Origin of the sequence: Gemmata algarum, assembly GCF_034097035.1 — a bacterium.
GTDB classification, from domain to species: domain Bacteria; phylum Planctomycetota; class Planctomycetia; order Gemmatales; family Gemmataceae; genus Gemmata; species Gemmata algarum.
This window is the reverse complement of record NZ_JAXBLV010000190.1, coordinates 1-57,671: the sequence shown is the minus strand read 5'-3', so window position 1 is coordinate 57,671 and position 57,671 is coordinate 1. Positions and strand designations below refer to the sequence as shown.

The following is a 57,671-nucleotide window of genomic DNA, read 5'->3' as shown; positions in this document are numbered from 1 at the left end:
CGGCCTGCCCGACATCGACGGCTGGGAGGCCACGCGCCGGCTGAAGGCCGACCCGGTCACCGCGCCCGTCCCGATCATCGTGCTCTCCGCGCACGCCACCTTCGACGCCAAGGACAAGGCGTTCGCCGCCGGGTGCCAGGACTTCGAGACCAAGCCGGTCAACTGGGACGCGCTGTTCCGCAAGCTCGACGAGTGGCTGGCGAAGGGCCGCGAGGCCGCGGCGGCGCACGCCGAACCGGAACCGGACCCCGGGGCCACGCTCCTCCCCGACTCGCCCGCGCCCCCCAAGGCCGAACGGGCGGACACGTGCGCCGTCGGTCCGAAGCGCATCCTGGTGGTCGAGGACAACGACGCGAACCGGGTCATGCTGTGCCGGCGGCTCGGCGCCCGCGGCTTCCAGACCGTCGAGGCCGCGAACGGCCGCGAGGCGCTCGACGCGGTCCGCCGCGCCCCGTTCGATCTGGTGCTGTGCGACATCATGATGCCGGAGGTGGACGGGTACGAGGTGCTGCGGCAGCTCAAAGCCGACCCGGCCCTGCGGGACCTGCCGGTCATCATGGTTTCGGCCCTGGACGAGACGGCCGAGGTCGTGAGGTGCATCGAGATGGGGGCCGAGGACTACCTCCACAAGCCCTACGACCCGGTCCTCTTGCACGCGCGCGTGAACGCGTGCCTCGACAAGAAGCGGCTCCGCGACCAGGAGGTCGCGTACCTTCAGTCGGTCGCGGCGCTGACACGGGCGGCCGAGTTGGTGGAGCGGGGCGAATTCGACCCGGCGTTGCTCGCGCCGGTCGTGGCCCGCGGGGACGATCTGGGCCAACTGGCCCGGGTGTTCGACCGCATGGCCCGCGAGGTGCAAGCCCGGGAGCAGCGCCACAAGGACGACGTGCGGCACCTCACACAGATCGAGTTCGACGCCGCGGAAGTCGCCCGCGAGGTGGCCCGGGTGACCGCGTCGGCGGCGTTCGAGAAGGCGGCGCGGCTCGCGGCCGTGGCCCGCGCCCGGCGCCAGGGCGAGCCGAGCCCGACGACCGAAACCGTCCTCCTCCACAAACTGAAGTGAGCGCCCCGTCGGCTACGGCTTCAGAGCGGGGAGCGGCACCCGCACGCCGAGATCGTCGCCGCGCGGCTCGTCGTCGCGCCCGCGCCCGCCGTCGTCCTTACCGTTCTCCCCCACGCTGTAGAAGAAGTACCCCTTTTCCGCCGGCTGGTAGGTGAGCGGCTTCCCGGTGAACAGGTCATCGGGAACAGCGGCCATGTACTTGGGCGCCAGGTCGGCGAGCTTCGCCGGGTACCGGCCCGTGTCCTTGCGATACGCCGCGAGCGCGAACGCTAGTTGCAGGTTCCGATCGGTCTGCGTGGCGCGGTCGAACGACCACTGGCACTTTTGCAGCCCGGGCATCACTAGCGCCGAAAGCACATCTCCGATCTCTTTGCCAACGAACTTTCCCGGGTTGTTGGCGCGAGCCCACTTCTGAAGTATGTTCAGGTCGCGGTTCTTGCGGGCAACCTCGTCCAAATCTGTTCCAACAGCGTTGAGCTGCTTCTCGCGCGCCGCGCGGTCGGTCAGCCGCATGGCGGCAACCATCTGGTCGAACGCCGCGTTCATTTTCCGGAACGCCGGCTCCCACTCGATCATGTCGAGCGCCTGGGCCCCCTCCGGGGTCGGGTGGTCGGGTCCGTCCTTGCCGCTGCGGACCATTTGCAGCACGTCCAGCGCATTGAGCCGCTCCCCGAGGTCCACCACATCGGCCGCAGGTGGTGCCGCGGGAAGGTCTTGCAGCTCCTTCAGCTTCGCGAGCAGTTGCTGGGAGGTCAGATCGGTGTGTTCGAGGTAGGCCAGCGTGGCGTTCGCAGCGATGGCGCGCACGGCGATGCCCACGAGCGATTCGATGAACGTGCCCCCGTGCATCAGGTGGAGCCCCAGGCGGTGGCACGCGATCAGATCCACCCAGGCGGCATCGAGCTTCCCCTCGTGGGCGCGGAGCAGCGCCCGCGCCACGAGCGCCTGCGCGAGTGCCCGGCCGCTCTGGGTCGAAGGGATCAGGCACCCCATGATCGAGCTGATGTCGTCCTTGCGGTTCGACACCAGCGGGTTGAAGTACGCCGGGCGCCGGGTCGCTTCGATCACAACCGCGAGGGGCTTCTCGTTGAGTGCGAGCCAATCGGCGACCCGCGGAAGCTCCTTGGCGGACCACGCGCGCGAGGCCGCCCGGGCTTGCTGGTCGTAAAACGCCCGCGCGTCTTCGTCACTCAGTTTCGTGCGCCGGGCGTAGCCGCGTCCGCTTACGAAGTAGTCGCCGGCTTTCGGCGGTTCGGCGATCCCGAGGCGCCGGAAGTACTCGGGCGGCATCGAACCGTCGTCCGGTCTCGGCCCCAGCGCCTTCCAGATCAGCACGTTCGCGTTCTTGTCGGGCGTGATGCCCGCGCCCAGTCGATCGTTGAGCGCGGCCTCGTAATCGATGTACCCGTTCTTGTCGAGCGGCCCGGTCACGAAGGTGGTGTCCTTCCCCACCGGGACCTTCGGGGCCGGCGGTTCGTCCGCGGCGCACACCAGCACGAGCGACGACAGCAGAGCGGCGTTCATCGGTCCCTCGCGGAACGAGGATGGGTGTCATACCGAATCCGATTGAAGAGTAACGGTCTTCTGTAGCCGGCCTCTGTCAACAGATTTCAATCGTTACAGGTGCTGTTGCTTGTGGATGATGCGCGCCGCATTGATGATGAGCTTACAGCACACCCAGCGGGTCACGCGACCGAGCCGCCGAACCCAGTTGGGGAGCGGCGCCAACCCACCCCCGAACGCACCCGCGTTGCCGAACCGGCGCTCGATGCTGGTGCGGCGCCGGTACAGATCCCATCCGTACCCGTCGGCGAACATCCCCAGAGCCCGCAACCGGTTCGAGCTTTGGTACCCGTGCCCTTGGCCGGTGGCCTGGGTGCCCGGGTGGGCCAGTAGCTGGTACCCGCTCGCGTCGGCCGCGTCGTACACCCGGTTGTCCTCGTAGCTTCCGTCCGCGTACAGGTATCCGGCGCCCCGCACTTGGGTCAGCAGCCGCACCGCCACCGCCGCCTCGTTCTCCCGAGCCGCCGTCACCTCCCACACATCCGGCACGTACTTGGTGCCCCACAGGGTGTGCAGCTTGTACCCGCGGCCGTGCTGGTTGGGCTTGGCGTCCGGGTCCTTGGAGCACTTCCCGACCGGTAACGGCTTGCCGTCCACCATGAGCTCCCAGGCCGGCGGCCCCGAGCCCTTGAGTTCGTCCGCCAATGCGCTGAGGAACAGAGCGAACGAGGTCTTCCGAGCACGCCGGCTCATGGTGGCCTCGGACGGCAACCGGTCCGGCTTGAGTCGGGTGGTGCTCCAGTTGCGTCGGTCACACGCCCAGCACACGGGTCGGTCGTGCAAGGCCGCCCACAGCAGCACCGCGGCCAACCGCCACGGCTGGAATTGGACGTACTTCTGGTCGAACCGACACGCGACCTTCCGCAACGCGGCGTAAACGACCTTCCACAGCTCGCGTTCCATGACACACCTCCCGATCGTACCTCCAACTGCAAGGTATCACAGAACGCGAACTCCTTCCTGTGCAAGTTGTTAAATCACGCGGCCTCTCAGGATTGAAATCTGTTGTGTGAAGCCGGTGCGACACCACCCGTCTACCACCGGCCTCACAGAGGCCGGCTACAGAAGACAGCCTGGATACCGATCAACCGGATTCGGTATCAGTTCTTCTTAAGCGGCGGGAGCGGCATCCGGATCGGGAGGTCGTCGCTGCCGAGGGGCTCTTCCCCGTAAGTCGTGCCGCCGTCGTCCTTACCGTTCACACCGAAGCTATAAAACAGATACCCCTTCTCGGCCGGCTGGTAGACGAGCGGCTTGCCGGTGAACAGGTCGTCGGGAACGGCGGCGATGTACTTGGGGGCCAAATCGGCGAGCTTCGCCGGGTACCGCCCCGTGTCCTTCTGGTGCGCGGCGAGTGCGAACGCCAGTCGCAGGTTCGCCGCCGTCTGCTCGCCGCGGTCGCAGGCCTGTTGCACCTTCTGAACCGCCGGGCTCAGCAGGCTCATGAGCGTGTCAGCGAACAACTTGCCGAGCACCGGTCCCGGGTCCTTCCCGTCTAGAACCTTCTTGATCTTCGCTTCGTCTACGAACTCCTTTTTGACCTCCGCGAGTTCCGCCTCGAATTTCTCGTACGCCTTCGCGCGAACGTCCCGGTCCTTGATGCTCAGCACCTCGGCGAGCCGGTCGTACCGGGCGTTCATCGTCCGCATCACCACGGTCCAGTCGATCACCTCGAACACCTTCTTCTTGTTCGGGAAGGCGAGTTCCGCGTCCAGCGCCCCCGCGAACGGGTCGGCCCCGCTACCCGCGCGGCGGATGTTCTGGAGCGCGTCCAATCCCATCATCCGCTCTGAAAGGCGGACCGTCTCCGCCAGGACGCCGGGGCGGGGCATCGCTTGAAGGTCCTTGAGGCACTGCGCGGCCTTCGTGGCCGTGAGGGCCGGGTGGTCGAGAAACGCAAGCGACGAGTTGTTCGCAATCTGGCCGATGGCGATGCCCACCAGCACTTCGAGGAACGTCGCGCCGCGACCGACGAGCCGGCCCAGGCGGTGGCACGCGAGCAGGTCGGCCCAGGCGTCGTCGAGCTTGCCTTCGTTCAGCCGCAGCATCGCCCGGGTAGTCAAAGCGTTGGCGAGTTCACGGTTCTTCTGAACGGTCGGCAAGAGCCCGGCGATGAGGTTGCTCCCCTCACCGGGCTTCCGCCGCGACACCATCGGGTTGAAGTACTGGGGCCGCTTGGTCGCTTCCAGCGCCAGCGCGAGCGGCTTCTCGTTCAGCTTCAACCACTCCGCGAGCGGGGGCACGTCTTTCGCCGCCCACGGGCGCCGGGTCGCGTCGCTCTGGGCGTCGGAGAACGCGACGAGGCGGTCGCCGCTCAGGCCCAGTTGCTTGACGGCGTAGGTTTGCGCGCCGACGAGGTACTCGCCGTCCTTCGGGAGCACCGGGATGTCGAGCCAGCGGAAGTACTCGAGCGGCAGTTCGCTGCCTTCGGGGGCGGGGCCGAACGCCTGAATCAGCAGCGCGTTCGCGTTGTTCTCCGGGGTGATGTTCTTGCTCAGTTCCGCGTGGAGGGCGACCTCGTAGTCGATGTACCCCTGCTGGTCGAGCGGTCCGACCACGAACGTCGTGTCTTTACCGAGCGGCAGTTTCGGCGCCTTGTCCTTGTCGTCCGCGGTGCAGACGAGCGCGACAAGCAGGCAAAGCGGGATCGCGAGAAACTTCATGATGCACCCGAAGGGGACGGCAGATTCGGAGATGAAAACGCAGAACCGCGGCGCGGCCGAGTCTTGTTTAACGTCTCGTTCCAGACTTCGTTCCACCCCGCTCACGATTTCGCCCGCCCAATCGGTACCGCGGGACGTGGTGGTTATCGGCGCGGGCGCGGCCCACCCGCGACGCCGGGGGAACCGCTTCCCGGCCGGCGCGCACTCGCACGGGCTCTCGAACACCCGTATCTTGTTCTATCTGTGCCGCAGCGCGGGCCGCTGGCGCGCGTGCTGAGAATGGAAGCGATGGGCGGCCGAGCCGCACACTGTTCGGGCGCGGCCGTTCAGCGCCTGAGCACAGGAGGGACCAATGCGTTACGCCATCATCGGGGCGGGCTGGTTGTGGGGGTGCGCCGCGGCCGATCAGATCACTGACGCGAGCGTGGAGTTCGGGTGGCAACTGCTGCTGCCCGCCGGCTGGGTGCTGATCGGGCTGGCGTGGTGCGGGTACTCGTGCGCGCGGCGCGCCGTGTTCCGCGCCCCGCGGGTGCGGTGGCTCTGGCTGTCCGTGCCCGCGGTCGGCGCCGGCTGCTGGCTGCTCGACCAGAGCGGGTTGGGCCTTGCGGCCCGAACGCGGCTCTGCGAGCCGACGCTCCGCGACTACGCCGAAGCGGTCCGGCTCGACCGGGGCGCCCCGCACCCGGGCCGCCGGGTGGTCGGGCTGTTCCTGGTCCGTTCCACCGCCGTCGATGGCGACCGGGTGCTGCTCTACACCACGTCGCCCAGCCCGCTCGAGTCGGCGGGCCTTGTGTTCTGCCCTGACGGAGTCCCTACCGACGAACGCGCGCGTCAGTACCGCCACGTTCACGGCCCCTGGTGGCTGTTCCGCGAGAGTTGGCCGCTGTGACCGCGCCTCACGCCGTCTCGCCCAGCACCGTCACCGTGCCGCGAGCGCCATCGACGCGAACCATCTGTCCCGTCTTAATTTGCTGTGTGGCGCCGGGCAGACCCGCGACCGCGGGCAGGCCGAACTCGCGCGCCACGATCGCCCCGTGCGACAGCACCCCGCCCGTTTCCATCACCAGCGCGTTCGCGTGAACGAACAGTGGTACCCACGCGGGGTCCGTTGACGGGCACACCAGCACGTACCCGCCCTCGGGCGGCGCCGCGGTGGGCTCCGTCAGCACCAGCGCCGGGCCTTCGGCCGCGCCCGCGGAGAGCGCCACACCTTCAAACTTGCTCCCTCCTTCGGGAACCGGAAGCGGGCGGCCGATCGCGTCCAGATCGTCGCTGAACAGCACCGGGGGCACCTCCAACGACAGCTCCGCCTGCCGCCGCTTCCGGGCCGCCGCGATCTTGGCGGACAGATCTTTACCTTTGAGCAGGTCCGGCAGATCGGCCGGGGTGAGGAAAAAGATACCGCCGCGCAACCCGAACCGCTGGTCGAGCTCGACCAGGGTGCGGCGGATCACCGCGTAACCCATCAGCAGGTAGTGCTTCCCGGCTTCGCGGAGCCCCAGGAACGTGCGGAGCCGGCGGACCTTCGTCGCGAGTTGATCGCGGAGGGGGCCGACGAGCTTCGCTTCTGCGGCGATCGCACCGACGGCCGCCTCATCCGCGGGGCGCGAGCGCGAACCGGCCCCGCGAATCAGCTTGTCCAGTTCCTGCGGCGCCTCGGACCACCTCGGCTGGGCGAGTTCCATCTCGTTGGTGCCGCGGTGCCCGAACCGCTCGAGGAAATCGGCCCGCGACAGGTGACCGCTCGCGAGGTCGCGAACGGCCTCCGCGAGGTTGGCCCCTCCCGGCGGCGCGGCCCCCAAGCTCAGCTCCCCGACCGCGGCCCGGGCGCGTTCCTCTCCCAGCTTGGGCTTCAGGAACTCGAACGCCTCGGACCAGGCCAGGTCGGCGAACACGGTCGGCTTGAGACTCTCGCGGGCGAAGTCCACCAGCGTCCGGTTGACCCACGCATGAAATTCCAGCAGAAGCGCGTCCGGCTCGCACCCGGACCACCGCTGAGTGAGCGCCTGCGCCACAGACCGGGCGAACGCGGGCGCCGTCTCCTGCTCGAACCGCTGCGCGAAGTCGGCGGACCGCCGCTTCGTCGTGTTCATCAACCGCATGAGGCTCAAAACCGTCCCCGGAAGCGCGAGCACGCCGAGCGCGCACCCCGACCCGGCCAGCGGGTTCAGCACCGGCTTGGGGTTCAGGGCCTTCCGCGGGTCCCGTTTATATTCGCCTAACGGATACTCGAAGGGGGGCCGGGAGAATTGCATCCGCGGCAGCCGCGACAAGTTGGCCATTGGCCGCCCCGCGACGAGGTCGAACCCCGATAGCGCCCCGAGGGCCGGGTCGGGCTGCGCGCCGAGGTCGCGGTTCATGGCCCCGAACCCGCCGTCGGCGCCCAGCAACCGCTGCACCACGGCCCACGTCATCGGCGTCGGCGCGGGCAGCACCTCGCTCAGGTTGTACCGCACCCACACGGTCCCCTTCGGGTCCGCCTTCGCCCGCAACTCGGCGACCACCACCCTCCGCACCTGCTCGCGCTCCGCGGCGCCCGCGGCCGTGATCGGCCGCGCCTGGAGCAGCGCGAACCGGCCGCCGGCGTAGGCCCACTCGATGTCGCGGGCGTCGCCGTAGAACGCCTCGACCCGGCGGCCCAGGTCCGCGAGGTCGGCGAGCGCCGGATCCGCGAGGCTGAACCGCCGCTGAAGCTCCGCGGGGACGTGCTCCTCGGCCCCCCCGACCACGCGAACGGCCTTCGAGCCGAGCGTGCGGCTCAGCACAGCGCCGGTGTTGCGATCGAGTGTGAAGCGGTCGGGCTGCACGCGCCCGGAAACGACGACCTCGCCCAGCCCCCAGGCGGACTCGACGAGCATGCGCCGGCCGTCGGGGTCGAGCGGGTCGCGGGTGAACAGCACGCCCGCGGCCTCGGCCGGCACGAGCTTCTGGACCACCACCGCCATCGCGAGCGCGGCGGCATCGACGCCCTGCCGGCCCCGGTACGCAACCGCGCGGGCTGTAAACAGCGACCGCCAGCAGTGCTCGACCGCGTCCAGCAGCGCGTCCCCGCCCCGGACGCCAAGAACCGTCTCCTGCTGGCCCGCGGAGCTGGCGTCCGCGGCGTCCTCGGCGGTCGCGCTCGACCGCACCGCGACGGCCCCGCCGCCGAGCGTTTCGTGCGCGCCGAGGACCGCCCGAACGAACCCCGGATCGGACCGCACCCCGCGCTCGGCCAGTCGCCGGTACGCCTGGGTGGTGACCACGAACCCGCCCGGCACGGGCAGCCCGGCGCGTGCGGTTCTGCCCAGACCCAAACCCTTCCCGCCGACGAGGGCCGCTTCGGCGTCGCCGATCTCTTCGAGAAAGAGCAGGTCCGGCATCTCACTTCGCCTTCTTCTTGAGCACCCCGGCCTCTTCCAGCAGCGACCACAACTGCTCCCACACCGCCTCCGGGGGAAGCCCCTTCAGCCCCTTCGCGGCCCAGTGGTTCGCGGCGTCGGTGAGGCACTGGACCGCGTCGGCACGGACCGGGGCGTCGGACGCCGGGGACGGGCGCGTTCCGGCCCCGTCATCCGGGAGCGGGGAGTGGGCCGGGAGGGGGGATTGCCCCCGCTTCCGCGGGCGCCCGTCGAGCGCCTCGTTGCCGATCGCGTCGGCCCGCTTGTTCTGCTCGCGCCGCACGTGCGTGATGGTGACGCTCTCGAACTGCTTCCGCAGCCGGCACGCCTCCTCGTACAGCGTGCGCAGGTCCTCGTTCTTCACCTTGTACGCGCCGGCCATCTGCTTCACCATCAGCTCGCTGTCGCTGAACACCTGGAGCTTTTTCACCCCGAGTTCGGCCGCGAGCCCCAGCCCCTCAACGAGCGCCGTGTACTCCGCGACGTTGTTGGACGCGGTGCCGATCGTGTCCGCCTCCTCGACGACCGGCAGCCCCGGGCGCGCGAGCACCACCGCGTACGCGGCGGCCCCGGGGTTCCCCCGCGACGCCCCGTCGATGTGCATGGTGGCCGTATCCGACATCTCCGCACCGCCTTCCGTGCCGGGCTCTTAGAATGCTCTTACATTCTGCGGATGCGATCGTACCGCGGACAGCACCCGCCGGCGCGGTCGGTTGCGCCCGCCCGGCACACGCGGCAGACACGAATGACTCAGAACTGGCTGATCCTGGAAACCTCCGGCCGGGTCGCTCGCGTCGGACTGGCCCGCGCCGGCGCCATTGTGGGGCGCGCCGAACTCGATTCTTCACGCCGCCACGCCCGCGAGATGATGCCCACGGCCAGCGCCCTCTTGAAAGCCGAATCGCTCGCGCCGCAGGACCTCGCCGGCGTGATGGCGAGCACCGGGCCGGGCAGTTACACGGGCCTCCGCGTCGGCCTCGTGACCGCCAAAGCACTGGCTTACGCCCTGGGCTGCGAACTTCGGGCCGTCGGGGCGTTTTGGGCCGTCGCGCATCAGGCGCCCGCCGACGCTCAGCACGTGTGGGTCATTTCGGACGCGCTACAGGGACAGGTGTACGCCCAGCGGTTCGCGCGGCAGCGCGACGGCTGGCTTCCGAGTAACGATCTGCGAATCACCTCTGCCAAAATTTTTGCGGCGACAATCACCGCAGAAGACTGGCTCAGCGGTCCCGGGCTCGGGGTTTACGCTTCCCAGCTCCCCGCCACCAACCCGCGGGTCAACGAGGCCGACCGGGAGCCGCGCGTCGAGAGCATTTTTGCGGTGGGGAGCCGGCTCATGCGACCGCTCACCCGTGAAGAAGTGTTCGCACTGGAGCCGCTGTACCTGCGTGGCAGTTCCGCTGAGGAAAAAGCGAACGAGCCGCGCGGGTGACCGGACTCACCCGCGCGGCTCGTTCGTGCTCCGCGGTCACTGCTTCGGCAGCGGCATCGGGTTCGGAAGCAGGTTCCCCGGCGTCACGGTCGTACCGGGGGTGAGGGGTTGCGGCGATCCGATCGAGGGCGACCCCTGCGACGAAACCACAATCGGCGGGTAGCCGGTCACGTCGATCGGGCCGCCCGAGAGCCCGACCGGGATGCCCGGTGCGCCTCCCGCACAGCCGTGGCACGGCGGCGCGATGGGGCCGACAACGGGACCGCCGACCACCGGACCGCCCACGACCACGCCGCCCGGCTCGCCCAGGATCGCCCGGCGCGTCTGGATCGGGTGGAGCAGGGGGTGTACGCCAGGGCCGCACGACAGACACGGGTGGTTGGCCCGGAACCGGGCGACCGGGTAGCACCCGGTTACCAGCAGTTGCGAAACCGCGGCCACAAGGCCGAGGCACAGAAGGCGCTTCTTCATTGTGGTGGACTCCTTTACGCGGCAAATCGCGGCGTCCCGCTGCCGACGCATGAATCATGCGCGGGGGGCGGAGTCGAGCAACTTCGACAGAACGAATTCAGCCGGAGTTTGGGAGAATTCGAGAGTGCTGGCGCGACGGGGAAAACCAACCCGGTTGGCGAAACGGGTCCGATCGTGACGAACGTGCGGGCTCGCACCCCTGTACCCGCTGCCGCTTGTGCGGCGTGCGCGGGTTCGCAGGTTCGGCTCAAGGCATTTGCGGTTACGGCGCGGCACTCGGGACGAACCCCGCGGGCAACGTGCCGCGGTCCGGGCAGCACGGCGGCGGAGCGAAACTGCCCGAAGACGAGTTGCAGTTCCGCCGGCACCCGCACCCCGACAGGGGCAGGAGGAGCGAGAACGCGAGCACGGACAAAAGCAAGCGGCGAGTCGTCACGGGAGTCGCTCCATCTACGGTGTTGGCGTCGTCCATGTCGCGGCGGTTCGGTTCGTCCGGATTTCAATCTCGGATGGCCGCGCACCGGGCACGACCGGTACCAATGACATCCAAATGTAGGGCCGTCTTGCGGGCTCACAACTTGCGACTTGAGCGAAACTCGTGAGAATCCGTTCCCAGACGAATGATTCTGCGGGTTGTGCCGAACAGGCACGTTTGTGAATTGCGGGGAACACGATCGGTTACACCGGTCGCACCAGCTCCGGGGCCGATTTTGATGAGCGAATCCGACAAATTGCCCTTCTACGACGTGCGAATGAAGGGCTTCCGCGAGCGTCCGAGCGTGGGAGCCGTTCTCGAACTCCTCGATTCACGCCTCCGGGCACTACCGCCGGAACCGGTCCCGCTCCTCGAAACGGTAGGCCGGGTGCTCGCCGAGCCGGTCGTTTCTCCCGTCGATGTTCCGTCGTTTCGCAAGTCCGCGATGGACGGCTTCGCCGTTCGTGCCGCCGACACGCAGGCGCCAGCCCCCTTGGTGGTGACCGGCGAAGCGTTCCCGGCCCGCCCGTTCACGGGAACGGTTGGGCCAGGCGAGGCGGTGCGGATCACGACCGGCGCTCCCGTGCCGGACGGGGCCGACGCCGTCCTGATGGCCGAGTTCGCGCACGTGCAACCGGACGGACGGGTGGTCGCGCGTGCGCCCCTCACGGCCGGGAAGAACGTTGTTGCAGTCGGCGAGGACGTGGCGCGAGGTCGTGAAGTGCTCCCCACCGGTCGCGTCCTGCGCCCCCAAGATGTCGCCCTGGCTGCCGCCCTGGGGGTGAACGTGCTGCCCGTGCGCCGCCGGCCGCGGGTCGCGGTCCTGGTGACCGGGAACGAACTGCTCCCGCCCGGGTCGCTCCCCGACGGGTTCAAGACCGCAGACAGCAACTCGCCGATGCTCGCGGCGCTCGCGGTTCGTGACGGTGCGAGTGTGCAGCCGGTGCGGTACGTCCCCGACGACTTCGGCATCACGTGCGACGCCGTGCGCGCCGCCGCGGCAGAGGCGGACGTGGTTCTCATCTCGGGCGGCACGTCGGTCGGGGTCGAAGACCACGTCCCGCGAGCGGTGGCGGAACTCGGCGAGTTGGCGGTTCACGGTGTCGCGCTGCGCCCCGCCGGGCCGACCGGGATCGGGTTCGTCGCGCGCGCCATCGTGTTCCTGCTACCCGGTAACCCGGCATCGTGCTTGTGCGCGTACGACCTGTTTGCGGGGCGTGCGATTCGACAGCTCGGCGGGCGCCCGTGGGATTTGCCTTACAAAAGCGAAGAAGTCAGACTGACGGAACAGATATCGTCCGCGCTCGGCCGCACCGACTTCGTTCGCGTGGCGCGCGCGGGCGGCGGTGTCGCGCCGGTCGCCGGCGGCGCGGCCAGCCTGAGTGCGTCGGTCCGAGCGGACGGGTTCATCCTGGTGCCGCCCGAGCGCGGGGCGTTATTTCCGGACGAACCGGTAACGGTGTGGCTGTACGACGCCTAAAAGCCCCGCGACCGCAGAAAAATCTCAATAAACGCGCATAAGAACTATATCGCCGCACCCCGTCTTGTTTCTGCGCCGCGCCGGTCGGCGGCCGCCCTTTCGCTTTCCGCTTTCGCAGACCGACTTTACGGCGTTAGAGCGGGCTCTCGCCTGTCAGGTTGTTCGACAGTAAAGTCCCGTGTACAGATCCGGAAGCGCGTGTAACGCCGCGCAGCAGGGGGGCAACGTGTTCCCGCCGCTTTACAGACTCCGTGCTGCGAACTGAAAACGGGGTGCGTTCGGCCCCGACCTTTTGATGCGCCCGGCATAACGGGCAAAAACCTGTAAATCGCAGCGAACCGGCCGTTTGACCCGTCGCGAAACGGTGTCCTAGGAAGTGGTACCTGAAACGCTCGCCTCGCTCCGGCCCTGCCCGGTCGGCGACGAGCGGGTGCCCGCGGGGGCACCGACCGAGCGCGACGTGTCCGGCCTCGCGGCGGACACGACGAGATCGCGAGGTCCATTCCCGAACCGATCCGCCGTGCCGACTCGCACTCGGCGCGCGGACGGTTCCGCCCGGCGAGTGTCGCACGGGCGCACGATTACCCGACACTCACAGACCACCCGTGGCCGCCGGTCGGACCGGTGCGGGCGCGCACGCGCCTTCGCACCGCCGTCCCGCGCCCCGCCACGGACCGAGGCACCTGCATGTTCATTCGGAACTGGCCGACCGGAAGCACGAGCACGATCACGACCGCCCTCCGGCTCGAACAGCTCGAAACGCGCGAGGTGCCCGCGATCGCTTTCCAGATCGACTACTCGCGCGACGCCGGCGGGCTGTTCAACAACCCGGAAGCCCGGGCCACGCTGGAGCGGGCCGCCAGCGACCTGGGCGGCCTGCTCAACGCCAACCTCGCGGCCATCTCCCCGGGCGCCGGGGGCACCTGGACCGCCTCCTTCACCGACCCCGCGACCGGCGGCCGGCTGACCGTCCCGAACCTGTCCGTCGGCGCCAACACGCTCGTCATCTTCGCCGGGTCGCGCGACCTGCCCGGCACAACGGCGGGTTACGGCGGGTACGGCGGGAGCAGCATCTCCGGCTCCCAGGCGTGGATCAACTCCGTGCAGACCCGCGGGCACTCCGGGTTCGCCCCGTGGGGCGGCAGCGTCACGATCGACACCACCCAGAACTGGCACTTCGGGGTGACCACCGACGGCCTGGACCGGACCGAACTGGACTTCTACTCCGTTGCGATCCACGAGCTGGGTCACATTCTCGGAATCGGCACCGCCCCCCAGTGGACGAGCCTGGTCCGCAACGGCGCGTTCACCGGCGCCAACGCGACCGCGGTGTACGGCGGGCCGGTGCCTGTGGACGGTGCCGGCGCGCACTGGGCCGACGGCGTGATCGTCGGGGGCCAGCCGGCGAGCCTGGACCCGAGCACCACGATCGGCTCCCGCATCCTCTGGTCGGCCCTGGACTCGGCCGCTCTCCGCGACCTCGGGTGGGGCACCGCCGCGCCCGCGAGCCCGGCGCCGGCACCGGTCACGTTCGCCCCTCCGGTCGAGGGGCAGCACCCGGTCGCGTTCACCGGCAACACCGACGGCACCGTGTCGCTATTCATCGTCTCGGGCGACACCCTGAGCGACACCGGGCGCCGGCTCACACCGTTCGCGGGCTACCGCGGGGCGCTGCGGGTGGCGAGCGGGGACTTCAACGGCGACGGGGTCACCGACTACGCGTTCACCACCGGGGCCGGGCCGCAGGCCGTCGTTCAGATCATGGACGGGCGCGACGGCTCGATCATGGTGGGGCAGACGGTCATCTTCCAGGGGTTCATGGGCGGGCTGTTCCTGGCGGCGGCAGACATCGACCACGACGGCAAGGCGGAGCTGGCCGTGTCGGCCGATGCCGGGGCCGGGCCGCACATCCAAACGTTCCGGGTGGTCGGCGGAACGTTGCAGCTCCAATCGAGCTTCTTCGCGTTCGACAACCCGGCGTTCCGGGGCGGGGCGCGGGTCGCGGCCGGCGACATCAACCGCGACGGGTTCGCGGATCTGGTGGTGACGACGGGCGGCCAGGCGGAAGGGCGGGTGGCGGTGTACAGCGGTGCGGACCTGCGGAACGGGGTGGCGACCCGGCTGACGCCGGACTTCATCGCGTTCTCCGGGCTGTGGTCCGGGCTCAACGCGGCGGTCGGGGACATGGACGGCGACGGGTACGCCGAACTGGCGGTCACCCCGGACCGCGGCCCGGCGCACATCAAGGTGTGGTCCGGTGCGACGCTGGCGGCCAACCCGGGCACCCAGGCGAGTTCGCTGCCGCTGCTCGCGAGCTTCTACGCGTTCGCCCCGAGCGACCCGAGCGGGGCGCGGCTGTCGCTCCGCGACACGAACGGGGACGGCCGCGCCGAACTGATCGCGGCGAGCGCGAACCGCGAAAGCTCTTACGCCCGGTCGTTCAGCTTCGAGCAGGCGACCGCCGGGGGCGGGAACGCGCCGTCCACGGCCCCGTTCGGCACGCCGATCACCTACGACGGGCTGTACGCCGGGGTTCAAGTCGCGTCGAACAAGCCCCCGGCCCCGGCGGCCGACCCGGCGGCCCTGCCCGGCGACGCGGTGTACACGGTCACCACCGCCCCCATGCCGAACAAGTGCGGGTGCGGCGGCTGCACGGCACTCGCGCAACTCGCCGGGAACGCAGACGCGCTGGTTCCAACGATCCCGGTCGTGTAATAGTGGCGGCCCCCGCTTGGGTCCGGAAACGGGCGCGGCATCAAGGAAGCGGAACGTCCTTGAACGTGAACCGCACCTTGTGTTCCAGAACAATCCAGTCTTCGACGATGACGCGCCGGGCGGGTGCGTTGAACCAGCCTGACGGGCGCCCGAACCACCCGGAGATGTAACAATCGTCTCCGGATCGTTCAGATCCGCTTCCCGTCCGGGGCAACCGGTTACCCCAGATGTCCTCGATAGTCACTCGCTGGTGCCAGGACCGCCAGTCCGTTTCCCTGATCTCGAGGGGGGGCACCTGAAGGTTGATGGTCGTGTCTCCGGTGAGGCTGAACTTGGCCTGTTGAATTGCCAGCACGTCGTCGCCGACGCGGAACTTTTGCCCCTTAGCGCCCGTTGGAACGACCTCCACCCGCCGCCGCTCCACGACCGCCCGAAGCGGTATGACCCCCGAAACGGTTGCGAGTCGCGTACCCTGCTTCGGCGAGCGCCGCAAAAGTCCATGCACGGACGCCTCGTACTCCGTGCCAGTGATATCCCAACCAAAGTAGAGCGTCCGCCCTTCGTCTGGTGCCTCCCGGAGCTTTCCGCCTCGGTCATCCACGACCTCGGCGAACTGAGCCGGCCCGCCGCCCAGAATGGCGAATCGAGGCTCGGCAAGTACCGACAAGTGAAGCGTCAGCTTGTGATCGTGTCGGCCCGGCGTCCCCTGACTGAAATAGATGTTGCGGTCCTCGTGAATGTTTTCCAGTGTCACCCGAAACGCGCCGTCCCGAACGGTGAACGGTGAACGTGCGGTTCCGGGAACCAGCCGGATATTTTCGCGTGTTGTGACGATGGACCGGTTGGTGCGCTCGGCGATGCGATCCACGGCCTCCCAAAAGGTCCCGTCCGGCACTCCGAACGTGTAAAGCTCCTTCCCGGCCGGCGGGTCCGCAGTCACGACGTAGCCGGTTTGCTGGCGAAGTGAGTCCAGGGCTGCGGCGAGCGTGATCGGCCTCGGATCGAGAGCGACCCGACGGGGGTGAACGCGATCCGGGCCTGGATCGCCGGGAGCAGTGCGAGCGCGCGGCGGCGGATTTCGGGGTCGTCGCTGGTGGTGGCGCGTTGCACCGCGGGCAGCGCGGCGGCCCCCAACGCGCGCAGCGACTCGGACGCCTGCTCGCGGGTCGCGAACTCCGGGGCTCCGAGTTGCCGGGTGAGCTGTTCCGGAGAAGGGGCTTTTAAAAAGGGCTCGGCAGACGGGCCGAAACCGGCGCAAAGAACGAGGGCGATGAGCGAACGGGGCATCCGAATCGTCCCTGGTGTCGGCGGGCTCCCGCCTCCGCAAGCGGGCCATTATACCCCGCAGGGTACACTGGGTACGCTCCGACACCAAGAACAAACAACCGGCGGACTCAACCGGTCGCGTTCACTTCATGATGTCCTTGACCACCACGCCGTGGACGTCGGTGAGCCGGAAGTCGCGCCCGCTGTAGCGGTACGTCAGCTTCTCGTGGTCGATGCCCATCAGGTGCAGGATGGTGGCGTGCAGGTCGTGGACGTGAACCTTCTTGTCCACGGCCGCGAACCCGAACTCGTCGGTCGCGCCGTAGGTCATCCCGCCCTTCACCCCGCCGCCGGCGAGCCACACCGTGAACCCGTGGTTGTTGTGGTCGCGGCCGTTCGCGCCCTCGCTCGTCGGGGTGCGGCCGAACTCGCCGCCCCACAGCACCAGCGTCTCGTCGAGCAACCCCTGCTGCTTCAAATCGCGGAGCAGCGCGGCCACCGCCTTGTCGGAGTCCTTCGCCTTGGTGCGGTGCCCCTTCTCGATGTCCCCGTGGTCGTCCCACGGCTGGCCGGAGCCGTAGAACACCTGTACCATCCGCACCCCGCGCTCCACGAGGCGGCGGGCGGTGAGGCACGCGTCCGCGAAGTACCCCTTCCCGTAGGCCTCGCGCACCTTCACGGGCTCGCGCGACACGTCGAACGCCTCCTGCGCCTCGGTCTGCATCCGGTACGCGATCTCGAGCGACTGGATCCGGGCGTCGAGCTGGTCGTCGCCGCCGCGGGCGTCCCGGTGCAGCCCGTTGAGCCGGTTCAGCAGGTCGAGCTGCTCCCGCTGGGTGCCCGCGCTCACGCTGGTGTTGCGGATGTGGTCGATGACCCGCTTCGGGTCGAGGGACGAGATGTGGCAGCCCTGGAACACGCCGGGCAGGAAGCTGTTGTTCCACAGCGCCGGCCCGACCACCGGCTTGCCGGGGCACAGGACGACGAACCCGGGCAGGTTCTGGTTCTCGGTGCCGAGGCCGTAGGTGAGCCAGGAGCCCATGCTCGGGCGGATGGGCTGCGTGTTCCCGCAGGTCATCAGGAGCAGGCCGGGCTCGTGGTTCGGGATGTTGGTGTGCATCGACCGGATCACGCAGATGTCGTCGATGCACGCCCCGATCTCGGGGAACAGCTCGCTGACCTCGATCCCCGACTGGCCGTACTTCTTGAACGCGAACGGGGACTTGTACAGAGCCCCCGTTTTGCGCTCGGTCGCCTTCCCGGCGGCGCCGGGCGCCTTCCCGTGCTGCTTCGTCAGCTCGGGCTTCGGGTCGAACGTGTCCACCTGCGACGGGCCGCCGTTCATGAACAGGTGGATGACGCGCTTCGCCCTCGCGGGGAAGTGCGCCACCTTGGGCGCCAGCGGGTTCGCGCTCGCGCCGGCCGCGCGGGCCTCCGCGCCCCGGGCCTCGTCGGCCAGGAGGCCGGCGAGCCCGAGCATCCCGAGACCGGTGCCGCTGCTCTTGAGCATGTCGCGGCGCGAGATCCCACCGTTAAGCATCGTCGGCACCCTCGGGGTTGTCTTCGTTGATCTCGTACAGGAAGACCTCGGACTCGGCGAGCGCCTTGTCGTAGTACTCGACGTAATCGCCTTCCACGTCCTCGCGCTTGACCGGGGCGTGCTCGATCACCTCGGAGATGAACCAGCCGTGCTCGGCGATGTTCCCGGAGGTGATGTGGAGCGCGTTGTTCTGCGTCTGGTCCTTGATCCAGCAGTGGACGGTGGCGGTGCTGCCGTCCGGGTCGTCGCTGTTGGGGGCGGGCACCGTGTTCTCGTCGCCCTCGCCGCTGAAGTCGAGCCGCTCGGCCGTCACCTGGAGGTACTGCATCGGGATGCGGACCCAGTCGTTCTCGACCGGGTCGTCCCCGCCGGCCCGCGCGGCCGCCTCGAAGATGCGGCCCGCGAGCTCGTGCGCTTCCGGGGCGGTCAGGGCGGTGCCGCCGTCGGGGGCTTTCAGTTTGACCTTGTCGCCGTCGTGCGAAACTTCGATGTCGGCCCGCTGGTTCGGCTGGCTGCTCATTCCGTCACCCGCTTGAGTTGCGTCCGTACTCGCGGGGCGGTGGGCGGTGCCCACCCGACGACCCCCGCAGCTCTCAGTCTACGTACAGCAGCTCGTTACTGGCGAGAAGAACCTGGGCGTATTGCTGCCACCGGGTGAGCTTGTCGCCGGCCTGGAGCGGCAGCGCCAGGAACCGCAGCGCGAGGTCCCGCTCCGACTTCTCGGGCGCCCGGCCGAACGCGAGCCGATACGCCACGGCCACCCGCTCCTCGTCGGTGGAAGCGGCCGCATCCACCCGCTTCGCGAACGCCTGGGCCTGCGCCACCATGAACGCGCTGTTCAGGGCAAACAACTGCTGCTGGGGGACGGTGGTGACGGTGCGCTTGTCCGCGGTCACGTTCGCGTCCGGGAAGTCGAACAGCCGCAGGAGCCCGTCCAGCTCGTGCCGGCTCACCTTCGCGTACACGGTCCGGCGGCGGGCGGCCGGGTCGCGCAGGTCGAAGGCGGGGCCGCCAAGCTGCGGGTCGAGGTTCCCGCTGACGGCCAGCAGCGTGTCGCGCCAGTCCTCGATCTCCAGCCGCTTGCGTGCGCCGCGCCACAGGTACACGTTCGCGGCGTCCACCTTGTCGTTGGCCGCGTCGGACCGGCTCTCCAGTTGGTAGGCGGCCGCGGTCATGATCTGCCGGTGCAGCCACTTCACCGACCAGCCGTTCTTCACGAAGTTGACGGCGAGCCAGTCCAGCAGCTCGGGGTGACTCGGCTTGTCGCCCAGGGCGCCGAAGTTCGAGGGGGTGCCGACCAGCCCGCGGCCGAAGTGCCACGCCCACACGCGGTTCACGAACACCCGGGCCGTGAGCGGGTTGTCCTTCGAGCCGATCGCGTTCGCGAGGTCGAGGCGCGAGTACCCGCCGCCCGCCGCGACCGGCGACGGCAGCACCTGGAGAAACCCCTTCGGCGCGTCCTCGCCCTTCGTCGCGGGGTTGCCGCGGACGTACACCTTCATCCCGGCCCCGTTCCCGCTGATGACGTGCGCAACGGGCGGGGCCGCCGGCATCGCCTTTTTAATCTGCGCCAGATCGTCGGTCGCGCCCTTGTACGCGAGCAGCTTCGCGAGCTGCGTGACCAGCGGGTCCTTTTTGGCTTTCAGCTCGCTCTGGAGCTTCTTGGCCCGGTCCTCGGCCTTCTTGAGGCTCGCCTGCGCGGTCTGGTACGCCTTCACCTCGGCCGGCGCGCCGAGCGGCGCGTCGGACATGTCGGTCCCCATGTAGATGCCCGCGAGGGAGTAATAGTCTCTCGTCGGGATGGGGTCGAACTTGTGGTCGTGGCACCGGGCGCAGGCGACGGTCAGCCCCAGGAACCCGCGCGTCACGGTGTCCACGCGGTCGTCCAGTTCTTCGGCGATCGCCTGCGCCGCCGCGGTGTTCTTGTAGTACTCGGCGCCCAGCCCGAGGAAGCCCAGCCCCGCGAACTTGACGAACGGGTCGCTCGGCGCGTCCGGGAGCATGTCGCCGGCGATCTGGAGCTTCACGAACCGGTCGTAAGGCATGTCGGCGTTGAACGCGGCGACGACCCAGTCGCGATAGCGCCACGCCTGGTTTCTGGGCTTCACGGCGAACGTGTGCGCCTGGTCCTCGGCGTACCGAGCCACGTCGAGCCAGTGCCGCCCCCACTTCTCGCCGTACTGGGGCGACGCGAGCAGCCGGTCAACGACCTTCTCGAACGCGTCCGGCGCCTCATCGGCCAGAAATGCGTCCACCGCCTCCGGTGCGGGCGGCAGGCCGGTGAGGTTGTAAGAGGCGCGGCGGATGAGGGTCCGTTTGTCGGCCCGCGCGACGGGCGTCAGCCCCTTTTCCGCGAGCTTGGCCGCGACGAACGCATCGATCGGATGCGCGGGGCCGGCCGGAACGGGGGACGCCTTCGGTGCCTGGAACGACCAGAACTGTTTGCCCTTCTCGATGTCAATACCGGCGACCTTCGCGGTTTCGCCGGTGCGCGGGTCAACCGCCCCGTCGGCGATCCACTGTTCAAAGTCCTTGATGACCGCGTCGGGCAGTTTGCCCTTCGGCGGCATTTGGAGGTCGCCGTCGTACTTGAGCGACTTGAGCAGCGTGCCGGCCTCGGGCTTCCCCGGGACGAGCGCCGCCCCGGTGTCGCCGCCCGCGAGCAGCGCGGCCTTCGTGTCGAGCTTCAGGCCGGCCTTGAGCTTCTTGTCCTTCTCGGCGGTCTCGGAGTGGCACTTGTAGCACTGCTCGACCAGCACCGGCCGGATTTTCGTTTCGAAGAATTCGACCTTCTTCGCGTCGGCCGGCGCGGGATCGGACGCCCGGACCGACGACGACGGCGCGGCGAAAAGCGCGACAACGAGTGCGAATCGCAGCATAGGTTTCAGCTCGGCAGGAGCCCGAACGTCGTATTCGGGTCGGTGGCGGGAGAACCGTCCGGTCGCAAACAGGCGGGAGAGGCAAGAGCCCATAATTATATTATCAGCGTCGAACGGGCGGAGCAAACGGGAAATCCGGCACGGCGAAAAGCGCATGATCCTACGCGAAGCTCGGGAGACCGATTGGCCCGCCGTGTGGCAACTGTTCCAAAGCGTCGCGTCCGGCGGGGACGTGTTCGCGTACGACGAATCGACGCCCGAAGCCGTCGCCCGGAAGCTGTGGTTCGACCCGCCGGCCGTTTGCGTTGTGTGTGAGGAGGAGAGCGACTTCGCCGGAACGTACTACGTTCGCCCGAACCACCCGGGCCGCGGCAGTCGCGTGGCAAACGCGGGGTACATGGTCGCGCCCGAGTTCCGCGGGCGCGGGCTGGCGGTCGCGATGTGCGAGCATTCACTGGAGACGGCCCGGCACCTCGGCTTCGCCGCCATGCAGTTCAACTTTGTGGTGAGCACGAACGCAACCGCCGTGCGGGCCTGGGAGCGGTGCGGGTTTACGACGGTCGGGCGCCTGCCGCTCGCGTTCGAGCACAAAAAATTGGGATTCGTTGACGCGCTGGTGATGTTCCGCGCGTTGTAAAAATGCCGTCGCCCGGCGGCTGCCTGGTCGCAGCCGCCGGGCGACGATACGCGCGGCAAGAGCGGACGGCGCGGATTACGGCGCCGGCGCCGGAGTGGTGTCGCTCCCCTTCGGAGCCGCATCGCCGCCCTTCGTCGCGGTCGGCGGTGGCGCGGCTTCGCCGAGCTTCAGCACCGCCGGGGCCGGTGTCGAAGGGGCCTGTTTTCCGCCGTACTCGCTGAAATCGAGGTACAGCAGCACACAGCCGATCGTGATGGCCATGAAGGTGATGAACAGCATCACCACGTACGGCCCGTCGCGCTTCACCGGTTCGGGCCGCCGGGGGCGGTCGTCATCACGCTCGCGGTCACGGTCCTTTTTTCGGGCCATTGGTGCGGCCTCCGTAATGCGTTAGGGTGCGTGGTCAACGGTTACGCGAGCCACCAACGATGCCCACTTGGTCGCCCTTGCGGGGCAGCTCTTCGGGCTTCAGTTGCGACACCGGCACCTGACTCGCCGGGCGGAACTCGGCCACCGCGTTCTTCGGGTACGCCGACTTCGTCACCACCAGGGTGCCCAGGTACCGACCGCCGTTGGTTTCGCGGAACACGTCCAGGCGGGCCCCGGGCGTCACCCCGGCGTCGAGGCCGATGCTGATCTCAACGAAGCTGCCCGCGAGGTCGCTCGTTACCGTGCCGCGAACGTTTTCCGGGAGCGGGGCGGGTACCTTGTCGATGCTGCGGAGGACCGTCGCCGCCCCCCCGCCGCCGCCGGGCTGCCTCAGTTCCGAAAGCTGGGCCTGGAGCAGCGCGGCCCGGGCCACGTTCTCGTCGGAGATCGCCCGCGCGAGTTTGGCCTCGTTCTCGGCGCGAAGGCGCTCGCGGTTGGCGGCCTCCGCGTCCCGCACCAACTGGACCCGGTTGTTTTCGAGCAAGGTGTTCCGCCCGCGGGTGTCCTCGAGCTCGCTCAGCGTCGCCTTCTGCTGTGCGACCAGGAGCTGAACGCTCTGCTGAAGGACCGCGTAGTTGTTCGTCAGCTTGCGGAACTCCTCGTCGCTCTTGCTGCCGCTGGCCTTCTGCTCCGCAAGCGCCTTGTCCAGGTCGGCGGTGCGGCTCCGCTCGGCGCTGAGCAGGTTGGCCATCCGCGCCACTTCGGTGGCGCTGGTGCTCAGTTCGGCGCGACGGTTCGCCTCGCTCTCCTTGAGCGCCTTTTCGGCCGCGTCGGCCCGTGCCTTCCAGTTGGTCCGCGTGACGTACACGTTGAGCGTCAGCGCCATCCACGCGACGGAGGCGATGAGAACCAGGAACGTCAAGATCTTGCCGAGCCAACTCATCGCACGCCCTCCCGTGGTGTGAGTTCCGAGTGCCAAATTCCGGATACCGGGTCCGGCCCCAGGGGACCGCCGCGTGAAAAGCCCTCCGGCCTCACCACGCGCGGCACGAGCCTGGGGCTCCGGACGCCGGGACGTATTATTGTTCTCACGGGTTCGAAACGCCGAGCCGCTTCAACTGGTCGCGCAACTGGCGATCCCGTCGCAGCACCGTCTCCCGGGTCTCGAACACGTTAACCTCGAACGTGGACAGGAAAAACAGCTCGGCCTGAACGCTGTCGCGGATCGTGTTCATGGCCACCAACCGCTTCTCGGTGGCGAGCACGTCCGCGCTGAGGGTGTCGAACAGCCGGCGCTGGTCGGCGATCTCCTTCGTCAGCAGCTCGATGCGCTGGGCGTCGGCCGCGACCGAGTTGGTCAGCGCGTCGAGCCCCGGCAGCGGCAGCGCCTTGCCGTCCGGCCCCACCTCGCTGCCCAGGACGGCCTCGCCCTTGGGCCGGCCGGCCGCGTCAAAGGTCAGATCGTACAACCGGGTCCGAGGATCCACGACCGGAAGGTAAAACCCCTTACCGCTCTTCGGGTTCGCGGGGTCGATGAGGTCCTTCGGGTTCCCCTTGTGTGCGTACTCGATGAGCCGGGCGTACCCGTTGCGCCGGTTCGCGCGGAACTGCTCGTGCGCCTCCAGAGACTTGAGGCTGTCCCCCCAGAGGCCGCTCGCCGCCTTTGCGGCCTCGTTCAGGGAGTCGATCTCGGCCTTCAGCTCGGCGTAGCTGGCCGCGCCGGCGCCCTTGTCCGCCCCGCCCTCCGGGAGCGGGTTGAACCACGCCGGGCGTTGCGCGTACACGCCCACCGCCCACGTCATCATCGTGAGCCCGACGACGAGGATCAGGAAGGCCAACAGCTTGCCGATTGCCGTCATGGTCGCACCTGGCCCGGTGAATGCCTCGCCCGATCGATCGCGGCGCGGGCGAGAGCCCGCACCGCACCCGAAACGCACCCCGACACAACCCAAAGAACTCGCACCGCAATCAGGGCCGGGTCGCCGGCGGCTGCCCGTACCGCTCGCGCTCGGCGTCCACCAGCAGGGCCTCGAGCCGGTACACCTCGTCGAGGGTCAGCGCGACCTCGCGCTGGATCTCGTACAACTGCCGTTCGATGCCGCTCTGCTGTACCAGCAGTTGGTCCACCTCGGTCCGCACCTTCTCCAACTGGGCGCCCAGCTCCTTCAGTTGCGTGCGGCGGCGGCTGACGGCGTCGTCCGCGGCGGCCTTCGCGTCGTCCAGCTTGGCCCGCTCCTGGGAAACCGCCCGCGCCCGGTCCAGGCTCTGGCGCGTCTCGTTCAGCAGCGTGTCGTAGCGGAGCTGGTACACGGCCTGGTCCGCCATGATCGGCTGGTCCACCTGCTCGCGCATCAGCCGGAAGCGAACGGCCTGACCGGCGACCGCGCGCACGTAGTGCCGGAGCCCGACGACCGCGGCCGCCCGCTGCTGCCACGCGCGGTCCTGATCGAGGTGGACCAACAGGTGCGAGATCCGGTCGCGGCGGTCGCCCTCGTCGGACGACACCGGCGGCTTGATCGCCGCGAGCGCGTCGGAGTTACCAGCGGCCTCTTCCATTTTCTTTTTCAGCTGCGCCCACTTAGCAGGGGCGAGCGCCCCGGCCTCGGAGTCGTACTGCTTCGGTACGACCCGGTAGAACTTGCGGTCCAACAGGTGAACGAGCTGCTCCGCGTCCGCCGCGTACTGCTCCGCGGTCTTCGGGGCGCCGTCCGCGCCGGCCGCGCTGGCCAGCCCCTGGAACAGGAGCCGCTCGTCCATCGTCTCCGCCTGGAGCAGCAGCCGCTTGAGCACGACGGACACGCGCTGAGCGGGCTCGGGCGCGCCGCCCAGTTCGGCCTTCAGCACGCCGAGCACCCGCAGGACCTCGGCCGACAGGCTCGGCACGGCCTCGGTCGAAGCGAGCGCGGACGGCCCCGCCGCCCCGCCCTTGCTGGCCGTCTCGGCCGGAGCCTTAGCGACCTCACCGAAGTGCTTGTCGAGAAGAACTTTGCCGACCGTGCTGGTCTGCTGGCCGCCGGCCATCGGCACGACGAACGGGGTCTCGCCGTCCGGGGCGAACCGGTCGCCGTCGAGGGGCAGCCCCTGCAAAACCAGTAAGTGGCGGAGCCCCGCCGCGTTGAGCTGCTGGCGGCCCTTGTAGTCCTGGGCGCCGAAGTAGACGTATGCGCCCCCGGCGACGAGGGTCAGGAACACCAGCAGGATGCCGAACAGTCTCATGGCGTTCGTGTCCCTGCACGGGCCGGGCGCGAGTCCCCGGCGGCCCAAGGTTGAGTTCGCGATAGGCGCCCGGAGGCGCTTCCAGATTGCGATTCTGCCGGACAACACGGACCTTGACAAGCGCGGAACGTCCACAAACAGCGGGAGTTCGGAAACTTGGAAAGGCGGTGGCGGTCCTACCGGTTATGTGGCGCCCGAGATGAACCTTTCAGTCATTCTACCCCGAGCGGAACCCGCCCGCGCGACCGCGTGTCGGGTCAGGTCACAAGCGTGAGGCCGGCGGCGTGTCGGGCGCGGCGGTCGCGCACGGCGGCCGCTTTTGAGCTATAAGTAAACTAATCCGCGCGCCGGCCCGTACCGGCGCTCACGGCCGGAGCGCTCACATGGCAGTCGAACCGCCGGTCCCGCAACAGCTCGGCAACTACGACATCGTGTCGAAGATCGCCGAGGGCGGGATGGGCACCGTGTACAAAGGCCGCAACCGCGCCACCGGCGAGGTCGTGGCCGTGAAGGTGATCGCACCGGCCACCGCCAAGAACCCGATCCTGCTCCAGCGGTTCGAGCGCGAGTTCCTCGCGGCCAAGGTGCTCGATCACCCGAACGTCGTGCGCGCCCTCGACTACAGCGGCACCCCGCCGCACCCGTTCCTGGTCATGGAGTTCGTGGACGGCCAGTCGATCGGCCAGTGCATCGAGCAGCAGGGGAAGTACGCCGAAAGCGAGGCGGTCCGGCTCGTCGCCCAGGTGTGCGACGGGCTCCAGCGGGCGCACAAGCAGGGGCTGGTGCACCGCGACGTTAAACCCGACAACATTCTCGTGAACAAAGAGGGCGTCGCGAAGCTCACCGACATGGGTCTGGTGAAGGAGGTCGAGGGCGATTTGAACCTCACCCGCACCGGGCGCGGGCTGGGCACCCCGCACTACATGGCCCCCGAGCAGTTCCGGAACGCCAAGACGGTTGACGTGCGCGGCGACATCTACTCCCTGGGCGCCACCCTGTACGCGATGGTGACGGGGGTGGTCCCGTTCGACAACGCCAGCCCGCTCGACTGCTGGATGCGCAAGATCCGCAACGAGTTCCGCAGCCCGAAGGAGCTGAACCCGGCCCTCTCCGATCGTGTGGACTGGGCCATCCGGCGGGCCATGAGCGCGGAACCGGCCCAGCGCCCGGCGAGTTGCCGCGAGTTCCTTGAGGACCTGACCGGCCAGAGCCGGCCGTCCCAGCAAAACTCGAACCAGCAGGGCCAGCCCACGCCCGGCGCCGACGTGTGGTACTTGGTGTACCGCGACGAAAACGAAAAGCCGCACACGGTGAAGGGGAGCACCGAGGGGATTCGCAACGCGCTGCGCGACAGCCTGCTCGGCGACCCGTCGGAAGTGCTGGTGAGCCGCACAAAGAACGGGCAGTTCACCCCGCTCGCGAGTGTACCAGAGTTCCGCGATCTCGTGGTCACCCCGGCCCCGGTCGCGGTCCCGGCGGCCCGCACCCCCAACCCCGACGAAACGGTCGAGTACCGCGAGGCGACGCCCCCCGGCCCCTCTTCCTCCGGGAACCTGGGCCGCCGCCCGGCACCGAAGGCTTCCACCGCCCCGAAGCCCCCGCCCTACAGCTACAACAGCCCTTCGGGTGCGTACCCGCCACCCAAGGGCAGCCGTGAGCACAAGGTGCGGGTCGAAGAGCGCGCGCCTCGGGAAGAACCGAAACCGTTCAACTGGACCCCGCTGCTGGCGCTCGTCGTGCTGATCCTCACCGCGATCATCGGGTACCTAGTCCTGGCGAAGTGACAACTCCCTGTGGGGCGCGGGCCTCTTGCCCGCCTTTGCAGCCGTCGTCAAACCACACTGCCTCGCGACGGCTGTCACGCACCTCGCTTACGCAATCCGCGCCGGCCGCGCATTCGATCAGCTACCGGTTGTCGCAGACGCGATCCAGAACGTCGGCTGCGACAACGAGGGGCTGCTCCGCCACGGTCGGCACGACACCTTCCACGGCCCACACTGCTGGGCACTCGAAGCGATGCTGGTGGAGCCATCGCCTCGAAAATGAACAACCAACCCCAACCCCCTTAAGCTAAAGCATCAATTCCAACAACCCCGTTCCGGGGGCGTCATCCAGAGCGGCTAACTTCACCTTTTTTTCGCCGCGGGGTGTCGCTAATGTCCGCGCCGTCGGGGAGAGATAGATAAGGCTTCTCAGGAAGGGGCGTGGGTTTATGCGTCGAGCAACGGCGTGGATCGTCGTGGTCGGCGTCGCGTGTCTCGGGACCCCGGCGTCGGCCGCGGCCGAGACGATCGACGGGTTCTGGGTGTCGATCGCCTCCGGCGTGGCGGGGTCGTCCACCGCGACCGGTTACCAGGACTTGTGGTTCGAAACCCCGCACGGGCCGCCGCCAGTCGCGGTGACCCAGTGGACCGGCGGAAACGTCGAAGCCACAACCGGCGGCGGGAGCAGTTTCTTCACCGGCGGCGCGGTACCTGTGGTGCTGCCCACAACCGATGGTTACGCGTACCTTGCGGGCGGTGCCAAGCCCAGCGACCTCAGCGACGCCCTGAAGCGCCAAACGAGCGGCGGGCAAGGGCTCGCGACCGCGGCCCCGGACGCGACCGCGACCACACCGCCGGCGAACGCGGCGCTCCTCAGCGCCAACCTCGGCGACCCGGACGCCAGCGGCGGCCGCGCCCTCACCGTCACACTCACCGACGCGGCATCGAACCCGATCGGGACTGGTACGGTGACCGTCCCCGACGGCGGCTGGTGGGTCATCGGACTCGGGCCGGGCACAAAGGAACAGTCGGGCGGTGGCGACGGCGGGAATAATGGCGGCGGGAACAACGGTGGCGGGAACAACGGCGGTGGCGACGGCGGCGGGAATAATGGTGGTGGGAATAACGGTGGCGGTAACAACGGTGGTGGCGACGGTGGCGGGGGACCGGTCGCGACGCCCGAACCGGCAACGGGAGTGCTCCTGGGCATTGGCGGATTGGGCGCGGCCGGGTGGAGGCTCGTGAAGCGCCGACGCGGTAACTGATTACCCTCCCCGACACGGAGCACATTGGAAGCACGGCCCGCGCGCCGTGCTTCCCGTTTTCCCGGCCCCACATCGGACCGGCCGATACCTTCCCTTCGCGGCCCCCGCTGGAAACGCCCCTTGCGGTCCCTAATGATGTCTCCGAGGGCCGCTTCGGCGCGGCCCGCAATCTCGTGCTCACAAACGGAGGCACATATGCCGGCTCAGGTCACGAAGGAAGCCCCGGACTTCACCGCGAAGGCCGTCGTCAACGGGCAAATCGTCAACGAGTACAAGCTTTCGAGCAACCGCGGCAAGTACACCATCCTGTTCTTCTACCCGCTCGACTTCACCTTCGTGTGCCCGACCGAGATCATCGCGTTCAGCGACCGGATCGCCGAGTTCGAGAAGCGCAACTGCCAGGTGGTCGGGGTGTCGGTGGACAGCCACTATTCGCACCTCGCGTGGATCGAGACGCCCCGCGCCAAGGGCGGCCTGGGCGAGCTCAAGTACCCGCTGGTGGCCGACCTGACGAAGACGATCAGCACCGACTACGGGGTGCTGCTCGACGAGGCCGGAATCGCGCTCCGCGGCCTGTTCCTGCTCGACCAGAAGGGCATCATCCGCCACATCACCATCAACGACCTGCCCCTGGGCCGCAGCGTCGATGAAGCGATCCGGGTGCTGGACGCGCTCCAGTTCTTCGAGAAGAACGGCGAAGTGTGCCCGGCCGACTGGAAGCCGGGAGCGATGACGATCAACACGAACAACGCAAAAGAATACTTCGAGAAGGCCGCGGCCGGTCACAAGTAAGAATGAACGGCCCGGCGCCGCAAGCGGCGGCGCCGGGCCGTAAATCTGGCGCCCCAACCTGCTTCTGCTCATACAATATTCAAGGCAACGTCTCACGCCTGCTCGCCTTGCGCAACTCATATCCACCGCGCGTAACGAAAAATCGCTCTCACCCGAACCCCTCGCTCATCGCCCGCGCACGTCTTCACAATTTGCACACGAAATCATCTTGAAATCCTGATGTGACTTTCACGCTAGTGCAAGTAAGAAATTGGCTCGGGCACGAAGGCCGTCCGTTATCTCGTTTGAGAGCCAATATGTCCCAGCTCCGGCGTCGCGGGTTCACCTTGATCGAGTTGTTGGTGGTGATCGCGATCATTGCGATCCTGATCGGGCTGTTGCTGCCGGCGGTGCAGAAGGTGCGCGAGGCCGCCGCACGCATGAGCTGCTCCAACAACATGAAGCAGCTTTCGCTTGCGATGCAGAACTACCACGACGCCAACCAGTTCTTCCCGGCCGCCAACTACGACAAGGTGGCGACGGGCAACCCGACCGGGACGAAGCACGCGTGGCGCGCGTTCACGCTGGCGTACATCGAGCAGGGGAACCTCCAGAACACCTACAACCCGAGCCTGAACTGGTACGACAGTGCGAACCTGAGCGCCGCAGTTGTGCAAGTGAAAACGTTCCAGTGCCCCAGCACCCCGAACCGCGCGACCGCCACCACGTCCGCCTGGAACGGCGGCCCGCCGGCCTCGATCACGTTCCCCAGCGCCCCGGGCACGAGCGACTACGACACCACCAACGGGGTCAAGAACTTCACCTACGCTTCGCTGTACGGCTTGGCGTGCAGCGACAACAGCAAGTGCCCCGAGTACGACAGCATGACCCGCGGCGCCCTGTTCAAGAACCAGCCGACGAAGATGCTCGAGATCAGCGACGGCACCTCAAACACGGTGATGATCGTCGAGTGCTCGGCCCGCCCGCTCGTCTACATCGGGCGGACGCAGGTGGCCACCGGCACCTACCCCAGCAGCTCGGACCCGGTGCCCAACAACCAGGGCATCTGTTACCTCGACAGCGAGGGGCCGTTCAGCGTGGACGGGTCCGACGCGAACGGGGTGATCTGGCCCAAGAACAGCGGCAGCAACGCCGCCCTCGTGGCGACCTACGGGAACGCCTTCAACAAGACCAACTTCAACGAGGCGTACAGCTTCCACACGGGCGGCATGAACGTGGCGTTCTGCGACGGACACGTCCAGTTCATCCGCGACAGCATTCCGCTCAAGACGTTCGCCGCGCTCGTCACCCGCTCCGGCGGCGAGGTGGTCGGGGGCAGCGACTTCTGACGCCCACCGCGACGCCCGCACGCCGCTCCCATTTCGGGGCGGCGTTTTTGTTTCACCCACTCGATCTCATCCATGCTGCGATCGCACACGTTCGCCCTCGGCCTGCTGCTCGCCGCGGCGGCCCCCGCAGCGCGAGCGGACGTTACCCTCATCGGGGTGGGCACGCTGCCGGGGGACGCCACCGACCTCTCGGGCCTGAAAGGCAAAACCAGCGACGGCACCCCGCATGACCGCCTCGGCGGGATGGGGTCCGCCATCGCGTACACCGGCCGGGGGAGCGAATACCTCCTCGTGTCCGATCGCGGGCCTAAGGACGGGGCTACGGACTTTGTGTGCCGCTGGCACAGGATGGAGATCCGCGTCACCCCGGGTACGAAAACGCCCGTCACGCTCCAACTCTCCGGGACCACGCTACTGACCAACGAGCATGGCCAGCGGTTCGTCGGCTCGCTCGACGCCTTCTCGCACCGAGCGCCGGAGCGGAACCTGCGACTGGACCCCGAAGGCGCACGGGTCGGGCGCGACGGAACCGTGTACCTCTCCGACGAGTACGGGCCGGGTCTCTACGCGTTCAACGCAAGCGGCAAGCGGGCCGCGAGTTTGCCGGTCCCGGCGCACTTTGTGGCACCGAAGCCCGGAAAGGCGCCAGCGGACGAGTTGCCGCCGAAAAGCGTATCGGGCCGACAGCCGAACCGCGGAATGGAAGGGCTCGCGATCGCACCGGACGGCAAAACGTTGTTCGGGATCATGCAGAGCCCGCTCATCCAGGACGGCGCCCTCGACGGGAAGAACAACCGCACGGGCGTCAACTGCCGCATCCTCGAGCTCCACCTTGCGACCAAGAAGTCCCGTGAGTTCGTGTACCCGCTTCACGACGCCGGGTACGGCGTCAACGAGATCCTGGCGGTCAACGATCACGAGTTCCTCGTTCTGGAGCGAGACGGCAAAGGGGGCAACGAGACCGAGTTCAAGCGGCTCTATCTGATCGATCTCACGGACGCGACCGACGTGAGCGCGGTGTCCTCGTTGCCCGCGAAGGGCTTGCCCGCGGCCGTGAAGCCCGTGAAGAAAAAGCCGTTCCTCGACCTGCTCGCACCGAAGTACGGAATCGCGGGGGCGGAATGCCCGGAAAAGTTCGAGGGGCTGGCGTTCGGCCCCGACCTGCCCGACGGGCGCCGGTTGCTGCTCGTGACCGCGGACAACGACTTTCTTGCGGACAAGCCGTTCCGGGTGTACGCGTTTGCGGTGGATCGGGCCGAATTGCCGGGGTTCCAGCCGCAGCAGTTCGAACCGCAAACGCCCGAAAAACGTTAACGGCCGACCCGGTCCGCACTACGTTCAGCGGCCCAGGTGCAGCAGCAGTTCACGCTGCCGTAACGCCTGGAGCCGCTTCAGCCCGCCGCACCGCTCCAGATACTCCGCGAAGTCGCTCACGCCGAACAGGTGATCGTCCAAAAACTGTGCGTGCGCGGCCGGGTCCTTCTCCACCTCCATCCAGAGTTTGAGGTGTTCCTCGTCCGAGAAGTATTCGCCGGGCATGTTCCCGGGGTACGACCCGTAGGGCACCTCGCACACCGCGTCCACGCACAGGAACGGGATCTGCGTCCGGTGCGGGTCGCGGCGCATCTCGTCGTGCGGCACCAGCCGCTCGCAGGTGACGATGACCTTCTTCGCCGCTCGCGCGAGGTCCACGTCGGCGACCGAGGTGCCGCTGAAGCGGCAGTTGCCGTACCGATCGGCCTCGTGAACGTGGATCGCCGCTACATCGGGGTACAGGGCCGGCACCGCGACCAATCTCTCGCCGGTAAACGGGCACTGAATTTCCTTGGCCGGGCCGTGGGCCAGCGTGTCGGTCCCGAGCAGCGAGCGGGCCGGGACGAACGGCACCCCCATCGCGGCGGCGGTGTACCGCAACGCGAGCGTGTAGTTCGACCACTCCGCCACGTCCAGCGCGCCCGACTCCATCACCCGCCGGGCGTGGGGCGACAGCCCCCGCGCCTCCAGGCCGACGACGTAAGCCGCATCGACGCGGGCGAGCAACTGCCCGCGCCCCGTCAGGTTACCGGCGCAGAGGATCTGAAAATCGTGGGTGGTGGTGTGCCCCGAGAACCCGAGGTTCTGCCGCCGCTGGCGGACGATCTCGTGACACACCGCCGTCGGAACGCGGTTCGCTCCGAACCCGCCGGTGGCGAAGTAATCGCCGTCGCGCACGAGGCGCGAAACGGCTTCGCTCACGGACATCACTTTGTCGACAAGGCCGCGCGGCTTGGCCGCAAACGCGGCCCTCGCCTCGTCGGACGCGGGAGAGGTGAAGAGGGTGCTCATGCAGAAGAATTTACCCTCGGACCGGTGCCGACAGGCAGAGATTTTAAAGGCAAAAGAGTGCCCCTTTGTCTTTGAAACCTGTGCCCGCCCGCACCAACCCGATTGTAAATTCCTGAGCGATCAGTCCTGATAGTCCTTGACCAGCTTACGGAACCGCGGGTCCTTGCGGATCGAATCGAGGTCGTGGTCTTCGAGCATGAACGCGAAGTCGCGGTACCCCAGTTCGACCGCCCTGCGGAGCGTCGAAATGGCCTTGTCGCGCTGCTTGAGGAGCGCGTACCGGCACGCGAGGTTGTAGTGGGCCGTCGGGTCGTGCGGGCGCACCGTCACGAGCTGCCGGTCCACGGCGAGCCCGTCTTGCATCCGCCCTTTCAGCGTCAGGTTACACGCCTGCGCCCGAAGGACATCCGCAAAGTCGGGCCTGGTTGCCAGCAGTTTTCCGTAAAACTCGAGCTCGAAATCCAGTTGGGTTCGCTCGGCGAGCAGGCCAAGAACCGAGCCCGGTGGGAACGGGCTGGCACCGGTCTGACTCGGACGCTTGGGGTGCGGCATGAAACGGCCCCCGGGATGTGTCGCGAATAAGAAAGTGATTCGCGGCACTTGCCAAATTATACCCGTGCCCCGCAGCCTATGCAAACGCACACCGCGCGGAGAGTACGTTTGCCCGGTCGGGTTGTAACGCCCCTCATTCCGGCTTCACCAGCAGCCGGTAGCCGAAGTTCGGTCCGCCCAGGTCGTGTGCATCGATGAGCGAAACGTAGTAAGCCCCGTCCCCGGGCAGCGTGAGCGTAACGACCGGATCGGCGGAGCCGTCCGCGTCATCGGCGGTGTCGAGCACGTTGCGGTTCGCGTCGCAAACGGTGAGGAACCCGTCGAGCGGCGAGCCGAAGCGGGCCGCCTGCACCTCGACCCGCACCTTTTGTCCCTTCTTCCCCACGAACTTGAACACGTCCACGTCCCGTTCCACTCGGACCGTGCCCTCCACCGCGGTCGGGAGTGCGATCAGTTGCGCCGAGCCGAACGCGCCGTTGTCTTCCTTGTCCGTAACCGTTGGAAGGTCGTCGCGGACGAGGGGCCGGTACTCGTTCGAGTCGCTCGCGCCGGCCGCGATCAGTTTCACGGCGCCGGGCTTCGCGTCCTTCGGCAGCTCCAACTCGATTTCCACCTCGGAATCGCCGACGCGGTCCGCCGGGTAGTTGTTCGGCACCCCGACCGCCTTCGCACCGAGCACCCGGACCTTCGCCCCGTCAGCGCCGAGCACCTTCACGTCTTTGACGGACGCGAGGTGCTTCCCACGGAGCGCGAGCTTCTGTTTCTCTCCCGGCCGCACTACCAGGGGCACTGAGTACAGAACCTTCGGCGGCGGTTCCTTCTTGGGCTCGGCCTTCTTCTCCTGGGAAGAAGTCGCGGCGCAAACGGCGAGAAGCGAGACGATCGAAACGAGCGATCGCATGAGCGGCACCCAAACCAAAAGTCGAAGATCCGCATCGGGTCCGGTAATCGCGACGGTTGCAATCACGGAGCCAGCTTCGCGAGTTCGTCGGCCAGAACCTTCATGGTCTCCTTCTGGCGCCGGCGAACGAACTCGCGAGCCTTCGGCGTGTGGGCGATGTCCCCGATGTTGGCCGCCTGCCACGAGGAGCGCAGCACCCGCGGGGCGCGTTTCGTTCCGGCCCACAGCGCTCCCCCAACCGCGCACGCGCCACCGGCGGCGAGAAGCTGCCTTCGCGTGATGCCCATTCGTGATCCTCCGGTGTACGGTCGCGGGAGTGGGCCGGTATATTGTGCGCGCGGACGCTACGCACCACAACGTACAGAGATGAGGGGAACCGATGCCGACGCCTCAGGAACTCGCCGACCAGTATCTCGCGGGGGCCGCGCGGCTGCGCGCCGCGGTGGACGGGATGACCCGCGAACAGCTCCTCGCCCGACCGGTCGCCGGGCGCTGGTCCACGATGGAGGTGGTGTGCCACCTCAGCGACTTCGACCTGATCCTCGCGGACCGGATGAAGCGCATCATCGCGATGGCGGCCGAGGTGCCGCTCCTGCTCGTCGCGGACGAAGACCTGTTCGTAAAGGGACTCGGTTACCACACCCGCGACCTGGAAGAGGAACTCGCGGTGGTGGAATCGATCCGGCGGCAGATGGCCCGAATCATCAGCGGACTGACACCGGAACAGCTCCAACTGACGGGCAACCACAACAAGCGCGGGCTGATGACGCTCGAGAAGGTCATCGGGATGGCGACCAATCACATCCCGCACCACGTGTCGTTCGTGATGGAAAAGCGCAAAGCTCTCGGGCTCTAAACAAAGCCAAAAGCAGATTGGCCGCAAAAAAGCACAAAGGGCACAAAAAGAACCAAAAACGAAGACAAAAGAGCGAGTTCATAACACTTCTCTTGTCTTCGTTTTTGGTTCTTTTTGTGCCCTTTGTGCTTTTTTGCGGCCAATCTGCCTTTTGCTTCTTTACTTGTCAGCGCGGAACTGAAGCAGCCCCATGCCCTCCGGGCGCGGGTCGTGGTCGGCCGGGCCGCTCCACGACTGCACCCCGGCGCCGGGCACGAACCGCGACACGTTCACCGCCCACGTCTTCCCGTGGGCCGGCCGCTCGCCGGTCAGCTCGACCAGCGGGATCGCGAGTTCCGCCGTCCAGCCGGTGTCGGTCGAGTCGAACGCGACGTGGTACTTCGGGTTCCAGCTCCGGTCCCCCCAGCAGTCCTCGGCCAGGCAGCCACGGTGGTCGATCTGGAACCGGTAGTACGTTTGGTAATCGCGATCCATATCGAGCAGAATGTCCACGCGGTCGCGCCCGCTCAGGTCGGCGTCGCGGACGCGCTTCGCGACCGGCTCGGCCTTCTTACCCGCCGGGTGGTCGCACTTCACCGCGATGTACAGGTAGCGCTCGTCGTAGCTGAACCAGCTTTCGGTCTTGTAGCTCTCGCCGAACGCCTTCGCCTCGTCGGGCTTGTCGCCCGCCGACGCGGTCACCTTCAGGGGCATGACCTTCGCGCTGCGCGTCCAGCACGCGTCGTCGAGCTTCCCGTCGAGGAGCGGGCGGGTGTCGGTGAGCCGGCAGTAGCCGACCGGCTTGGACGGCGCCGGGCCGCCGGTCGGGTTCGCGAGCCACAACTCCGCCGCGAGGCAGTCGCGCCACGGGTCCACGCCCGGGGCCAGCGCGAGCGCCTGCGGCGTGTGCTTGAAGTAGTCGTTGATGAACGCGGTCGCCTTATCGTGGTTGCCGACCTGGCGGTGGGCGGCGAGGAAGCACAACCACGCGGCCGGATCCCGCGCGTACGTCGGGCCGAACGCGGACAATTTCGGCTCCAGGTCCAGACACGTCTGGTGCCACTTCAGGACCATGTTCGGGCTATAGAACCGGTACACGTCTTCGGTGGCCGAAGCGGTGCCGATGGGGGTCACGGTGCCGCTGACGGGCTTGACGGTGCTCCGGCTGTGGGCGTCGAAGCCCACGTTCGTGAGCAACATCTTCTGCTGGATCTCCGTCCGGCGCCGGGCCTCGGTGCTGGCGTGGTACCGGGTGAGCCAGCGGAACGCCTCAACCGACAGCGGGTGCCCGGTGTAGTTCGCGGTGAGCACACCGAACACCTCGCGGGCCTCGACCCACTTGCCCTCGCGCGCCAGCCGCGTGCCGACCGCGAACGCGGTCCGCGCCGCCACGTCGTCGGGGAGCTTCTTGAGCTCCGTGTTGAGCGCCCCGAGCAGCTTGTCCGCGCCGCCCATTTCGGCGTCCACCACCCCGGCCAGCGTTTCGAGGCGGCGCCGCGCCTGCACGGCCTTCTGCTTCTCGGTCGCGGCGGTCGGGTCGAAGGAGGCAACAGCGGAGCGCCGGGCCACGCCGCCCGGGGCCAGGGAGATGCCCTCCATCAGGGACGTGTGCGCGTCCGCACCCGGGAGCCGGTGCGCGACGAGCACGAAGCACCGCCGGTCGGTGACGGCCGCATCGCCCGCCAGTATGCGGGTCGCGGCCTCGGCGAAGTCTCGCGGCGAATCGTTGAGCCGGTTGCTGAACACGCTCTGGTCCAGTTTGATCGGCGCGGTCTTCGGGTCGCCCGCGAGCGCGTACAGCTTTTTCGCGCCCCACGGCTTCAAGCCCAGCGTCGCAACCTGTTCGGGGAAGCAGGTCGGGTCGGCGGCCTGCTTGAACGCCTCCTTCGCGGCGCTCAGTACGAGGGCGCCGGCGGGGGTGGTGTCGTTCGCGAACAGGTCACACACGATCACTTCCGGCTGCCACATGCGGATCGCGAGGACCGCTTGGCGCAGGAGCTGGCCGTTCGCCTGCCCGCCGTGCGCACGATCCCAGGTGCCGAGCAGTTCGCGTGCGGGCAGCCCGGCGGCGTGCGCCGCGAGGGGGAACGCCCACCCGCTCTCACCGGCCGCGCCGCCCGCGAGCCGCATCGCGTACCGGGCACGGAGCCCGTCGCTCGCCCGCTTCGGGTCCGCGGTTGCGGGGTCGGCGTTCGTGAGCGCGGTGGCGGCGCAGAGGTAGCCGTCGGCCGCGCCGATGGCGGCGACCACGTCGAGCGGGGTGCTGTTCCCGCTGGCGTGCAGGAACAGCGCCGCGGCCCGCTGGCCGCCGAGGCGCTGCGTCTTCCACGTCTTCCCGCCGTCGGTCGTGCCCAGCACGCAGCCCAAATCGCCGACGATCCAGCCCTCGTTCTCGCTGACGAAGTGGATCCCGTTGGCCGGCACGGTCAGTTCGGTCTTCTGGACCTCCCAGGTCTTACCCCGGTCCGCGCTGTGCAGCACGAACCCGCCCGGGCGCCCGGCAACCCACACGTGCGTACCGTGGGCGGCCACGCACTTAAAGTCGCAGGACGCCAGCGCCTGGGCCGGCAGCCCGAGGTCCACATAGCCCCACTTCCGCCCGCCGTCGGAACTGGTCAGCACCGCGCCGCCGTCGCACGCGGCGAACGCGCTCCCCCAGCCCTTCGCGCCGTGGTTGGGCGCGTACGCGATCCCGTGGACGCCGCGCCCGGCGAGCGGGTCGAGTTCGGCGTCGTGGTACGCGACCGCCACGCCCGGCCGCGGGAGCAGCACTTCCCCCACCTTGCCCCACGCACCCGCGACGAGCACGCCGCTCCCTTCGCACACCACGGCCGCACGGCACGACGGCAGGCGCGGGCCTTTGATGGCGTCCCAGGTGGCGCCGCCGTCGGTCGTGACGAACACCCCGGTGGGAAACGCATCCGAGCCGTCCCCACACACCATCCCGAGTTTCTCGTCGGCGAAGCGGATCGCGTTCAGCCCGGGCATCACGTTCGTGCCCACCTCGGCCCACCGCAGGCCACCGTCGGTGGTTTTCAGCAGCACACCCACCGACCCGGACGGGGTCTCGACGCGGCCGACGGCCCAGCCGGTGTACGGGTTAACGAAGTGCAGCCCGCGGAGGCTGGCGCGGGTGCCGGTCTTCTGCCGTTCCCACTGCTTCCCGCCATCGACGGTGTGCCACACGGCCCCGTCGTCGCCACACGCCCAGCCCTCGCTCGCGTCCACGAACTGAACCGCGTGCAGTCCCGCGTCGTCGAACGCGACCGCCGGCTGGGCGGCAGCGGGAACCGCCGCCGCGACCAGAACCGCGAGCGCGAGAAGTAGCCGAACCCGATTCATGCTCCGCTCCACCGGGGGCGCCTCTCAACCGCACCGAGAGGCGTGGGGAGCGGGGTGATAGGCAAGAGCGGAAAAGGATGCTAGATGAGTTTGAGGGGGCACGACAGTCGAGACAGCAAAAATCCTTAAGCATGCACGATAAATGATGTAGCACCCCTTGGTAACGCAAGCGGGAGGGATACGGCATTGGCCCCGCGCGCAGCGAGGCGCGCCGGATGACCGACTCGCGCACCGACCCCAGAGGGCGCTTTGTGAGTTACCGCGTTGTCGCACTTGTGTCCTGGCTCACCGTTCTCGTAGGCGGCATCTATCTTCTTGCGGCCCATCAGTTCACTCCCGGGCCGAGCGGAACGGTGTTGCACCGGTGGCCCGAGGCTACGGCCGAAGCTCGGCCGCGTGCGGTCATGTTCATACACCCGCACTGCCCTTGCACCCCGGCGTCACTGCGTAATTTCGCAGCGCTCATAGCCGGAAATCGCTGCACGGCTGAAATTTACGTCGTCGCGAACGAACCAGCCGGTACGCCCAACGGCCGCGCCGCCGCTCAGGTGTCCGGCGCCGCGTGCCACGCCGATTCGGACGGAAGGGTCGCGAAACGGTTCGGCGCGATGACATCCGGCCACGTGTTTTTATACTCCCCGAACGGTCAGTTGGTGTTCGAGGGGGGCATAACCGACGGTCGCGGCCACGAAGGCGAGAACCCGGGCCTTCGGGCGGCAACCGCCCGGGTGTCCGGCACCGAAAGCACGCTCGCCTCGTTCCCCGTGTTCGGTTGCACGTTACAAGAATGACCCCGTTTCGGAGCCGCACCTTGGTACCCCACACCGGAGCACACGCCGAAGAACTGTACCGGTCAACGGTTGCGAACAACCGGGCGCGGGCCGATCGCCTGTTTGCCGGCCTCATGGTCGCCCAGTGGGGGTTGTTGATCGTGCTGGCGCTGGTCGTCAGCCCGCGCGCCTGGGCCGGTTCGGAATCGAGCGTTCACTTCCACGTTTGGGCGGCGGTCCTGCTCGGAGCGGCGTGCGCGGCCGCACCCGTCTACCTCGCGGTCAACCAACCGGGCGAAGAGCTGAACGGGTACGTAGTTGCCGTCGCGCAAATGGTCATGGGAATTCTCGTGATGCACCTGACCGGCGGGCGCATCGAGTCGCACTTCCACGTGTTCGCATCCATCGGCATGCTCGCCGTGTACCGGGAGTGGCGCGTCCTGGTGCTCGGCGTGGGAGTCGCGGCCGTCGATCACATCGCCCGCGGGTTCCTGTGGTGGCAATCGGCGTACGGTTCGAGTCCGTACAGCAACTGGCTCTGGCTCGAGCACGCCGCCTGGGCGCTGTTCGCGATGCCCGTGCTGGCCTGGATGTGCGTACTGAGTCAAAGCGAAATGCGGACCCAGGCCGCGCGCGAGGCCGCGCTCGCCGAAGCCGAACGAACGACCGCGGCCAACATGCGCGAGCTCGCGGCTCAGGCGCAGGAAATCCGCGAGCGCACGGACCGGGAAAATGCGGCGCGCACGGAGCGAGAGGCCGAGGCCGAACGCGCCCGGCAGACCGAGCGTGCGCAAGCCGACGAGTTGAAGCGAAAAGTGAGCGTCATCCTGTCCGGGATGAACGCGCTGGCGGCGGGCGATTTTACAGTATCTGTGCCGGCTCTGGGCTCCGACGACGTGGGGCAGATGGCCACCGCCCTTAACACCGCGGTGGGGAGCATACGTGCGGCCCTGGAAGGGGTGCGTGAGGTGGCCGAGCAACTGGCCGACGCGTCCGCACAAATGGCCGCGGCCAGCGACGAAATCTCTCACGGCGCTCAAGAGCAGGCGTCCAGCTTGGAAGAGACCGCGTCCGCGCTGGAAGAAATCACGTCTACCGTTAAACAAAGCGCCAACAGCGCCCAGCAGGCCCGCCAACTGGCCAGTGGGTCCAAAGAAGTGGCCGAGCGCGGTGGTCAGGTGGTGACCACCGCGGTCGGCGCAATGAGTGAGATCAACGGGTCGTCGAAGAAGATCGCGGAGATCATCACCACCATCGACGAGATCGCGTTCCAGACCAACCTGCTGGCCCTCAACGCCGCCGTCGAAGCCGCTCGCGCCGGCGAGCAGGGCCGCGGGTTCGCCGTGGTGGCGACGGAGGTGCGGAACCTCGCCCAGCGGTCCGCCACCGCCGCCAAGGAGATCAAGGCCCTGATCCAAGACTCCGTCAAAAAGGTCGACGCCGGAACCGAACTGGTCAACAAATCGGGGGACACCCTAGCCGAGATCGTCGCCAGCGTCAAACGGGTCACCGACATCGTCACCGAGATGGCCGCCGCTGGGAAGGAACAGTCCGCCGGCATCGAACAGGTCAACCGAGCAGTTGCTCAGATGGACAGCGTGACCCAGCGGAACGCGTCCCAGACCGAGGAGATGAGCGCCACCGCCCAGTCCCTTACCGACCAGGCCACACAGCTCCGCGACCTCGTCGCGCGGTTCAAGCTCAGCGGCACACCGGCACCCGCACCACGGGCACATAAGGCCGCCAAGAAAGGACGGCCCGCAACTCACGGCTCACGACAACGGAGCCGATAAGCCGGCGGCTGTGGTTTGTGCCGCGCGTTTATCTCACATCAAGAGCAACAAACAACTATCGTCTATCGATAAGTCATACGGGAGATCGTGCGCCGCTCGTTTTCCGCGTGGCGCCGCAGGGCGCACCACACTCCCTTCGTTGATCTGCAGGACCGCCCGTATCCGCAATGGGCCGCACGGCTTGATGTCCGGACATCCGGATCTGGTGCGTGCGTCGCGGCGGTTGGCTCCGACGCGAACAGCACCCGACGCGTCCGACGCTCGTGCGCGTGCCGCCCGGCGCCCGTGCGGGGCCGCACACGACCAACTACGGAGAACCGCCGCATGCACGCGCTGTGGCTCGCCCTCGGGCACCTGCCCGTTCGCAAGAAATTGCTGGGGCTGTCGGCGGTTTGGCTCGTCGGCCTCCTCGCCGTTCTCGGCCTGACGGTACACCTATCGGTCCAGGCCCGCAACATCGCCTCCGAAGAGTGCGGGAGCCTCAGCGCTCAGGACATGGCGCACACCCTCTCGGGGGTTCAGAGCATTTGCCGCCCGCTGTTCGACGGGCAGAACCAGATGATCGACTCCGCCCTCCGAGTTGCGGCCCACCAAGTGGCCGCGCACGGGGGGCTCTCGCTCTCTGCCGACGAAACGGCGGAGTGGACGGCGGTCAACCAGTTCTCCAAACAATCGGTGCCCGCTGCGCTGCCGAAGTTGCTCCTCGGCGACCGATCGATCCAAGGGAACAAAGATCCCAGCGTCCCCGGACCGGTGGTAGACGAGGTCCGCGCCCTCACCGGCCTCCACTGCACACTGTTCCAGCGGATGAACCCGAACGGCGACATGCTACGCGTGATCACCACGCACCAGACGGCCGACGGCCGACGGGCGAACGGCACGTTCATCCCCCGAACCAACCCCGACGGCCTGCCCAACCCGGTAGCCGAACGGTTACTGGCCGGGCAAACGTACCGCGGCCGGGCGCGCGTTCTGGACCGGTGGTACGTCACCGCCTATCAACCCGTGAGCGACAAAACCGGTGCCGTCATCGGGGCCATCTACGTGGGCGTCCCTCAGGACGGCATGCCCGGGCTCCGTGAAGCACTCGATAGCGTCCGGGTCGGAGCCAGCGGCCGGGCGTTCGTATTTGACGGCGCCGGCGAGTGGGTCTTCTCGGCGGACCCCGCCGACCGGGGAAGAAACCTGTTCGCCGCCGGTGCCAACGACCGAAACGTCGCTCTGCGCGAGGCGGGCACGAAGGCGAAAGCGCTCGCGCCCGGTGAAACCGGCGAGTTGCGGTGTTCCTGGAGCGACGACAAAGGCTCAAGCGACCAAGTGGTGCGGTACGTGTACTTCGCCCCGTGGGACTGGGTCATCGGCGTAAGTGTCTCGCAAGACGAGGTGACGGCCGCGGAGCGGCGCGTCAGCACCGCCGGCATCCGGACCCAGTTATTGGCCCTCGGAATCGGGCTGGCTGTGGTGGCGCTGAGCCTGCTCTGCGCCGTCGGCGTAACGCGTTCGATCACGCGGCCGCTCGAACAGGTGCTAGACGTGCTCGAGGATGTCGCCCGCGGGAACCTCGAACGGTCCGTCGAGGTACACACGAGCGACGAGTTGGGCCGCGTCGGTGGCGCCTTGAACGTCGCCATCGGCGCGCTCCGACAGGCCGAAGTGCACGACCGGGAGCGAACCGAACAGGAGCGCAAGCACCAGCAGGCCGAGCGGGAACGGACCGAGCGCGAGGCCACGGCCGAGCGGGAGCGATCCGAGCGCGAGCGGCAGCAGGCGGCCGAGACGGCCGAAAAGGCGCAACAACTGTTGGGCACCATGAGCGCCATCGCGGCCGGGGACTTCACCTGCCAGGTGCCCGACCTGGGGAACGACGTGATCGGTCAACTGGCGTCGGCTCTGAACCAAACGGTCGGGAGTGTACGTGCGGCCCTCGAAGGCGTGCGTGAGGTGTCCGAGCAACTGGCCGACGCCTCATCGCAACTGTCCGCGGCCAGTGACGAGATCTCCACCGGCGCGCAAGAACAGGCCAGCAGCCTGGAGGAAACGGCGAGCACGTTACACGAGATCACCGCAACGGTGCGCCGCAGCGCCGACAGTGCTCAACAGGCCCGCCAACTGGCGAACGGGTCCACGGAGGTGGCGCAAAAGGGCGGGCGCGTGGTGAGCGACGCGGTGGGCGCGATGGGCGAGATCAACGGGTCATCGAAGAGGATCGCGGACATCATCACGACCATCGACGAGATCGCGTTCCAGACCAACCTGCTCGCCCTCAACGCCGCCGTCGAGGCGGCACGCGCCGGCGAGCAGGGCCGCGGGTTCGCCGTCGTCGCCACCGAAGTTCGCAACCTCGCCCAGCGGTCTGCCACCGCCGCCAAGGAGATCAAGGCCCTGATCCAGGACAGCGTGAAGAAAGTGGACGCCGGCACCGAACTGGTCAACAACTCTGGGACCACACTCGCCGAGATCGTCTCCAGCGCCAAACGAGTGGCTGACATCATTACTGAGATCGCAGCGGCCAGCCGAGAGCAGGCTACCGGCATCGAGCAGGTGAACAAGGCCGTCGGTCAGATGGACAGTGTGACCCAGCGGAACGCGTCCCAGACCGAGGAGATGAGCGCCACCGCCCAGGCACTCACCGACCAGGCCACACAGCTCCGCGACCTCGTCGCGCGGTTCAAGCTCGGCGGCACACCGGAACCCGCGCCACGGGCACACAAGGCCGCCAAGAAAGGACGACCCGCAACTCACGGCTCACGAAACCGGAGCCGATAAGTGCCAACTGGTCAACACGCGCAGGCGTGCCAGAACGGCCACAAACGCGAATGGGTAAGGGCGGGCGATGCCGGCAACGGGTTAACCGAGTGCTGAAGGCCGGTACACAATTTGGCGCCGCTACCCGCCCGCGATTTTGAGTCAGAGATTCCACCTGCACCAACACCGGAAGAACATTTATCGTGGTGGCCCCTCTTCGCCCGTCGCGCTGACTATAGCCGGCCGATCGGTGCTCATCCTTTTCCCAGCACCAAATCCACGACCCAGCAGCCGCGGACGTGTGGTCCGGGTCCGCGGCAGTGGTTCAGGATGTCGTCGGAGTCGCACCCGGCGTCTTGGAGCGCGTCGGCCAGAATCGGCATCGCGGAGAAGCCGCGGGACTCGTACACCTGCGCCGCGAGGGCGCGAACCGTGTCGGTGCGCCACTGCGGGGGTAAGGTGGCGGGGCGGAAGGGGTTCATCACACAGCGGAGCAAAGCGGGCGTCGTCAGCGAGGTTTGGGGCAGATCAACGAGACATTCAATGGTGTTGTCTTCCGTTGCCGCCCAACGGAGGAGGCGACAAGCATCGCTCACTTGTGGGTCGAGTTCGGGTTCGCCCAGACGGTGCTGAAACCGAGACAAACTATTGCGGCGTTGTCGCACTTGCTCGAATGAACGTCTCCTATCCAAGAAAGCGTCTAGTCTCTTTTTAAGTTCAGTGTAGCGGTATTGATTCCGTATCCGCAGTGCCGGATGTACCGTCGGCACTCGTCGGGTGTGAACGCATCCACCGCTTTTCCCAAGAAGTCCCATAGGCCGTCGATGGTTCGCTTCCCGGCGGCTCGGAGCAACCCCTTGAGTTTGGAGAACGCCAACTCGATGGGGTTCAGGTCGGGGCTGTACGGCGGCAGGTACAGTACCTGGCCGCCCGCGGCCTCAATCGCCTGCTTGGCCGCGACCCGCTTGTGGCCGATCAGGTTGTCCATCACCACCACATCACCGGGCCGGAGCGTGGTCACCAAGATCTGCTTCACGTAGGCCACGAACAGGTCCCCGGTCATGGCCCCATCGATCACCATCGGGGCCGTCAGCCCATCGGCCCGTAGGGCCGCCACAAACGTCGTCGTTTTCCAGTGCCCGTGCGGAACCGGGCACACCAGCCGCTCCCCTCTGGGGCTCCGGCCATAACGCCGGGTCATGTTCGTGCTGGCCCACGTCTCGTCGATGAACACCACCTTGTCCGGGTCCAATGCCGGTTGGGTGGCCTCCCAATCGGCCCGCTTCTGCTTCACGTCCGGACGGTCCTGCTCGGACGCCCGCGGGACTTTTTTTTCACCGTCAGGCCGAGCTTGGCGACGGCTCGCCACAGGGTCCCGAGGGCGACCGCAACGCCCAACTTCACCTTGAGCTCTTCGAGGGTCATGTCGGGCGTTGCAGCGATGACCTCGCGGATCCGCTCGGCCGGGGTGTCGAGTTGGGGCACCCGGTTGTTGCGGCACGACCCGGGCTCGATGCGCCCGTCCTCCCGACGCCGCTGCTTGAGACGGCGTACCCACGACGCGCTCACCTTGTACCTCTCCGCGACGGCTGTGGTTCCCATCCCCGCATCACAGTCCTCAAGCACCCGCTTCCGCAAGTCCATCGACAGCGCGTTCATGGCATCCCCCGGTCGGATACCCCCCTATAATCGATTCCAAACTTCAGCGCTACGCTGAACTTAAAAAGAGACTAACGCATCGAGCATTCCTGACAGAACTTGCAGCGAGCGAACGGCCTCAACCGTGTTAACGCACGCGAGAACAAACAACCGCATTTTGCGGGCGCTGACCTTTTTCTTCAAAAATATCAGCATCGGCACCGCGTCTTCGCACGCGAGCCATTCCGCCTCGGTCATGGGTCGCCCTCCGGCTCGCCTCACAGCAAGTTCAGCGTTCCCCTCGTTACTCCTAACTGGTTCAGCGCCCGGAGTTGGCGCCACGTCTCGCGCCCGTCGTCTACGCCCACAACGACACGCGCGTATCGCGTGAGCAGCGGCCCCACCTGCGCCGGCGCCTCACGCAGCAGGTCCAGGCGGAACCGTGCTAACCCCAGCTCGCGCATCCGGCTCACGTACTCGGCGGCGCTCTGCGCGGCGCTGTTGAATACCGTGTTTCGGCAGCCCGTGTCCGGCAGCACCGGGAACGGAGCGCCGACTCGGTCTCGCAACTCGACCTTATGCGTCTCGCACGGGCGCCCACAATCGCGGTGATCCTTACCGGTGCTCAGGAACGCCGCGAACACACAGTGCTCCATGTGGAACATGGGCATGTGTTGGTGAATCACCGGTTCGAACCACTCCGGCCGCGACCGCCGCACCATTGACACGAGTTGGTCCCAGTTCAGATCGTAACTCGGCACCAACTGTTCCAGACCCGCTTCCAGAAGCACACTCGCCGTCAGTTCGTTCGCGACGTTGAGGCTGAAATCACCGATCAGCCGCGCGTGCGGCAATTGCTCACGGAAATAGCTAATCGATGCGAGGTTGCGCACCAGCACGATGTCAGGCTCGGCCCGCGCCACAAGCGACTGAAACCCGTCTTCTCCTGGCTTCCACACCCGCACCGGCGCCAACCCGACCGGCACGCCCGCGGCACGAGCCCGCGGGACCGCGTCCTTGTACCGGCGCAGGTCCTCGAAGTCGCAGTACACCGCAGCAAGTTTGGAAAGGCCGTCCGGCGGAGCCCACGCGAGTACGGCGTCGAGTTGATCCAAATTGCGCACGAGAACGGTGAGCGAAGCGTTGCCCTCACGATCATCCGCTCGCGCGCTGCTGCTCGGCAGGAGCGAGAACTCCCGTCGCAGTTCCGCCAGCGCGTTGGGGTTGTTGATCGCGTGCTTACGCCCGACGCTCCGCGCTTCGGCGAGTGCGGTCGCGCCTTGTCGGCGCAAGTCGTTCAGCACGCTCCGCGGCAGCATCACGCCCGCGGGCAGGTCGAGCGACACTTCGTCCAGTTCAAACGGCGTATCCCCGAGCCGCGACAGTTGCTCTCGCACCTCTCCGGCCGAAGTCGGCTGCTTGCGAGCCAATTCGAGCGGCCCAGCCCACGCCGCAGAGGATTCGCTCGCACCATCGGTCAAGGTCAACGTGAGAGTGCCACCAATCGCACCCTCCAGGCGCGCTCGAACCGGCACCCGGCGCGCCGGCTTGTCTTGCGAGTAGCTTTGCTCCAGTCGCTTGCGCAGCGCGGGGTCGTCCGTCTTGTACACGTCACACCCGACCGCTATCGACGCGAGATCGACCGCGCCGTCGGCGAAATACAGTTCCACCTGCCCAGGCGCCGCACGACGGACGCTCCACACCCGACCGCCCGGCTCTTGCGTGTCCGGTCGCCCCAAGTCGAACAGGACACCGTCTCCGGGCTTCACGAGGTCGTCGAACGCCTCGACCAGTTCCACCCGCGCGCCCCCGCGCACGAACCCGGACACGCGCCCGAGGCGCACCCCGCGGCTCTTGGGGAACCGCCCGCGAACGAGCATCTGGTGGTTCACGCCTTCCAAGAACCCCGGCGTTAGCCCGCGGCTGAACGTTTGCGCCAGGTCCAGTTGCTCGCGCCGCGGCAGCGTGAATGCGCGATCCGCGAGCTTCGTGTCGAGCGCCTTGCGATACGTTTGCGTGGTCGCGGCGACATACGGACCGCCCTTCAGTCGGCCCTCGATCTTGAACGAGATCACCCCGGCGTCCACCAAATCGCCGATGAGGTCGAACGCGGCCAAGTCTTGAGGGCTGAGCAGGTACGCGCGGTCGCCGAGGTCGCGCGCCTGCCCGTCGACGATCATCTCGTAAGGGAGCCGACACGCCTGCGCGCACTGCCCGCGGTTCGCGCTGCGCCCGCCCAGCGCCTCGCTCGTCAGGCACTGCCCGCTGTACGCCACGCACAGCGCGCCGTGAACGAACACCTCGACCGGGGTGGCGGTGTTCGCGGTCACCTTCTGGATGTCCGCCAGGGACAGTTCGCGCGCGAGCACGACCCGCTCGACACCGAGTTGCGTGACGAACGCGATGCCGCGCGGCTCCGTCAGCGTCATCTGCGTGCTGCCGTGGACCGGCAGCGTCGGGGCGAGCCGCTTGATGAGTCGCACCAGCCCCAGATCCTGCACGATGACCGCGTCAACCCCGGCCCCGGCGATGCGCTTCACGAATTCCGCGACCGCTTCGAGTTCGTCCGAGAAAATGAGCGTATTGAGGGTCACGAACCCCCTCACGTTCCGCCCGTGGAGGAACCGCATCACGTCGGACAGTTCGTCCGGTGCGAAGTTGGCAGCGCGTGCGCGCGCGTTAAAGTTGGACAGCCCGAAGTAGACCGCGTCGGCCCCGTTCGCGACCGCGGCGCGCATCGCGTCCCAGTCACCCGCGGGGGCCAAAAGCTCGGGCTTTGTGTTTGGAGCAGACATGCCAGGATTGTAGCAGAAAGGCGAAAAGCAATCTTATCCGCAACTCGACGCGAGCGGACACCGAGTTCGGAGACGGAATACCCTTCCGTCTCCGAACTCGGTGTCCGCCCGCGCCGGCTGGCGGGGCGGCTCAGTTCCGGCTTCTCAACCGAACGGTCGGTACGCGTCGTAGGCGACGACCGCAAGGTTGTGCAAGAAGTGCAGGAGTACGGCCAGCGGCAGTCCGCCGTACACGCGGGCGTATCCAAAAAACCCGCCAACCAGGAACAGGTACGGCATTCCGAGGATGTTCCCGAGGTGCGCGCCGGCGAACGCCACGGCGGTGAGCCAGATCGCCAAGTGAACGTTCAACGACCTCCGCAGCACGCCGAGCGTCATTTGACGGAAGAACAGCTCCTCTACAATTCCCGGCTGCACACAAATTAGCAGTACCGTAATGAGGGTCAGCTTCATCCGCTCCGGTTCGGGCGCACCGAGCGGTTTGAGCAACTCGCGCAGGAGCGTGAAGAACGCGAGGTTCAGGACCAACAGAATGCAGAGTAGGGGGAACGATGCGGCCCAGGTAAGCGCGGTCGTGCCCTCCGGCACCTTTTGCCGCGACGCCTTCCAAGCGAGCCCCAGAGCGAGCAGCGTCAAGCCCGTGGTCACGACCTCAGCGAACGCTTGGCCGGCGAGCAGGTCGTCACCCTCGGTCATTCCACCGATCGCCACGATCACCGCGCACCCGACCAGCGATGCGAGCAGCCCGAAGTACGCCACCGCCACCACCACCAGCGGCGGGATCAGGTAGGGGCGCCGTACCGGGATCGCGTACTCGGGTCGGACCGGGCGCCGGTCTTCGTAAGCATCCTCCTCGAAGGACGCGCGAACGGGTCGAGCGCGAGCCGGGCGGCGTCGGTTGTGTGGTCGGGTAATAGCCTCGGCATAGTTGCCGCACCACGGGCACTGTCCGGCGACCGGCTCGGCGGTCTCGCCGCACCGGCGGCACAGCAGTCGCCGTACCGGATGAACGATCGGCACCGCATCCGCCCCGTTATTGGTAGCCGGATCGCGTTCAACTTCGGAACCGGAAGCACTGCCCCAGTCCCCGAGCGGGGGCGGTTCGGAAAAGCGATCGGTGTCGTCGGGCGGCATGAATGTTCCGACGGTCAGAGCTTGCTCGCGCAGTGGGAACCGAGAGGCACCAAATTGTAGCAAACCGATCAAGGACCCTGGCAACAGTTATCCCGCAATTGCGGCACTTTTCTCAGAGCCGCTCCCGGCTTCAGCCGGGAGCCCCAACAGGTGCCGATCGCGCCGAACCGGCGCCGACGCCGTCGGCACACCGCACCGCGGGCCGGTTCACTTTTCCGCCGGAGCGGTCAGCACTGTGAGGTCGCCGGAGTAGCGCGGCCCGAGCACCTGCGTCACCTCTTCGAGGTCGAACTTCGCACCGCTCTTCAAGGTGAACTTCGCCTGCCGCGTCTTGCCATTGGTCGTGATCGTGTCGGGCTCTACCCACGGTAGAGTCGCGAGCCGCTCTTTGACGGCTTGCGGGCACGTCGCTCACGTCATGTCGGGCACTTTGAGCACCACCTGGTTCGGCGCGTCGGTCGCCATCGGCACGTCCGACCCGCGCGGCGCCGGCACGCACCCGGCCAACGCGAGAACAAGAACCATCACACGCGCACGCATGAAATCGCCTCCGAGAGAAAAGCTCGAAGTAGTTTAGCCGCGCTCGCGGCGCGGGGCACAAACTTGTTTGCATCCCCTGAAGGGGGTACGCTGCAAATGCACCCGTTAGGAGCTGCCCCATGTTCGCGCGCCGCCTCGTTGCCACGCTCGCTCTACTGTTCACTGCGGTGCCGGCGAGCGCCCAATCTGGTCCACAATTGCTCACCATTTTCCCACCCGGGGCAAAAGCCGGCAGCACCACGGAAGTGACTTTCGCGGGCGTCGGTTTCGACAGCGACGAAAAGCTGCTGTTCAGCGCGAAGGGCTTTACCGCTGAGCGCGTCGGCGTAGCGACTACCGATCCCAAGGCGCCGAAGGGCGCACCCGCCGCGAGCGTGAAGTTCAAAGTCACCGCGCCGAAGGGATTCGGTGGGACGTGCGATGTCCGTGTGGTGAGCAAGAGCGGCCTGAGCAACCCGCGTGCGTTCGCCGTCGGCAGCGACACGGAGGTGAACGAGGTCGAACCCAACAACGACGTACCGCAGGCTCAAAAAGTCGAACTCGACACGACGGTCAACGGCGTCGTGTCGGCGCCGACGGACGTGGACTTCGTCACGTTCAAGGCGAAGGCCGGTCAAAACGTCGCGGTGTACTGCCTCACAACCAGCATCGACAGCCGGATGCAAGCGGGCCTGATGGTGAGCGACGCCGAGGGCCGGCAACTCGCCTCGAACCGCAACTACAGGGGCGGCGACGCGGCGCTCGACTTCAAAGCTCCGAAGGACGGCGACTACACCGTGCGCGTGTCCCAGTTCGCGTACACGACCGGCGGCCCGGACCACTTCTACCGGCTCACGATCACGACCGCACCGCGGGCGCCCGCGACCTTCCCGCCGGTCGCCGAAGAAGGCGCCGGTTTGGCGTCGTGGCCCCTCGCCCCTTCGGCCGCGATGGTCGATCTGTTCGAGCCGCCTGCGCGTGAGGGGACGCCACAACTGGTGACAGCGAACCCGATCGTAACTGACGCCGGTACGAACCTCACTGCGGCCGAAGCACAGTTGGTCAAGGTGCCGTGTGACATCGCCGGGCGCATCGCCAAAAAGGGCGAGCGGCACTGGTACAGTTTCGCCGCAAAGAAGGGCGACGTGTGGACGCTCGAAGTGTTCGCGGAGCGCATCGGCTCCCCCGTCGATGCGTACTTCATCCTCACGGACGAAAAGGGCAAGGTGATCGTCGAACAGGACGACGGTGCGGACACGCTGAGCCCGAACCAGTTCTACACCAAGTCCGACGACCCCGGCCGGTACCGGTTTGCGGCGCCGGCGGACGGCACGTACAAGGTGATGGTGTCCACGCGCGAGGCGGCCGTGCAGTTCGGCCCGCGGGACCAGTACGTGCTGCGGATCGCAAAGGAGAAACCGGACTTCCGCCTGGCAATCATGCCACTAACACCGCACGTCCCGGATGCCGCCACACTCACCGCGGGCGGGGCGGTCGCGCTCGTGGTGTACGCATTTCGGTTCGATGGCTTCGACGGCGCGATCGAACTCGGTGCCGAGCAACTGCCCCGGGAAGTAAAGTGCCCGAAACAGGTCATCGGCCCGGGACAAACGCGCGGCGTGCTGGTGCTCACCTGCGAGAAGCCCGCAGCGGACTTCGACGGATTCGTCACGATCACCGGGACCGCAGGCAGTTTGAAGCAAACGGCGCGGCCCTTCAGTGTGACGTGGCCCGTACAGGGACAACAGGCGAACCAGCCGCCGCCGAACAGCCCGGTACTGACCCGCATGGACCGCGGCCCCGGATTGGCCCTCGCGATCCGCGGAACAGCGCCGTTCGTTCTTACGCCAACCGAAACGTCGTTTAAGGTGAAGGGCGGCGGTAAGTTCGATGTCACGCTGAAAATCACGCGCGACACCAGCTTCAAGGAACCGGTCGCGATTTACGTTGCCACCCCGGGATTCGGGCCGCGCCCGCAGGGGAACCAACCGTTCCCGGTAGTCGGTACTGCGCAACCCAATAGTACCGAAATCAAGTTGAACATCGATGTACCCGCGAACCTGCCACCGGGGACACATACGCTCGTGCTGCGCGGTCAGAGCGGGGCACCGACCCCAAAAGGCAACAACAGTGCGCCGCGCCCGCTCCCGAACTTCGCGGTGACGCCGCTTACCGTGACAATCGAAGGTGCCCCGAAGAAGAAATAGCCATCGCTTTAACAGCGACGTGCGGGAACGCCAGCACTTGCCAGCGTTCCCGCATGTTGTCGCTTCGTCATGAGTTACTCATCGGACTTTTTGCCCGGCTTCCCGGCTGGCGGCTGTGATCTCGGCGGCGCGGTCGGACGCGACGGAGCTGCCGGTGGCGCAACAGTCGGCCGGGGCGACGTGAGAGGCGGCTGAGCGGTCACGGGGCGCGATGCCGGCGGCGCGACCGGGGCTGGCTGTGGGAGCGGCTGAACCGGTGGTCTCGGCGCTGGCTGTGCGACCGGTGGCGCGGCAGGCGACTTCGGCATCGGTTGAGCCGCCGGTGCGGGCACTGAAGCCGGCGGATTCACCCTCGGCGGGGCCGAAGGCACCGCGGGCGGTTTCGAAGTCGGTGGCACCGGGCTCGGGCGCGGTTGCGTCGGAGCGGCGGGTAAGGGCGTCGGTTGTGGGTTCGTCCGCGGCGCCGGCGTGGTCGGCGGATTCACTTTCGGCGCCGGGCTAACTGGTGTGGGTGCCGCCGGTCTCGGTTCCGTCTTTGGCTGCGGGTTCGCCGGCGCGGGCGTCGGAGTCGGGTTGATCTTGGGCCTTGAGGGCATAACCGGCTCGGTCGATTGCTTCGGCTCGACCCGCGGTGGTGCCGGATTCGTCGCGGGCGCCGGTTTCGGCTCGACCTTCGGCACCACCGGTTGCGGACGGGTTGCGGGGTTCGTCGGCTGGCCCGGATCGACCTTCGGTTGCGGCCGTCCCGTGGGAGCCGCCGGTTGCTTCGGCTCAATCTTCGGTTGCGGAGGCGTCGCCGGATTGACAACGGGGTTCGGGCTTACCGGGGGCCGCGGCTGCGGGTTCGTCGCCGGGTTCACCGGCCCGCCACCAGCGGTCGGTTTCGGATCGATCCGCGTCCCCGCGCCGGGGGTACCGCTGCCGTTCGCGCGGAGCGGGTTGGGGGGCGGAGCCTTATCGTCGCTCGCCACACGCGCCCGGGCGACCGCGGCTTTCGGCACGTCGAGCTTGATCGACTGCGGCCGAACCGCCGGTTGCGCGGCCCCGCCGGCCCCGGGCGTAACCACCGGTTGGGGCTTCGACGCAACGGCCGTTTCGAGCTTCGTGCGCTGCGCGGCCATATCACGGAACTGCCGCGCCGCGACCGCCTCCTCGCGGCGCTGCTCGGCCGCCACCGCCTGGAACTTCGTTCGCTGGAGGTCGGGCGCGACCTTCAGCGGCGCGACCATAGCCACGTTCGCGACGTTCTGGTTCCCGACCGTCGGCGCCCCGTTCACCACCGTGATGTTGTTCGTCACGTTGTTGATGTTCGTTTGCGTGATCTTGTTGATCACCGTGTTCTGCTGCACCAGCGTGGTCGGCGGGCGCACCACGTCTCCGCGGTAGCGGCCCGCGTAAATGTCGGCCACGCCGGCGTTCCACCGCGGGCTGCTGCGGTGCTGAACCGAGTAGTAGCTCCACAGCGGGTCGTAACCCCAGTTCCGGCCCACGCCGAACCCGATGCTGAACCCGCCGCGCGGGGTAGCAACCCCGCACCACGCCGAGTACCCGCGGTCAACGTACCGCCCGTCGAAGTAGTCGCCGAAGTAGTAGTGCGTGTAGCCGCGACGCACGAACAGCGCGCCGGTCATACAAGGCTCACTCACAACGTACATGGGCGTGTACACGAACGCCGGCCGCGCGTACACCGGCCGCGTGAACACGACCGGGGCGAACAGCACGCCGCGGGTCGCCAGCGGGTAATCCCAGTAGCCGTCCACGAACACGTAGCCGGCCGGGCTCCAGTGATAACGAGCCGGCACCCATAGCCAGTCGCGCCGGTGCTCGACCCACACGCCCGGGCGCCAGACGTAACGGTTGCGCCACACCCACGACCCCGGCACGTAAACGCTGGTGGCGGTCGGCGCGACGACGGTCGGCCCGATTTCGAGCGACTGCGGCGGTTGCGGCAGGTACTCGATCTCCGGCTGTACCTGCGGTTGCGCGGGCTGCTGCGGCTGCGCCGGCGCAACCTCCTGCCAGAATCCGGGAACATACTGCCACCCGCCCTTGGCGTCGCGCCACGCCCCCGGCACCCAAACGCGCCCCGGCGGGGGCTGGCGCCAGAACCCGCTCACCCAGATGAACTGGCCGTTCTCCTCGTCCCAGCTCCAGTACCCCGGAATCCACTGAACGTTGTCGCCCTCGGGCTTCTGGTCCGGCGGCAGCTCTTCGATCGGTTCCGGCGGCTGCTTCGCCACGACCAGCGCCGCCGTCGGGGCTTCGGCCGTTGACGCGAACGCTTCGTGAACCGGCCCTTTGGCGAGCACTTCCATCCCGTCGCCCTGGCCCGCTTGTGCGGGTTGCCCCGGAGCCGGGAGCGGTAACGGAACGGGATCGGGTTGTGGCGCGCCGGGCGGACGCAGCGGGATCGGCTCCTGAGCCGGAGCGGTATTGATGACGGCCAGCGCCACCATAAGCGAGCCGAACACGCCGAGGGGCAGCACCTTCAGCACTCGTTCGGTCATTGGGAGATACCTCAAGAAGCAGCGGTGCGAATCGCGTGGGCTTAAGACAAACGCGGCAAGAGAGCAAACTTGCGCGTGTCACGAACGTCGGCCGGTATTCGTGCAAACAGGATACCGATTTATGAGAGTGGTGTAACGCGAAGAAGGCTCAGAAAACAAGTCAAATTGAAAAGTCGCCGGGTCGAAGACCGGAGGTATCAGGTCTGCGACTCGACGACTTGCGGAACCCCAACTTTACGACTTCCAAGCCACTACCAGCGCAGTTCCACCCCGAACTGGAGACCGTTAATCGCGAGGTCGGACTGCTTGAACAGCGGACGCGGTCGGTACTGACCCGAGAACCCCGCCGGCAACCCGTTCGGCACGAACGTGAGATCGACCACGTGGTCGATCTGGTCCCCGGGCCGGATCACGTTCGACCAGTAGAGGAAGTTGTACCCGCCGAACACACGAAAGTTCGGCGTCACCCAGTACCCGATGTTGAGCGTAAACTCTGGCGCCACGCTGAACTTATCGCGTTCAAACCGGCCCAGGTTCGGTCCGGCCGCGAGCAGCCCGCCGTTGTTGAACACGACCGGCACGCCGCCCGGTTGCCGGCGCACCTGAGACCCGCTGATTTCCAGCTCTTGATGGGTCGCACCAAGCGCCACCGAGGCGCGTGCGTCCAGGTCCCACCGGCCCCAGCGCCGCTCATACGCCATCCCGACCTGACCGCCGTGGAACTGGTTCCGCGTGGCGAACCGGTCCTGAACCACGATCTGCGTTCCGATCGGGTCCGGGATCAGGAGCCGCGTCCCACCGGAGCCGATCACGGTGATGTTCTCGCGAATGGTCAAGCTCTCGCGCAGGTTCAGGTGCCGGTAACCCGCGAACACCTCCGACCGTGCCGCACAACCTTTAATCCAGCACCAGCGGGCGTTAACGTCGGCCCCCCAGAGCCGGCTGTCGGCCTCGACCGTCAGCGCCCCGCGCAGAATGTCGGGCACCGCAACCGCTTCACCGTTCTCGCCTAGAGGCTGGTTCGTCCCCGGCACCAAGTTCGGGGCGTAAATCGGCCGCGTGATGAGCGGGAACCGATCCGGACTGATGGTCGTGCTACCCGACCGGTTACCCAGAAAGAAGAATCCGGCGTCGATGCCGCACGACTGCGCGTCGTCGAGCCAAGCCCCGGCCCGGAACCGGAACCCGCTCCGAGTGCTGTCAAGAAACGCTCCCGGGCCAACAAGCGCGGTGGTTCCGGGTTCGCCGAGGTAGCCGTTCAGCGCGGTGTTGGCGTTAGTAGTCGCGAGCACCGGCGTGGCGAACCCCGGAAGCCACCATTGAAGGTACTCGGCGCGTGCGAAGAACCGGTTTGCCAGTCCGGCGTCCAGTTCGTCCGCAACACGGAGATCGCGCGAGTTCCCGATCACCTCGCGCAGCGGCGGGTAGTCCCGCGACAGCCGCACCGGCGGCGAACCGAACGTCCCGCGCCTCTGCGTCGGAGCGTCGAACGCGCCGGCCGGGTACATGAGTTCCGCCGGCGCCGGCTCCAACTCGGGCTGCGGTTGCCCCTGCGGCACCGGGCGCGGAGTCGGTAGCGGGTTAACACCCTTCCAGTCCGGAAAGAGCCCCGGCTGTTGCGGCGGGTTCATCATCGGCGGTTCGGCCGACTTCGGGCGCACGGGGTCATCGGACTTCGGCCGCACCGGCTCCGGTTGCGCCGCGGGAAGCTCGCGCACCGGTTCCGTTGCCACAGGCAAATCCGGGCGCGAGATCGGGGGTTCCGGCGTGCCAGGAGCGTTACCCGGGTTGGGTAGTTCCGGGATGGCCGGGAGCGGCCCGAGAGACTCCCCACGCGGCCCGGCAGACTCAGACGGCGGCGGTGCGGGTTGCGAAAGCGGGACCGCTCCCGGGGGAGCGGCTCGGAAGGTCGGCTGCGGCTCTTTCGCCGCGGTCTGCACAACGGCAGGCGCCGAGCCCCGCACCGGGAGCCAAATCACCCCCGAGTCCGTTACCGGCGGTGCGCGCAGCGCGGCCGGGAGCAGGCCCGGTTCGCCCGTCCGGGGCGCAGGCGGCGCGGGAGGAGCGCCGACGGGGCGCCAGTCGCCGTCGGCCGAGAGTGCCGACCCGGCGGTCAGTGCGAGTCCCAGCCCGATCGCTTTAACCCGGAAGCGCTTCATGCCCGCCGCCCTCGATCACGGTTCACCCCCTTGATTCGGCTCGCGGGACGCACAACCCACAAACTTTCTCGGATCGTCGCGCACAGAATTTCCGGCACTGCTTCACCAATCTCACAGGCTTGCCTCGATCGCCACTCGTCACGGCCCCGAGGTCGGGTTGACACCAACCGGGCAATTTGGAATGGGCCGTTTTGTAAGTCGGCGGAGGAGGGCCGAAACCATGACAACGGCGAGAACACGAGCGAAATACGGGGACCGGCGCATGTGGGGGGCGCTGGCTGTACTTCTCGCCGGAAGCGCACCGGCTCAGGCCTTCTACTGGTACGATTGGCCCGGGAGCCGTGTGCCGCGTGAGCCGACGCTCTTAAACCCGACATCGCTGCTCACGCCGGACACGCCGCGCGAGCCCACCATCCCCAACCCGCCGAGCGGCCCGCCGGTCCCGGTCGATAAACCGCCGATCGGCCCGCCGGAGCACACCCCCGAACCGTCAACGGGTCTGATCGGCCTGATCGGTCTGGGTGCGGTCGCGGCACGCAAGTGGTGGAAGAAGCGCTAAGGCCGGAGCGGGATAACGCCCTCCCGTTTGTTGGCGCCGTCGGTCGGACATTCTGCGTATCGGGCATTGTTCCACCGCCTTTCTCAGATGCTGCACTTCCCGAAGTCCGAGGCACGCCCTGTAGGGCAGCCGGGACCGCGGTTCTCGTCCGGGAGGTGCAGTCCCGTGCGCACATCAAATTCGCCGCAAGACATTCCGCATCAATGTGTTGCATCGATCCAAAAGAGCACAACCGGGGCGTTACTCCGCTCGTCCGGCCATCGTATCCGGGGTTCAAAGCGGTGGATTCGTGGGTAGCAACCGCCCAGCGAACAGGTAGTCCGCGGCCAGTCACCCGCCAGCGAATGTCCCGTCGGCACCCCAGCACGACACCCAGATGTGAGGCAGGAGCCCCGTTGCGTCGGCGGTTCAGCAAAAAGCGGTTGGCCGTCCGGGTAATTCTCGGACGCGATCCGTGGGTAAGACCGGCAATCGGCGGTGACATCTGGTGCATCAACCGGCTGATGGCACCGGACGCGCTTCGACACCGGGCCGACGCCGGAACGCGATTTGATTGCGGCTAACGAATTGGGTGGTTGGTGTCGAAACGGCAC

At 67.6% G+C, this 57,671-nt stretch carries 46 protein-coding genes (1 of these 46 running past the window's edge); 17 read left to right on the top strand and 29 right to left on the bottom strand.

All coding sequences use genetic code 11. From position 1 onward, the window contains the following. Positions 1-1,063, top strand: the 3' portion of a protein-coding gene (locus R5W23_RS19420) for a response regulator (protein WP_320687711.1). It extends 158 nt beyond the left edge of the window; the window shows 1,063 of its 1,221 coding nt (coding positions 159-1,221); the start codon falls outside the window, past its left edge; its stop codon occupies positions 1,061-1,063. Positions 1,064-1,075: 12 nt separating this feature from the next. On the opposite strand, the gene R5W23_RS19415 is transcribed toward R5W23_RS19420, so the two are convergent. The 3 genes from R5W23_RS19415 to R5W23_RS19405 all read right to left on the bottom strand — a co-directional run bounded on the left by R5W23_RS19415 (position 1,076) and on the right by R5W23_RS19405 (position 5,289). Next, a complete protein-coding gene (locus tag R5W23_RS19415) occupies positions 1,076-2,587 on the bottom strand; it encodes a hypothetical protein (protein ID WP_320687710.1) in 1,512 nt (503 codons plus the stop codon). Between the two features lie 93 nt (positions 2,588-2,680). Then, on the bottom strand, positions 2,681-3,529 hold the full coding sequence (locus R5W23_RS19410) for a transposase (protein WP_320687709.1): 849 nt from the start codon (positions 3,527-3,529) through the stop codon (positions 2,681-2,683). Positions 3,530-3,726: 197 nt separating this feature from the next. Then, positions 3,727-5,289 carry a hypothetical protein gene (locus R5W23_RS19405; RefSeq protein WP_320687708.1) on the bottom strand — a complete coding sequence of 521 codons (1,563 nt, stop codon included), beginning with the start codon at positions 5,287-5,289 and terminating at the stop codon, positions 3,727-3,729. A gap of 352 nt (positions 5,290-5,641) precedes the next feature. Here R5W23_RS19405 and R5W23_RS19400 point away from each other — a divergent pair, with 352 nt between their 5' ends. After that, positions 5,642-6,178 carry a hypothetical protein gene (locus tag R5W23_RS19400; protein ID WP_320687707.1) on the top strand — a complete coding sequence of 179 codons (537 nt, stop codon included), beginning with the start codon at positions 5,642-5,644 and terminating at the stop codon, positions 6,176-6,178. Between the two features lie 7 nt (positions 6,179-6,185). Here the strand turns inward: R5W23_RS19400 and R5W23_RS19395 are convergent, their stop codons facing one another. Then, positions 6,186-8,651, bottom strand: coding sequence for a PEP/pyruvate-binding domain-containing protein (locus R5W23_RS19395; RefSeq protein ID WP_320687706.1), 2,466 nt, complete (start codon positions 8,649-8,651; stop codon positions 6,186-6,188). A gap of 1 nt (position 8,652) precedes the next feature. Continuing rightward, positions 8,653-9,291 carry a reverse transcriptase-like protein gene (locus tag R5W23_RS19390; RefSeq protein ID WP_261186349.1) on the bottom strand — a complete coding sequence of 213 codons (639 nt, stop codon included), beginning with the start codon at positions 9,289-9,291 and terminating at the stop codon, positions 8,653-8,655. 123 nt (positions 9,292-9,414) lie between these two features. Here R5W23_RS19390 and tsaB point away from each other — a divergent pair, with 123 nt between their 5' ends. Then, on the top strand, positions 9,415-10,101 hold the full coding sequence (tsaB, locus tag R5W23_RS19385; RefSeq protein ID WP_320687705.1) for a tRNA (adenosine(37)-N6)-threonylcarbamoyltransferase complex dimerization subunit type 1 TsaB: 687 nt from the start codon (positions 9,415-9,417) through the stop codon (positions 10,099-10,101). 36 nt (positions 10,102-10,137) lie between these two features. On the opposite strand, the gene R5W23_RS19380 is transcribed toward tsaB, so the two are convergent. Further along, positions 10,138-10,572 (bottom strand): hypothetical protein, encoded by a 435-nt coding sequence (locus tag R5W23_RS19380; RefSeq protein ID WP_261186351.1) that lies wholly within the window; start codon positions 10,570-10,572, stop codon positions 10,138-10,140. Positions 10,573-10,834: 262 nt separating this feature from the next. Further along, complete coding sequence (locus tag R5W23_RS19375) at positions 10,835-11,008, bottom strand: hypothetical protein (protein WP_261186352.1); 174 nt, start codon at positions 11,006-11,008, stop codon at positions 10,835-10,837. A 277-nt stretch (positions 11,009-11,285) separates the two neighbouring features. Between R5W23_RS19375 and R5W23_RS19370 the strand changes: the two genes are divergently transcribed. Then, complete coding sequence (locus R5W23_RS19370; RefSeq protein WP_320687704.1) at positions 11,286-12,527, top strand: molybdopterin molybdotransferase MoeA; 1,242 nt, start codon at positions 11,286-11,288, stop codon at positions 12,525-12,527. 687 nt (positions 12,528-13,214) lie between these two features. Next, entirely contained in the window at positions 13,215-15,242 is a 2,028-nt protein-coding gene (locus tag R5W23_RS19365) for an FG-GAP-like repeat-containing protein (protein ID WP_320687703.1), read from the top strand. A gap of 40 nt (positions 15,243-15,282) precedes the next feature. Here R5W23_RS19365 and R5W23_RS19360 read toward each other — a convergent pair whose 3' ends face one another. The 5 genes from R5W23_RS19360 to R5W23_RS19340 form a co-directional block, all read right to left on the bottom strand. Further along, on the bottom strand, positions 15,283-16,110 hold the full coding sequence (locus tag R5W23_RS19360) for a hypothetical protein (RefSeq protein ID WP_320687702.1): 828 nt from the start codon (positions 16,108-16,110) through the stop codon (positions 15,283-15,285). A 68-nt stretch (positions 16,111-16,178) separates the two neighbouring features. Beyond that, entirely contained in the window at positions 16,179-16,529 is a 351-nt protein-coding gene (locus tag R5W23_RS19355) for a hypothetical protein (RefSeq protein ID WP_320687701.1), read from the bottom strand. A 121-nt stretch (positions 16,530-16,650) separates the two neighbouring features. Continuing rightward, complete coding sequence (locus R5W23_RS19350; protein ID WP_320687700.1) at positions 16,651-18,048, bottom strand: DUF1501 domain-containing protein; 1,398 nt, start codon at positions 18,046-18,048, stop codon at positions 16,651-16,653. Further along, the gene (locus tag R5W23_RS19345) at positions 18,041-18,568 is read right to left on the bottom strand and encodes a hypothetical protein (RefSeq protein WP_320687699.1); all 528 of its coding nucleotides are present in this window, start codon (positions 18,566-18,568) and stop codon (positions 18,041-18,043) included. The genes R5W23_RS19350 and R5W23_RS19345 overlap by 8 nt, the downstream gene beginning before the upstream one ends. 73 nt (positions 18,569-18,641) lie before the next feature. Continuing rightward, a complete protein-coding gene (locus R5W23_RS19340; protein ID WP_320687698.1) occupies positions 18,642-20,927 on the bottom strand; it encodes a PSD1 and planctomycete cytochrome C domain-containing protein in 2,286 nt (761 codons plus the stop codon). 154 nt (positions 20,928-21,081) lie between these two features. On the opposite strand from R5W23_RS19340, the gene R5W23_RS19335 reads away from it, so the two are divergent. After that, the gene (locus tag R5W23_RS19335) at positions 21,082-21,564 is read left to right on the top strand and encodes a GNAT family N-acetyltransferase (protein ID WP_320687697.1); all 483 of its coding nucleotides are present in this window, start codon (positions 21,082-21,084) and stop codon (positions 21,562-21,564) included. A 75-nt stretch (positions 21,565-21,639) separates the two neighbouring features. Here the strand turns inward: R5W23_RS19335 and R5W23_RS19330 are convergent, their stop codons facing one another. The 4 genes from R5W23_RS19330 to R5W23_RS19315 all read right to left on the bottom strand — a co-directional run bounded on the left by R5W23_RS19330 (position 21,640) and on the right by R5W23_RS19315 (position 25,149). Further along, on the bottom strand, positions 21,640-21,933 hold the full coding sequence (locus R5W23_RS19330; protein WP_261186360.1) for a hypothetical protein: 294 nt from the start codon (positions 21,931-21,933) through the stop codon (positions 21,640-21,642). A gap of 34 nt (positions 21,934-21,967) precedes the next feature. After that, on the bottom strand, positions 21,968-22,876 hold the full coding sequence (locus R5W23_RS19325; protein WP_320687696.1) for a hypothetical protein: 909 nt from the start codon (positions 22,874-22,876) through the stop codon (positions 21,968-21,970). A gap of 145 nt (positions 22,877-23,021) precedes the next feature. Then, positions 23,022-23,792: a hypothetical protein gene (locus R5W23_RS19320; RefSeq protein ID WP_261186362.1), complete on the bottom strand. Its 771-nt coding sequence runs from the start codon at positions 23,790-23,792 to the stop codon at positions 23,022-23,024. A gap of 109 nt (positions 23,793-23,901) precedes the next feature. Continuing rightward, entirely contained in the window at positions 23,902-25,149 is a 1,248-nt protein-coding gene (locus R5W23_RS19315; protein WP_261186363.1) for a hypothetical protein, read from the bottom strand. 383 nt (positions 25,150-25,532) lie between these two features. Between R5W23_RS19315 and R5W23_RS19310 the strand changes: the two genes are divergently transcribed. The 5 genes from R5W23_RS19310 to R5W23_RS19290 all read left to right on the top strand — a co-directional run bounded on the left by R5W23_RS19310 (position 25,533) and on the right by R5W23_RS19290 (position 31,611). Continuing rightward, positions 25,533-26,933 carry a serine/threonine protein kinase gene (locus R5W23_RS19310; protein WP_320687695.1) on the top strand — a complete coding sequence of 467 codons (1,401 nt, stop codon included), beginning with the start codon at positions 25,533-25,535 and terminating at the stop codon, positions 26,931-26,933. Between the two features lie 428 nt (positions 26,934-27,361). Then, positions 27,362-28,177 (top strand): PEP-CTERM sorting domain-containing protein, encoded by an 816-nt coding sequence (locus tag R5W23_RS19305; RefSeq protein WP_320687694.1) that lies wholly within the window; start codon positions 27,362-27,364, stop codon positions 28,175-28,177. 195 nt (positions 28,178-28,372) lie between these two features. Beyond that, a complete protein-coding gene (locus R5W23_RS19300; RefSeq protein WP_261186366.1) occupies positions 28,373-28,969 on the top strand; it encodes a peroxiredoxin in 597 nt (198 codons plus the stop codon). 296 nt (positions 28,970-29,265) lie between these two features. Further along, complete coding sequence (locus tag R5W23_RS19295) at positions 29,266-30,297, top strand: DUF1559 domain-containing protein (RefSeq protein WP_261186367.1); 1,032 nt, start codon at positions 29,266-29,268, stop codon at positions 30,295-30,297. 72 nt (positions 30,298-30,369) lie between these two features. Continuing rightward, entirely contained in the window at positions 30,370-31,611 is a 1,242-nt protein-coding gene (locus tag R5W23_RS19290; protein WP_320687693.1) for an esterase-like activity of phytase family protein, read from the top strand. Between the two features lie 24 nt (positions 31,612-31,635). Here the strand turns inward: R5W23_RS19290 and R5W23_RS19285 are convergent, their stop codons facing one another. The 4 genes from R5W23_RS19285 to R5W23_RS19270 form a co-directional block, all read right to left on the bottom strand. Continuing rightward, positions 31,636-32,622: a CoA transferase subunit A gene (locus R5W23_RS19285; RefSeq protein WP_261186369.1), complete on the bottom strand. Its 987-nt coding sequence runs from the start codon at positions 32,620-32,622 to the stop codon at positions 31,636-31,638. 120 nt (positions 32,623-32,742) lie between these two features. Beyond that, positions 32,743-33,174 carry a TPR end-of-group domain-containing protein gene (locus R5W23_RS19280; RefSeq protein ID WP_261186370.1) on the bottom strand — a complete coding sequence of 144 codons (432 nt, stop codon included), beginning with the start codon at positions 33,172-33,174 and terminating at the stop codon, positions 32,743-32,745. A gap of 133 nt (positions 33,175-33,307) precedes the next feature. Then, positions 33,308-34,075, bottom strand: a complete 768-nt coding sequence (locus tag R5W23_RS19275) for a PPC domain-containing protein (RefSeq protein WP_320687692.1) — start codon at positions 34,073-34,075, stop codon at positions 33,308-33,310. 62 nt (positions 34,076-34,137) lie between these two features. Beyond that, positions 34,138-34,362 (bottom strand): hypothetical protein, encoded by a 225-nt coding sequence (locus R5W23_RS19270; RefSeq protein ID WP_320687691.1) that lies wholly within the window; start codon positions 34,360-34,362, stop codon positions 34,138-34,140. A gap of 92 nt (positions 34,363-34,454) precedes the next feature. Between R5W23_RS19270 and R5W23_RS19265 the strand changes: the two genes are divergently transcribed. Beyond that, positions 34,455-34,931: a DinB family protein gene (locus R5W23_RS19265; RefSeq protein ID WP_261186373.1), complete on the top strand. Its 477-nt coding sequence runs from the start codon at positions 34,455-34,457 to the stop codon at positions 34,929-34,931. A 159-nt stretch (positions 34,932-35,090) separates the two neighbouring features. Here the strand turns inward: R5W23_RS19265 and R5W23_RS19260 are convergent, their stop codons facing one another. After that, entirely contained in the window at positions 35,091-38,252 is a 3,162-nt protein-coding gene (locus R5W23_RS19260) for a YCF48-related protein (protein ID WP_320687690.1), read from the bottom strand. Positions 38,253-38,467: 215 nt separating this feature from the next. Between R5W23_RS19260 and R5W23_RS19255 the strand changes: the two genes are divergently transcribed. From R5W23_RS19255 to R5W23_RS19245, 3 genes are all read left to right on the top strand, one after another. Then, positions 38,468-39,043 carry a thioredoxin domain-containing protein gene (locus tag R5W23_RS19255; RefSeq protein WP_320687689.1) on the top strand — a complete coding sequence of 192 codons (576 nt, stop codon included), beginning with the start codon at positions 38,468-38,470 and terminating at the stop codon, positions 39,041-39,043. Between the two features lie 20 nt (positions 39,044-39,063). Then, positions 39,064-40,815, top strand: a complete 1,752-nt coding sequence (locus R5W23_RS19250) for a methyl-accepting chemotaxis protein (RefSeq protein WP_320687688.1) — start codon at positions 39,064-39,066, stop codon at positions 40,813-40,815. A gap of 324 nt (positions 40,816-41,139) precedes the next feature. Beyond that, complete coding sequence (locus R5W23_RS19245; protein ID WP_320687687.1) at positions 41,140-43,581, top strand: methyl-accepting chemotaxis protein; 2,442 nt, start codon at positions 41,140-41,142, stop codon at positions 43,579-43,581. A gap of 233 nt (positions 43,582-43,814) precedes the next feature. Here R5W23_RS19245 and R5W23_RS19240 read toward each other — a convergent pair whose 3' ends face one another. The 6 genes from R5W23_RS19240 to R5W23_RS19215 form a co-directional block, all read right to left on the bottom strand. Next, positions 43,815-44,042 (bottom strand): hypothetical protein, encoded by a 228-nt coding sequence (locus R5W23_RS19240; protein ID WP_320687686.1) that lies wholly within the window; start codon positions 44,040-44,042, stop codon positions 43,815-43,817. A 218-nt stretch (positions 44,043-44,260) separates the two neighbouring features. Next, a protein-coding gene (locus tag R5W23_RS19235) for an IS630 family transposase (protein WP_320687685.1) occupies positions 44,261-45,219 on the bottom strand; the annotation gives its coding sequence in 2 pieces (ribosomal slippage) (positions 44,261-44,883 and positions 44,883-45,219; 960 coding nt in all). A 60-nt stretch (positions 45,220-45,279) separates the two neighbouring features. Next, positions 45,280-45,456, bottom strand: a complete 177-nt coding sequence (locus tag R5W23_RS19230; RefSeq protein ID WP_320687684.1) for a hypothetical protein — start codon at positions 45,454-45,456, stop codon at positions 45,280-45,282. A gap of 20 nt (positions 45,457-45,476) precedes the next feature. After that, positions 45,477-47,993, bottom strand: a complete 2,517-nt coding sequence (locus R5W23_RS19225; protein WP_320687683.1) for a U32 family peptidase — start codon at positions 47,991-47,993, stop codon at positions 45,477-45,479. A 144-nt stretch (positions 47,994-48,137) separates the two neighbouring features. After that, positions 48,138-49,013, bottom strand: coding sequence for a CPBP family intramembrane glutamic endopeptidase (locus R5W23_RS19220; protein WP_320687682.1), 876 nt, complete (start codon positions 49,011-49,013; stop codon positions 48,138-48,140). A 525-nt stretch (positions 49,014-49,538) separates the two neighbouring features. Next, positions 49,539-49,667 carry a hypothetical protein gene (locus R5W23_RS19215; RefSeq protein ID WP_320687681.1) on the bottom strand — a complete coding sequence of 43 codons (129 nt, stop codon included), beginning with the start codon at positions 49,665-49,667 and terminating at the stop codon, positions 49,539-49,541. A gap of 119 nt (positions 49,668-49,786) precedes the next feature. Between R5W23_RS19215 and R5W23_RS19210 the strand changes: the two genes are divergently transcribed. Continuing rightward, on the top strand, positions 49,787-51,853 hold the full coding sequence (locus tag R5W23_RS19210) for a PPC domain-containing protein (protein WP_320687680.1): 2,067 nt from the start codon (positions 49,787-49,789) through the stop codon (positions 51,851-51,853). Between the two features lie 74 nt (positions 51,854-51,927). Here R5W23_RS19210 and R5W23_RS19205 read toward each other — a convergent pair whose 3' ends face one another. Together R5W23_RS19205 and R5W23_RS19200 are read right to left on the bottom strand one after the other, a co-directional pair. Further along, a complete protein-coding gene (locus R5W23_RS19205; protein WP_320687679.1) occupies positions 51,928-54,360 on the bottom strand; it encodes a hypothetical protein in 2,433 nt (810 codons plus the stop codon). Between the two features lie 251 nt (positions 54,361-54,611). Next, positions 54,612-56,519 (bottom strand): BBP7 family outer membrane beta-barrel protein, encoded by a 1,908-nt coding sequence (locus R5W23_RS19200; RefSeq protein ID WP_320687678.1) that lies wholly within the window; start codon positions 56,517-56,519, stop codon positions 54,612-54,614. 220 nt (positions 56,520-56,739) lie between these two features. On the opposite strand from R5W23_RS19200, the gene R5W23_RS19195 reads away from it, so the two are divergent. Then, complete coding sequence (locus R5W23_RS19195) at positions 56,740-57,078, top strand: PEP-CTERM sorting domain-containing protein (RefSeq protein ID WP_010051472.1); 339 nt, start codon at positions 56,740-56,742, stop codon at positions 57,076-57,078. Positions 57,079-57,671: the final 593 nt, after the last annotated feature.

Excerpts from the sequence above, each read along its gene's own strand:
- R5W23_RS19395 (WP_320687706.1), bottom strand. The coding sequence starts at position 8,651 with ATGCCGGACCTGCTCTTTCTCGAAGAGATCGGCGACGCCGAAGCGGCC.
- R5W23_RS19315 (WP_261186363.1), bottom strand. The coding sequence starts at position 25,149 with ATGAGACTGTTCGGCATCCTGCTGGTGTTCCTGACCCTCGTCGCCGGG.
- R5W23_RS19245 (WP_320687687.1), top strand. The coding sequence starts at position 41,140 with ATGCACGCGCTGTGGCTCGCCCTCGGGCACCTGCCCGTTCGCAAGAAA.
- R5W23_RS19230 (WP_320687684.1), bottom strand. The coding sequence starts at position 45,456 with ATGACCGAGGCGGAATGGCTCGCGTGCGAAGACGCGGTGCCGATGCTG.
- R5W23_RS19345 (WP_320687699.1), bottom strand. The coding sequence starts at position 18,568 with ATGAGCAGCCAGCCGAACCAGCGGGCCGACATCGAAGTTTCGCACGAC.
- R5W23_RS19415 (WP_320687710.1), bottom strand. The coding sequence starts at position 2,587 with ATGAACGCCGCTCTGCTGTCGTCGCTCGTGCTGGTGTGCGCCGCGGAC.
- R5W23_RS19300 (WP_261186366.1), top strand. The coding sequence starts at position 28,373 with ATGCCGGCTCAGGTCACGAAGGAAGCCCCGGACTTCACCGCGAAGGCC.
- R5W23_RS19340 (WP_320687698.1), bottom strand. The coding sequence starts at position 20,927 with ATGCTGCGATTCGCACTCGTTGTCGCGCTTTTCGCCGCGCCGTCGTCG.
- R5W23_RS19195 (WP_010051472.1), top strand. The coding sequence starts at position 56,740 with ATGACAACGGCGAGAACACGAGCGAAATACGGGGACCGGCGCATGTGG.
- R5W23_RS19275 (WP_320687692.1), bottom strand. The coding sequence starts at position 34,075 with ATGCGATCGCTCGTTTCGATCGTCTCGCTTCTCGCCGTTTGCGCCGCG.
- R5W23_RS19310 (WP_320687695.1), top strand. The coding sequence starts at position 25,533 with ATGGCAGTCGAACCGCCGGTCCCGCAACAGCTCGGCAACTACGACATC.
- R5W23_RS19295 (WP_261186367.1), top strand. The coding sequence starts at position 29,266 with ATGTCCCAGCTCCGGCGTCGCGGGTTCACCTTGATCGAGTTGTTGGTG.
- R5W23_RS19210 (WP_320687680.1), top strand. The coding sequence starts at position 49,787 with ATGTTCGCGCGCCGCCTCGTTGCCACGCTCGCTCTACTGTTCACTGCG.
- R5W23_RS19285 (WP_261186369.1), bottom strand. The coding sequence starts at position 32,622 with ATGAGCACCCTCTTCACCTCTCCCGCGTCCGACGAGGCGAGGGCCGCG.
- R5W23_RS19335 (WP_320687697.1), top strand. The coding sequence starts at position 21,082 with ATGATCCTACGCGAAGCTCGGGAGACCGATTGGCCCGCCGTGTGGCAA.
- R5W23_RS19215 (WP_320687681.1), bottom strand. The coding sequence starts at position 49,667 with ATGCGTGCGCGTGTGATGGTTCTTGTTCTCGCGTTGGCCGGGTGCGTG.
- R5W23_RS19355 (WP_320687701.1), bottom strand. The coding sequence starts at position 16,529 with ATGCCCCGTTCGCTCATCGCCCTCGTTCTTTGCGCCGGTTTCGGCCCG.
- R5W23_RS19400 (WP_320687707.1), top strand. The coding sequence starts at position 5,642 with ATGCGTTACGCCATCATCGGGGCGGGCTGGTTGTGGGGGTGCGCCGCG.
- R5W23_RS19305 (WP_320687694.1), top strand. The coding sequence starts at position 27,362 with ATGCGTCGAGCAACGGCGTGGATCGTCGTGGTCGGCGTCGCGTGTCTC.
- R5W23_RS19325 (WP_320687696.1), bottom strand. The coding sequence starts at position 22,876 with ATGAGTTGGCTCGGCAAGATCTTGACGTTCCTGGTTCTCATCGCCTCC.
- R5W23_RS19365 (WP_320687703.1), top strand. The coding sequence starts at position 13,215 with ATGTTCATTCGGAACTGGCCGACCGGAAGCACGAGCACGATCACGACC.
- R5W23_RS19255 (WP_320687689.1), top strand. The coding sequence starts at position 38,468 with ATGACCGACTCGCGCACCGACCCCAGAGGGCGCTTTGTGAGTTACCGC.
- R5W23_RS19410 (WP_320687709.1), bottom strand. The coding sequence starts at position 3,529 with ATGGAACGCGAGCTGTGGAAGGTCGTTTACGCCGCGTTGCGGAAGGTC.
- R5W23_RS19240 (WP_320687686.1), bottom strand. The coding sequence starts at position 44,042 with ATGAACCCCTTCCGCCCCGCCACCTTACCCCCGCAGTGGCGCACCGAC.
- R5W23_RS19225 (WP_320687683.1), bottom strand. The coding sequence starts at position 47,993 with ATGTCTGCTCCAAACACAAAGCCCGAGCTTTTGGCCCCCGCGGGTGAC.
- R5W23_RS19380 (WP_261186351.1), bottom strand. The coding sequence starts at position 10,572 with ATGAAGAAGCGCCTTCTGTGCCTCGGCCTTGTGGCCGCGGTTTCGCAA.
- R5W23_RS19265 (WP_261186373.1), top strand. The coding sequence starts at position 34,455 with ATGCCGACGCCTCAGGAACTCGCCGACCAGTATCTCGCGGGGGCCGCG.
- R5W23_RS19270 (WP_320687691.1), bottom strand. The coding sequence starts at position 34,362 with ATGGGCATCACGCGAAGGCAGCTTCTCGCCGCCGGTGGCGCGTGCGCG.
- R5W23_RS19370 (WP_320687704.1), top strand. The coding sequence starts at position 11,286 with ATGAGCGAATCCGACAAATTGCCCTTCTACGACGTGCGAATGAAGGGC.
- R5W23_RS19290 (WP_320687693.1), top strand. The coding sequence starts at position 30,370 with ATGCTGCGATCGCACACGTTCGCCCTCGGCCTGCTGCTCGCCGCGGCG.
- R5W23_RS19390 (WP_261186349.1), bottom strand. The coding sequence starts at position 9,291 with ATGTCGGATACGGCCACCATGCACATCGACGGGGCGTCGCGGGGGAAC.
- tsaB (WP_320687705.1), top strand. The coding sequence starts at position 9,415 with ATGACTCAGAACTGGCTGATCCTGGAAACCTCCGGCCGGGTCGCTCGC.
- R5W23_RS19260 (WP_320687690.1), bottom strand. The coding sequence starts at position 38,252 with ATGAATCGGGTTCGGCTACTTCTCGCGCTCGCGGTTCTGGTCGCGGCG.
- R5W23_RS19200 (WP_320687678.1), bottom strand. The coding sequence starts at position 56,519 with ATGAAGCGCTTCCGGGTTAAAGCGATCGGGCTGGGACTCGCACTGACC.
- R5W23_RS19320 (WP_261186362.1), bottom strand. The coding sequence starts at position 23,792 with ATGACGGCAATCGGCAAGCTGTTGGCCTTCCTGATCCTCGTCGTCGGG.
- R5W23_RS19330 (WP_261186360.1), bottom strand. The coding sequence starts at position 21,933 with ATGGCCCGAAAAAAGGACCGTGACCGCGAGCGTGATGACGACCGCCCC.
- R5W23_RS19405 (WP_320687708.1), bottom strand. The coding sequence starts at position 5,289 with ATGAAGTTTCTCGCGATCCCGCTTTGCCTGCTTGTCGCGCTCGTCTGC.
- R5W23_RS19350 (WP_320687700.1), bottom strand. The coding sequence starts at position 18,048 with ATGCTTAACGGTGGGATCTCGCGCCGCGACATGCTCAAGAGCAGCGGC.
- R5W23_RS19205 (WP_320687679.1), bottom strand. The coding sequence starts at position 54,360 with ATGACCGAACGAGTGCTGAAGGTGCTGCCCCTCGGCGTGTTCGGCTCG.
- R5W23_RS19280 (WP_261186370.1), bottom strand. The coding sequence starts at position 33,174 with ATGCCGCACCCCAAGCGTCCGAGTCAGACCGGTGCCAGCCCGTTCCCA.